Genomic DNA, 56,022 nt, shown 5'->3' with positions numbered 1-56,022 from the left:
CTTCACCGTCGGCGACCTGCTGTCGCTGCAGACGCTGGGCGACGCGGCGGTCGATCCGGCCGGCCGCTGGCTGGTGTTCGAGGTCCGCGACCCGTACCAGGCGGCGCCGGCGTTTGACTGCGAGCTGCAGATCGAGCTCTCGCTGAACCGGCTCTGGCGGGTGGACCTGGCCGCGCCCGGACCCGCCCGGCCGCTGCTCCCCGACCGCGGGGTCAGCCTGGGCCCGGCGTCGCCGGACGGCCGCCGGCTGGCGGTGTTCCGCCTGCAGGGCGGCCGCTGGGAGCTGGGCGTGGTCACCCTCGCCGACGGCGCGGTCCGCTGGCTGGGCGTCACGCCCGACCGCGCGTTCATCGGCCGCTCCATCCAGTGGCGCTCGTCCGACGAGCTGGTCGCTCTGATCCGCCCCGACGGCGACCTGCCGCGCCCCTTGCGGGCCGGCTGCGTCGCCCCGCGCCTCGCCCCGGCGCTCTGGCGCGCCCAGGCCGAGGGCCGTGCGTCCCGGGCGGTGGTGGGCTCCGGCGCGATGCTGGGCGCCGACGCCGGGCCGACGGACCTTCGGGTGCTCTGGCGCCTCAACCTGCGCACGGGGGCCGAACAGCGAACGCCCGTGGGCGAGGCCTACGACCTGGAGCTGTCGCCGGACGGCCGCTGGGCCGCGGTGCTGGCGGACGGCGCCCCCGTCGGCCTGACCGCCGAGCAGCCGTTGCACGGGGTCTGGGGCATCACCGCCCGCCAGCGCGTCCTGAAGCTCGTCGATCTCCGCTCCGGCGCCGTGCAGGCGCCGGCCGAAGGCTGGGACCTGCTGGAGACCCTGCTCACCTGGTCGCCGTCCGGGCGTCAGCTGCTGCTCTACGGGCGACGGCCCGGGACGCCGTGGACGGCGGGCGCCTTCCTCCAGGTCCGGCCAGGCGGCGGCCTGGCCCGGGTTCTCCCGACGGCCGGAGCCCCGGCGCGGTTAAACCTCCGCCCCGAAGCGGTCTCCGCCGGCTGGCTGGGCGAGACCCCGGTCGCCCGCCTGCAGCCGTCCGGCGACGCCGCAGCGCCCTGGATGCGGCTCCAGCCGACGGGTCCGCGTCCGCTGCTCCCGGACCTTGACGAGATCCCCGAGCGGCTGCTCGTCACCCCGGACGGCCGCCTCACCCTGGCGGTCGGCCCCAACGGGACCTGGCGGCGCGACCGCACCGGCCGGTGGCGGCCCGCGATCGGCGAGCGGCCCGACCCGATCGCCCGCCGCTTCGACGCCGACCGCCTCAGCTTCGCGACGGTGACCCGTGCGCCCGACGCCGCCGCCCAACTGGCGTCGACCCTCGAGGCGCCGAGGGACGCCGTCGTGCTGGCGCGGACCAGCGCCGGGGCGGACAGCCGGATCGTCTACGCAGTCCGCGACGCGCACGGCGTGCTGCGCCTGCAGCAGGCCGGCCCCCAAGGCGCGCCGGCGACCCTGCTGACCCTCAACGCCGCCCTCGCCGACGTCGAGCCGGCCGCCGCGACGCGCATCGAGCACCGCGGAGCCGACGGGCGCCCGTTCGTCAGCTGGCTGTACCAGCCGCCCAGGTCCGCCCGTCGACCAGGACCGCCGCCGCCGCTGGTGGTGCTGCCCTACCCTCGCGTGAACCCGATCAGCGCCCCGACGCCGGACGGGCTTCCAGGCCTCCTTTACCTGCCGCCCAACGGCCAGCTGCTGGCGGCGCAGGGCCTGGCGGTGCTGGTCCCCGCCCTCTCCTACAAACCCGGCGAGCCGGCCGCCGGTCTGGCGGACGGCATCCTGGCCGCGGTCGACGCCGCCGCCGCTCGCCCAGAACTGGCGGGCGCTTTCGACCCCGATCGGCTGGTCCTCTGGGGCCACAGCTTCGGCGGCTCGGCCTCGCTGATCGCCGCCAGCCAGTCGCCGCGGTTCCGGGCGGTCGTCGCCAGCGCTCCCATCACCGACCTGATCAGCTTCTATGGGACCTTCCAGCCCTCCTGGCGGCACACGCCGGAGCTCGAGGTGGCGGTCACGCGCCCTGCGGGCTGGGTCGAGGCCGCGCAGCCGGCGCTCCGTGCGCCGCCCTGGGCCGCCCTCGACCTCTATCGCCGCAGCAGCCCGGTGCTGCTGGCCGACCGGATCCACACCCCGGTGCTGTTGCTGCACGGCGATCAGGACGCCATCAGCCTGTCCCAGAGCGAGGAGATGTTCTCCGCGCTGTTCCGGCAGGGACGGACGGCCCGGCTGGTCACCTACTGGGGCGAAGCCCACGTGATCCGCAGCCCAGGCAATGTCGAGGACGTCTACGCCCAGGTGCTGGACTGGATCCGTCGATGGACCGCATGGCCGCCGGCCAGCGAAGCCCTCAGCCGCGATGCAGGGCCCTCACCCGCGCCGACCGCACCGCCCAGTGCGCCGCCCAGCTCTCCAGCGCTGCAGCGGTGATCAGCGGGCTGCCTTCGCCGGTGACCAGCAGCCGCTCGGCGTCGAGCTCCCGCTCCAGCGCGCTGCGGTCGTAGACGCCCTCCGCGCAGAACCGCCCCTCCAGCAGCAGGTCCCGGAGCTGCGGGAGGCTGACGGCTGCGGTGCGGGCGTAAAGCGAGCTCAGGTCGCCCTTGCTCTGGCGATCCAGCAGCAGGTCCGGCAGGCGTCCTCGGTAGGCCTGCCGGGCCAGCCAGCGGTCCCGCAGCCCGCCAGTCAGGGCAACCGTCGACAGTCGGAGGGCGTGCTCCAACACTGGGCGAGCCAGCAGCGGCAGCAGCACGTCGGCCTGCCGGGCGCGCCGGCTGTCCCCGAGCGAAGACAAGCCGTGGGCGATGGCGCCCACCTGCAGCCGTTTGGCCGGCGGCAAGTCCCCCGTGTCGTCGAGCCAGGGGTGCCGGGGCCGCAGACGGGCAGCCGCTCGGGTGAGGAACCGCGGCGGCCATGGCTCGGCCATGCGGCCGCCGAGGGCGCCGCGCAGGGCGGCCAGGATCACCGCCCAGGCGGAGGACCCGATCCAGAGCGACAGGGCGGACAGCCGCTGCGGATCGAGCGCCCTCAAGCCCTCCGACCGCAACCGGTCGGACAGCACGAGAGGCGTCCGCATCTGAAAGAACACGGCGTCGCCGCCCAGCCCTGACACCTGCGCCTCCGCACCGACGGACGCCAGCCGACTGGCCGTATCCCGGTCACGCACCCAGTCCGTCGCGGCCATTGGCGGGCGGCCCTCATCGCAGATCTCCGCCACCGCCTCGGGATCCAGGGTCTGCGGCGCCTTGCCGACCTCGGTCAGCGGCAGCGCCAGCTGCGTCGCCACCGCCCGCGCCCAGGGACGCTCGTCCCCCTCCGGCCGATCTGCGACATAGTTCAGCCATAGGGCGACATCGTTCCGCCGACCGGCCTTGACGAGCGCGGCTGCCACCATCGCCGAGTCCAACCCGCCGGACACTTCGGCCGCCAGGATGCGGTAACTGCCCGCCAGTGCGGCGGTGCAGAGGTCCACGCGACGCGCCAGGGCTGCGGGCCGCGGGTCCGGCGCGGGCCCCTCCATCGCCGCCCGGGCCGGCGTCCAGATCTTTTGCACGGCTGACGTCGCGGGCGGCGGTCCGGCCGCCAGCTGCTCTCCGGGCAGGAGCGCGCGTATCCCGTGTAAAGGCAGGTCCGTGCTGACCAGCCCCGGCGAAGCGGCCACGCAGGCGAGCACCGACCAGTCGAGGGCGAGCGTTTCCGGCAGCAGCACATCCGGCACGGCGCGCAGGCCGGTGGCCGCCAGTCGCACCAGTCCACGCGTCCAGGTGAAGGCCTCATACGCGCCGCTCGGATCGCGGAAGAGATCGAAGCCGCCGTCCGGCCGCAGCGGACCAAAAAGCAGGTAGCGACCCCAGGCGCCCGCCTTGAACGCCTCGCGCGCCGCCGCGACGGTCGCTGGCCCCAGGTCGGCGGGCGGCGCTTCCTGGGCGCCAGGGTCCGTCTCCGGGATCGGGCCGTAGAGCCGTCCGACCAGCACACCGTCCGACAGCGGGCGAACCGGCGGCGGGACGCCGCAGCTCCACAGTTCGAAGGCCGGCCAGGCAAGCGCCCGGCCCCACCCTTCGGTCAGCTCCAGTTGCCGAACCAGATGCCGAACCAACCCGACGGCCTGCGGCGCGCCGGGATTCCAGGCCAGGGCGACGAGGTCCCCGCGCATCAGGCGACCAGGATCGGGGTGAAGGCGCGCAGGCGGTCCGGGTGGTCGTCGAGAACCACCTCGCCCGCCTGGAGCCAGCAGTGGGCGGCGAAGGGCCAGGTCCGCACCCCGAATACCCAGTGGGCGTTCACCCCGCGCTCGCGCAGCTCGAGCAGCAGCAGGAAGGACCGAAGCAGGCACTTGCCGGTCCCCGGGGTGAAAACGAGCGCGCGACGCGCCGCAGCGATCTCGGCGCAAGCCTCAGGATCGGGCGTGGGCAGGAGCCCCGTCGGGCGCGGCCCGGCCGCCTCGATCAGCGCGCGCACCGACCGGCCTGCGTAGAAGCGTCCCATGCGGCCCAGGTGGCGAAACGCCGCGATCGCATCGGCGCCGCGCAGCGGCCGATCCGGCCGGCTCGCCGCTCGTGATCCCGGCTGGAGCATCAGCGGCGGCGGCGGCGGCGCCCCCGGCCGGACGAACGGCGCCAGGACTGGCGGCGGCTCGTTGAGGACCCGCCGAACCGGAGCGTCGACCAGAAACGCAGCGCCGGGCAGGCATTGATAAGCGCCGGATCCCAGGTCGAGCAGCACCAGATCGTCAGCGATCTTGGCCGCGTGGACCTGCGGCGCGAGACTCCACTCCATCAGCGGACCCTTAGCGAAGCGACTGGCGCCCCGAAGGGCGCCAGTCCTGAGCGAGCTGCGGCGGCAGATCAGTCGTCGTAGCGGAGCACCTGGTCGATCTCGGGCTTGGCGCCGAACGGTCCCCCGTTGGTTTGGCGCTTGACGTCGCCGAGCCGGACCAGACGCAGGGGAAGAATCTTCTTGAGCTTACGCATGACATCATTCCTCTTCTGGATGTCCCGCCGGAACTGGCGGAACGACGAGGATTGCGCGCCCCGGCGCCTCGATATTCTATCTATATCTCGTCTATATCTTCGCCCTGCAGCTGACGGGCGAACACCACCGCGAGCCGCCGACGACGCGCATGGAAGCGGCGCAGCTCGGCCGCCAGCCGCCGCGGGGCGCCGCCTTCATAAGCCGCGGCGAGCAGCCGGGCCTCGGCGGCCAGATTCTCCAGCACCTGGGGCTCGATCCGGCGCACCGGTCGAAGCCGGGCGTCGACCTGCGCCTGGACGCCCACCAGCACCCGACCCGCGCGCTCGCGCAGCACCTGGGCGAACAGCCGGCGACTCCAGTTGACGGGCGCAAGCGCATCGCCTCCGTCGCCAAGCGCTGCGTCCAGGGACGCCGACGCCGAGGCCGCAGGCGGCGGACCCGGGCGCGACAGGGCGGCGAGCAGGACAGCAAGGTGCAGATCGAGGAGCTCCGCCACATCCGGCGGCGACAATCGCCAGGTGAAGTAGCCCTCCCCGCGGCGGTCCTCCACCAGACCCTCACCCGCCAAGCGGCTCAGCGCCTCCCGAACCGGGGTCGGGCTTAAACGCAACCCAGAGGCGATACCCTGCACCTTCAGGCGCGCACCTGGCGGATAGATGCGCTCCGCAACGGCCTCCCGCAACGCGGTAAGGGCGGTTGCAAACGGCTCCGCACGGTCCATGTCAGGCGCTCTCCTCGCCCCGCCAGCTTGCGGGCAAGCGCAATCGACGTCGACTCCCGCAGCGCGACCAGGAACAAGAAAAACGAAATTATTCAGTCGGTTTGCGGCGCACCCGCAAGTTCTTTGCGGAAACGCCGCGTCTGTCTGCGCATGTTTTGAGCGGCGGCTGGCGCGCACCCTCCGAACACGGACAAAACGCGGTTCGACATTGATCTCCGCGCCGGCCTGTGGAAGCTGGGCAGTCTATTTCTGGTTGCCTGGTTTGCGTATGCCGCTCTCGACAGCGCCTTCCCAAGAACCGGACGGCGTCGCCGTGGCCGCCACGCTGCGCGCGGTTCGCCGCCATCGGCGGCTGCGGACCGCCGAGGTGGCGGCGGCCATGGGGCTCCCCCAACGCTCGTACGAACATTTCGAGGCGGGAGCCGGCCGCCTTCACCTCGACAAGCTCGAACTCTTCGCCCGCGCCACCGACAGCGACCCGTTCGCCCTGCTGGCCGCCATCCTGCTGCGATGCCCCGAACTGGCCGTGCTGACCTCGGACAATAAGTTCCTGACAATTGTGAACCTGGCCCTCCTGGACCTCGTCGAGAGGGCTCCGGAGGTGATCCCCCGCCTCGAGGCCGCCAGCCTGATCGCTGGCTTCAGCGAAATACTCGAGAAATTGTGCGACGATGTCCGAACCCGCGAACGCCTGGCGCAGGCCTGGCTAACGCAGCGGGGCGGTCCGCCCGACCCTGAAGACGAGCCTTAAGGTCGAGACGCATGGCGGCCGCATTCGGATGCGGTGATCTCGACAGACCGTGTCTCCGCCGTTTAGCTCGCCGCCATGTGCAACGAATACCGGTTCAGCCAGGCGCGCGACGCCATCTCCGCGCAATGGGCGCAGCTGCAGATCCCGGTCGTGTGGCTGGACGCGGCCGCTAACCGCCCGCCCGGAGAACCCATCAAGCCAACCGACCGCGCCACCATTCTGCGGCCGGCGGACCCGGCCAGCCCGCGGGCCGGGCTTGCGGGCCTGGATCTGCGCTGGTGGATGGTGCCGTACTTCCACAAGGGGTCCGTCAAGGACTGGCGCTCCATGTGCACCAACGCACGTTTCGAGACGGTGGACACCGCCCCCACCTTTCGCGGCCCGTACAAGGCGCGCCGCTGCATCGTGCCGCTGACCAGTTTCATCGAGTACTCCAAGCCGCCGGGCTGGAAGAAGGGTCAGCCGAAGACGCGACACGAGATCAGCTGGGCCGGCGGCGACATCCGCTACTTCGCCGGCCTTTGGGACCGCGCGACGCCGGCCGACATGCCCGAAGGCCTTGAAAGCTTCACATCGTCACCGGCCCCTGCTGCCCCGATGTCGAGCCCATCCACGACCGCACGCCGGCCGTGCTGACAGCCGAGCAGGCGCTGGCCTGGCTGAACCTCGAAGGACCGGGCAAGGCCGGGTTCGCAGAACCGGCTCCGGCCGGGACCTACACCCTGGCCCATGCCCCCCGCGAACAGATCATCGGGCGCGAGTTGCGGCGGATGCTCTAAGCACGACCCTCAATTGTAAATTCCCGGACGCCGGAACCACAGCCTGGGCAGGCTGTTGACGGCGGGCGGACAGGACGACAACTCCGGTTCACGAGCCCCCCGAGGAACCCCGCAAGCCCCCGGCGCCCCGTCAGGCCCGGGGGCTATTTCGTTGATCCGCACGACCCTTCGGCCGGGGTCTCGCCCTCGGCGATGTCCCGCCAGCACTCGGCGACACGGTGCTCCCGGTCCCACGCCCGGGCCAGCCACACGCACATGCCGGCGAGCAGCACCGCGATGACCGCCAGCACCCGCGCCTGCAGCCGCAGGCGTCGCTGAGCTGCGTGATCTCGAAGCCCCCCGATCATCGGCGCAAGTTAGACGGGGGAGCCGGAGGCGGTCCAGCCGCCCGCGACGGTCGCCGAAAGGCCGGCGCAACCCTAGCCGCGACGCACCAGGACCACGCCGAGGATCACGAGCACGGCCCCGCCCACACGCGCCGGACTGACGGCGTGCCGCGCCAGGCCCAGCGCGCCGACGTGATCCAGCCACATCGCCATGACGATCTGACCGGCGATGCCGATGGTGATCAGCGACGCCAGTCCGATGCGCGGCGCCGCGTAGGCCGCGATGGCGACATAGATGGCGCCATAGACGCCGCCCATCCAGGCGTACCAGGGCAAGCCGACGAACGGCGCGGCCGCAGGCCGACTTCCGCTCGCCAGCGCGACCGCAAGCAGCGTCGCCGTGCCGACGGCGAACGAGATCAGCGCCGCCAGGATCGGCGAGCCACCGGCCCGTGCCAGCATGACGTTGGTGGGCGCCTGCAACGCGATCAGTCCGCCGGCGGAAAGCACCAGCAGCATCGGCAGCACGGCGGAGAGGTTCACGGACCTCTCCCGACGCGCTGCTGCTCCGCCGCCACCTGGCCGAGGAGCCTCACCAACGAGGTGCGAGCCGCCTCGGACAGCTTCTCGTATGCGCCCAGGAGCTCGATGGCCCCGGGGGTCCGCAGGCGCGACAGCATGTCGAGGTCCGGGCTGTGCGGCGCTCCGTCCCCCGCGTCGAGCACCACCAGAAGGTCGGCCACGCGGCACTCCAGAGCCCGGGCGATCTGCACCAGGCGGGAGAAGGGAATCCGGTTGGCGCCGTTCTCGTACTTCTGGATCTGCTGGAAGCTGACCCCACACTGCCGGGCCAGGCTGTCCTGCGACAGGCCCAGCGACCGGCGCCGCAGCCGGATGGCGCCGCCCAAGGCGACATCCATCGACTCCGTCGCCTTCTTCGGTGAAATCTGCACCTCGGCTCTCTTCGACATCCCAAAGGCCTTCCGCGCGTCACCGCGCCGAGCAGCGCATTGCAGCCTATCGGAAGGTCCCGGCCTGCCGTCAATGCGCCGTGACCAGGTTCGGCCGGCACATGCCTGTTTGGCGGCGATCGGAGCTGCTCTGCGAGCGGGTGGAGCCTATGCGAAGACAGCCCGGCAGCGCTGCAGGCTGTCCGCCACGCAGGCTTCGGAGCCGGCCTCGTGGCCTGCGACATCGCGCTCGCGGACCCTGAACGTCCGCCATGGGTGGGAAGCGGTTATTGGTTCGCGCGCGGGAGCGAGCGCCTGCCCACCCCACGCATGCGCTGCAAGAGCGAAACCATCAGCTTCAACCCGCGCTGAGCCGCCCGATCAGAAAGCGGTTCCCGCGACGCTGCACCTCTGCTATTGCGAATTATTCGCAATCGGGGTTCCAATGCGTCTGTTCTCGTCGTCTAGCGTCGCCGCCCTGGTCCTGATCGCCGCCCCCCCTGTTCTAGCCCAGACCGATGCGCCTGAAGTCGAGGCTGTGGTGGTCACCGGCGGCTCGCAGGTCGAGCTGCCGGGCGCCTACGCCGGGGGGCAGGTCGCTCGTGGCGGACGGGTTGGCCTGTTTGGGGCGCTGGAGGTGATGGACACGCCCTACGCGGTCACCAGCTACACCCAGCAGCTGATGCTCGATCAGCAGGCCCGCAGCGTCGCCGACGTCCTGCAGAATGATCCTGTGGTCCGCGTCGCCAAGGGCTTCGGCAACTTCCAGGAGCTCTACGTCGTCCGCGGCTTCCCGGTTTACTCCGACGACATGGCCTACAACGGGGTCTACGGCATCCTGCCCCGCCAGTTCGTGGCCGCCGAGTTCCTCGAGCGTGTGGAGGTCTTCCACGGGGCCAACACCTTCCTCAACGGCGCGGCCCCCGGCGGCAGCGGCGTGGGCGGCGCCTTTAACCTGGTGCCCAAGCGGGCGCCCGACGCGCCTCTCACCCGCCTCACCGCCGGCTGGGAGACGGGCGGCCAGCTCTATGGCGCGGCCGACGTCGCCCGCCGCTTCGGCGACTTCGGCGCTCGCCTCAACCTCGCGCGCCGGGACGGCGAGCAGGCCATCCAGGGCCAGCAGCGCGAGCTGGGCGTCGCGGCCCTCGGCCTCGACTATCGCGGCGAGCGGTTCCGTTTCGCCGCCGACGTGGGACTACAGGACCACCACATCGACGCGCCGCGCCCCAGCGTCACGCCGGCCGGCGCTATTCCGGAGCCGCCTTCGGCGGACAGCAACTTCGCCCAGCCCTGGACCTACACCGACGAGCGGCAGCTGTTCGGCGTTGTGCGCGGCGAGGTCGATCTGACCGACACCTTCTCGGCGTGGGCCGCGGTCGGCGGCCGCGACGGTGAAGAGCAGAACGTGCTGGCCAACCCGACGGCGCAGGCCAGCGGCGTCACCAGCGCCTACCGCTTCGACAACCGCCGCGAGGACGCCGTGGTCTCGGCCGACATCGGCCTGCGGGCTCAGCTGCAGACGGGCCCTGTTGGCCACCGCCTGGTGGTCTCGGCCTCCTCGGTCAGCCTCAAGTCCCGCAACGCCTACGCCTTCTCCAATTTCGCGGGTTTTCCAGGCAGCCTCTATGCGCCGACGGCCGTAGCCCCGCCGGTCCCGAACTTCTTCGTCGGCGGCAGTTTCGACGCCCCGCATGTCACGGAGCGGACCGAGAACGGCAGCTTGGCCATCGCCGACATGCTGTCGTTCCTTGACGGCGCCGTGCTCGCAACCGTCGGCCTTCGCCGTCAGGAGATCGAGACGGCGTCCTTCGACTACAATTCCGGTGCGGAGCTTTCCCGCTACAAATCTGACGCCGTCACCCCCGCCTTCGCCCTCGTTTATAAGCCGAGCCAGCAGCTTTCGCTCTACGCCAACTACTCCGAGGCCCTGGTCCCCGGGCAGATCGCGCCGGCGACCAGCGGCGGCGTTCCGATCGTCAACGCGGGCGAAGTGCTGGAGCCGTTCCGCGCCGAGCAGGTCGAGGCGGGCGCCAAGTACGACGCTGGGCGCTTCGGCGGGACGCTCAGCGTCTTCAACACCACCATGCCTAGCGCGGTCGTCGAGAACGCCCGCTTCACCGCGGGCGGCGAGCAGCAGAACCGCGGGGTGGAGCTGAGCGTCTACGGCGAGCCGGTCGAGGGACTGCGCGTGATCGGCGGGGCAACTTGGCTCGACACCGAGATCGCCCGCAGCGCCACCGCCGCCTTCCAGGGCAGGTCCGCCATCGGCGTCCCGGACTTCCAAGCGAGCTTGAACGCGGAGTGGGACGTGCCCGCCGCCGAGGGGCTTATCCTCGAAGGCCGCATCACCCACACCGGATCGCAATGGGCCAACGGGCTGAACACGGTGGCACTCGACGCCTGGACGCGTCTCGACCTCGGCGCACGCTATGCCCTTCAGGTCGCCGGCCAACCCATCACGGTGCGCGCCCGGCTGGAAAACGTCACCGGAGAGGACTACTGGGCCTCGGCTGGCGGCTACCCGGGCGCCAACTACCTGGTGCTGGGCGCGCCGCGTACGCTGCTCGTCTCCGCCTCCGTGGACTTCTAGCTATCATGACGCCGAAGACCGTCCGCGCCTGGTCCTTCGTCCACAAGTGGACGAGCCTGATCTGCACGGTCTTCCTGCTCATGCTCTGCGTGACCGGCCTGCCGCTGATCTTCCACCACGAGATCGACGACGCCCTGGGCCATGACCGCTGGAAGCCGGCCAATCCGAGCGGCCCTCTTCTCGGCTACGACCAGATCTTGCAGATCGCGCTCGACAAGCGGCCTGGCGAGGTCCCGCTCTTCATGAGCTTCGACACCGAGCGTCCGGTGGTGAACGTCACCACCGGCCCACGCGCGGACGCCCCAGGCTCGGAGATGCACTTCGCCTCCTTCGACCGAACCAGCGGCGAGCTCGTGCCGCCGGTCGCGGGTGGCGGCGCCATGGACTTCATCCTTGAGCTGCACACGGACATGTTCCTGGGCCTGCCGGGGATGCTGTTCCTGGGCGCGATGGGCGTTCTTTTCGCCGTGGCCGTGGTCTCTGGCGTGGTCCTCTACGCGCCGTTCATGCGCAAGCTCGAGTTAGGCGCGCTACGAATCAGCCGGTCCCGTCGCGTGAAGTGGCTCGACTATCACAACCTCTTGGGGGTCGTGACGGTGGCCTGGGTCATGGTCGTCGGCCTCACGGGCGTGATCAACACCCTCGCCACGCCGATCATGGACCTCTGGAAGACTCACGAGCTCGCGGCGCTGACCGCCGGCCACCACGGCGCTCCCGCCCAGCGACCGAGTTCGATTGACGCCGCCGTCCAGCGCGCCGTCTCCGCCCTCCCCGGGATGGAGCTGCAGTTCGTCGCCTTCCCCGGCGGATCCTACTCGACCGAGCGGCACTACGCCGTCTTCTTTCACGGCTCGAGTCCGCTGACCGAGCACCTGATCACGCCCGCCCTGATCGACGCCGAAACGGGCGCCTTCACGGCGGTCGGTCACATGCCCTGGTACAACAAGGCCCTGTCGCTCTCGCAGCCGCTGCACTTCGGAGACTACGGCGGCCTACCGCTGAAGATCCTCTGGGCCCTGCTCGACCTCGCCACCATCGTGGTGCTCGCCAGCGGCCTCTACCTATGGCTCTCCCGCAGACGCGCCCCCGCCGCCGCCCGCGCCGAAGACGCCGAAGCCCTCGCCCTGGCGGCGGAGTGAGCATGGCTGCGCCGAAATCGTCAAAGCTAACGCGAACCTTCGCCCTACCGCTGGCTATCGCGGTGGCCAGTTTGGTCGGCCTTGTCTCCGCCCTGGTGGGTGATGGGGCATGGAATGCTGTCTCGTGGTTAGCACTCGCCGCCCCCGTGGCCGCCGTTGCCTGGGCTTGGCGACGGCGAGCCTAAGGGAACTTAGGCCTCCACCGGCGCGGCATGTCCCGGATGCCGGAATCCAGCTCCTGCTTACCCATCCATCTGGGGCGGCCGAGATCGGGATCTTTCTTCAGGGCCGCATCGATCGTCGTTAGCACACGCGCATGCGCCCCGGCCGTCCCTCCTCCAAACCATCCGGCCCGCGCTGACGTACAGTGGATACTCGGGGGTGGTCAGCTCAACCTAAACCCTGACGCGAACAGGCAGCACCTCGAACGCCAAGCCATGCTCGTCTCGGGACTCTGGGCTACAGACCTGGAACGCCGCGACGGTTGCGGCTCCGACAAGTGCAGCACCGCTAGCCGCAGCCCCAGCTGTTCGCTCTCGCCAAACGAGACGCCGCAGAGAGCAAGGAGGGCAGCAATGAGGACGTAGTGGGTCACCATCCATCTCGGAAGCACCCAAGACCAGCGCAATTGCGGCACAGGAAGTTGAGAGTCCGCAACGGGTCGGGAGCGGACGTTGGCTCCCGGCGGCAAAGCGGACTTCCTTCAGCCTTACCCGAGAGCGCGTGCAAAGGCCTCTGCGGGTCAGAAGCTGACCGTAGCTCTGGGCTTTCGCGCCACCTCAGGCGCTTCGGGCCTTGAGCGCGTCCAGAGCCAGCCCCGCCAGTTCCTCAGCCCAAGCGGGTGTGCTGACGTCGGTTGGCGTCGCGGCCAAAGAGACTTGGAGAAGAAGGCCGGCGATCATCAGAGCAAGCCGCTCTGCCGGCAGATCTGACCTGAAGACTTCCTGACGCTGGCCTAGGCGCACCAAGTCCTCCAGCGCGCGCAGGGTGGACCAAGGGTCATCTGGTGAAGGTCGGCGCCCTGCGCCGGAACTTAGCGCAGCAAGGGTGGCGATCCGGCTTACTTCGCTCATGGCCGTGTTCGCTTGCCCCGCCCTCCAGAAGACCGCTTGGAGCACATCTTCCGCGGGAGGTTCGGCGTCGATCAGCTGGCGGAGCCCCTCCAAAGCGCGGCGCCTTTCGCGTTCGCTAACGGCCACCGCTATCTCCTGCTTGGAGCTGAAGTTGTAGTACAGCGTCGCCCTCGCCACCCCTGCCCGGGCGGCGATCTCCTCCATCGCTATGAGCTCATAGGGTCGCTCCTCGAATAGCGCCTTCGCTGCATCGAGAACCGCCTCGATGGTGCGGATCCGGCCCCTGTGGATTCCTGACATTCTGGACTCCCGTCTAAATTTAGACGATTGTCTTATCAGAGATGGTGAGGTGGCGCTTGAAGAGCATGCTTGCCGATGAGCTTTTCTGTCCCTCAGCTCCCGGACCGAGACGTCTTACGCCGTGGCGACGCCTTCAGCTCGCCGTCACACGTTCGATCGAAAGCTGGCCGCCGGCCGTGTTCGAGGAGCCATTCTATCGACCTCCGCTGCCCGGCGCTCCGCTCTTCGTCATGGATCCCGTCGCCATCCATGAGGTCTTAGTCCACCAAGCCGAGACCTTTGTGCATGGCGCGCTGTGGCGTCGGATCACCCGGCCGATTTGGGGCCGTGGGCTCGCGGTTTCTGAAGGGGCTGAATGGGCGCGGCAACGACGATTAGCTGCGCCGGCTTTTCGGCCCGCCGAGATGAAACAATTCGGCCCTGTGGCGAGCCGAGCCGCGGAACGCCTGCTGAAGCGATGGCGACTGCAGGGACCGGAAGTGGTGCAGGACGTCTACGAAGGCGCCCTGCTTTGGGCCTTTGACGCCTTCGTCGACAGCTTCTTCTCCCCAGGGAAGGCGGAAGGGCTCGAGCGTAACGAGCTTCTGGCCCACCTTCGAGGGCTGCTGAAGCAGGCAGGCACGATGCGGCTGAGCTATTTCCTCGCGCCGGACGCTCACCACGATGGTCGCCCGAGCCCGGCCGCAGCAAACCTGACTGCGTTCCGACAAGGCGTACGGCGGCTGATTTGCGCTTCGCTAGAGAATGGCGGCAGCAACTTAACGCGCAGCCTGACGACCGACCCCGACCTCCTCGAAGACAACGTGTCCGGCTATCTTGCAGCCGGACACGACACCTCGGCCGTGAGCTTGGCCTGGGCGGTGTTCCTCGCGTCCTCGGACCTGAGCATCGCCGCAGCGCTCAGAGCCGAGGCGAAAAGCGTGATCGGCGAAGGGCCGCTCCAGCCTGAGCATGTGGAACAGCTTGTCTCCACGCGGCAGGTGATTTGCGAAGCCCTTCGTCTCTACCCCCCTGCGTACATGATGACCCGTGTCTGCACGGGGGACGCGCGCTTGGGGCCGCATGTCCTCAAGAGCGGCGATCGGGTGGTGATCCCCACCTACGCGCTCCATCGTCATCGCCGCTGGTGGACCGAGCCGGACGCTTTCAAGCCATCCAGGTTTGCTCCAAGCGCATCGCCGCCTGACCGTCACCTCTACATGCCTTTCGGAGCAGGGCCTCGCATCTGCATCGGTGCTGCGTTCGCGATCACAGAGCTTACAGCGGCTCTAGCTACGCTCTTTAGATCCGCACGGTTTGAGCTGGCTGGCGAGCCGCCGTGGCCGATCACCGACCTTTCGCTGCGCCCCTTAGGTGGACTGCCGATGAAGATCACCATCGATGGTGAAGTGCCCTGACCGACTGAACCCGCAATCAGATCTACGGGCGTAACCGTGCAGCGGTCCAAGCGTGAAGCAGACCTCGCGAGCGTCGGTTTACGACCCATAGCGGACACTCTCGCGCCGGGTCGCCGCCTCCTGCTTCCACCAACGTCAGCGATCTATCGACATAACGGGCGCGAAGGGCGCATGCGGATCGCCTGTCCAGCGCATGAGCGTCAGGTCGGCGGTCTGCAGATCGCCGCGCCGGCCGTTCGCCGCCAGGTACCAGAGGCCGTCGCCGAGGGGCTGCATCCCGACGTCCGCCTTCTGGTTCCAGCCGCGAACGCCCGTCGCCGGATCCCGCAAGCCGTCTGCCGCCAGCGGCAGCAGGGCGCCGCGGGCCCACCCCTCGCCCGCGGCAGACGTTACACCCACGAGATCCCCCTCCACCGGCCGCGCGCGGGCTTCCACCGCGAACAGGCCGTAGTTCGGAAAGCCGGGCTTCCGCCCGCGGTAGACCCCCATGAACCAGCGCTGCTGGGCGCTGTCGTAGGCCAGGTTCTGCACGCCGTAGGTGGTGTTGCCGGTGCGCACGAACACCTTCGCCCGGGGCTCCGCCGGACCGCTGCGGTGAGGCGCGGCCTCGGTAAGCGGCCGGGCGAGGCGCCCCCAGCCGGCCACGTCGTACTGCAGCAGGATCTGGTGGTCGTTGTCGGCGCGGTCGACCGAACCATAGATGCCGTAGGCCACCGTCAGAAAGCGCTTGCCGTCCGTGCGGCCGAACGCCGGGCCGAACGCCACCCCGTCGATGCCCGAGCACCCGAAGCGGTGATCGGGCGACGCGGCGGCGTCCTTGCGGAACCTGCCGTCGTCGCCGTCGAAGCGGCCGTCGCCATTCACGTCCGCGGCGTAGTCCTCCGCCACCTCCGAGAGGTAGACGGTCCGGAAGAGGTCCGAAGCGCTCGCCTGCACGCCCACCCGGTCCAGGCGGGCGGCATCGATCACCGCGATGTAGAAGGCCTTGTCCGCCTTGTACTCCAGCGAGCCGTAGACCTTCCCGTCCGCCGGATTGAAGTCGAGGTCGCCGAGGTGGCCGGTCCAGCCGACCAGGGTGCCGACCAGCCGGCCCTGGAAGTCGTATTTCGCCAGCAGGTTGGTGAAGGAGTAATAGATGTAGCCGCCCTTCAGGTCGACGGCGACACCCTGCACGTGGCCGGACGGCCAGGCCCCGCCGTTCTGGTTCAGGGGCGGTGTCGGCGAGACCCTCGGGCCTTCGGCCTGGGCCGGCGCCGCGACGGCCGCCAGCAGCAGCAGGGGCAGCAGGCGCTTCATACCTGAGCGCCTTCCGCGGCGAAGGCGTTGCGGCCGCGCTCCACCTGCATCCGATGCGTTCCCGCAAGGGTGAGATCGCGGGACCTGATGGTGCGCAGGAACCGCCATTCCCCGACGACCCGCTGGGGCGTCACCTCCAGCATCATGTAGCCGCGCCGGCTGGTGTCGGCCCAGCCCAGCTCGGGATTGGCGGCGACAAAGCCGCGGGCGACCACAGCAGGGTTTGCGCCGAAGTCGCCCTCGGCGCCGTTCGAGGTCACGCTCTGGCCGGCGAACTCGACTCCGGCGGGGCGGCCGCCCTCCACCAGCGAATAGGCCCAGGCGTTGTGGCTGTCGCCGGCGATCATCACGAGATTGGCGTCCGCCGCCTGGGCCGACTGCAGCAGGCGGGCGCGGGCGGCCGGATAGCCGTCCCAACGGTCCATCCACATCGGCATGCCGAGCTTCGCCGCCCGAATGTAATTGTCGTACTTGGCGACCGTCCGGGCGCCGGCGTCCGGGCGCAACCACGTCAGGCCCTCGGCGGGCATCACCGTCCGGCCAAGGATGGTCCCCATGCCGACCAGCTGCCATGCCGAGGTGCGGGCGTTGGCCTTCAGCTCGCGCCGCAGCCAGCTCTCCTGGTCTGAGCCGAGCATGGTGGCGGACGGGTCGCGCCATGCGCCGTCCCGGAACTGCTCGAGCGCCCGATCCGGATCCGCCGCCCGGAAGGCGGCGCCGATGTCGGCCGGCTGCGTGCGGGCCAGCAGCCGCGACTCCGTCCGGTAGAGGGTCGCGAGGCTGCCGATCCGGTAGGACGCCCAGGGCGCCTCGGAGACCGGCATCCACTCACGGTAGACCTGCATGGCGGCGGCTTTGCGCGCGGTCCAGTCCCCCTCCTTGGCCGGCTGGTGGTTCTGCGCTCCGCCTTCCCAACTGTCGTTGGTGGACTCGTGGTCGTCCCACAGGGCCACCATGGGCGCCATCTGGTGCAGACGCTGCAGGTCCGGATCGGCGCGGTAGCAGGCGAAGCGCAGCCGGTAGTCCGCCGCGGCAAGGATTTCGTGCTCCGGCTGCAGGCTGCGCCCGGGCGTCCACGCCGCCTCGCGGATCGAGGCCGGACCGTATTCGTAGATGTAGTCGCCGGTGTGCAGCCACAGGTCCAGGTCGCCCTGCTCGGCCGCATGGCCGTAGGCGTTGAACCAGCCGTACGGCAGGTTCGAACAGGAGAAGACCGCCAGCCGGAAGCGACGCGCCTCGCCGGCCGGCAGGGTCTTGGTCCGTCCCACCGGCGAGGTCGCCCCGTCCGGGGCGATGAAGCGGTACCAGTGCACCGTCCCGGGCCGCAGCCCGTCCACCGTGATCTTGGCCGTCCAGTCCCGGAAGGCGCCGGTGCGCACCGCGCCGCCCCCCACCACACGGCGGAAATCCGCATCGAGCGCGACCTCCACCTGCAGGGTCGCCGTGGCCGCGCCGTCGCGGGGCACATAGCGCGTCCACAGCAGCATGCTGTCGGCGCCCGGCTCGCCGCTCGCCACGCTGTGGGTGAAGCCGGAGGCGGCGAGCACCTCCGCCGCCAGGCTGCGGCCTGCGGTCAGCGCCAGGGCGCCCAGCCCCATCGCGCCGCCCAGAACCAGGCGGCGACGATCCATCGTCAGAACCATGAGGTCTCCCCTCGCCGGCCGCGCGGCCGGACAACGCTTGGGTTTGCGAAAGACGGCCTAGAAGACGCCCTTGACCCCGACGTTCCACATGGAGCCGTAGATGCTGTACTGCTGCAGGCGCGTGGACACGTTCGAGTAGATCACGTCCGGCGCATTGAAGATGTTGCGGCCCGCCAGCATCACGTCGAAGCGATCATTCAGCCGGTAGCTGGCGCTGATGTTCCACATCTCCCGGGGCGCGTGGTACAGGATGCCGTTGTTGGCCGTGGTCGGCGTGTTGTTCAGACCGCTGGTCCGGTACTTGGACTGCCGGTTGCCGGTCAGCTGGATGTCGAACGGCCCGTAGCTGTAGCGGACACCCCAGTTGGCGGCGGTCTTCGGCAGGTTCACCCGCTCGCCATCGGGATCGACCCGGGTGATCGAGCCGCGCAGGCCCAGCCCCCGCAGCGCGCCCGGCAGGAAGGTCAGCTGCTGGTCGTACTCGAAGGTCAGGCCCTTGTTGGTGCTGACCCCCGGGGCGTTCTGGGCGCTGCGGAAGGTGTAGCCGGCGTAGTCCTCGGCGCTGTAGCCGACCTCCGCCGGATCCACCGTCAGGCCGGTAACCTGCATGTCCTTCATGTCGAGCACGTAGTAGGACAGCGCCACGATGCCGGACGGCTCCAGATAGTACTGCAGGCTGGCGTAATACTTGGTCGAGTGCTCCGGCTTCAGCTCCGGGTTGGGCACGCTGACGATCAGGTTGTTGTCGTCCACCGACACCACGCCGCCAAGGTTGCCGTAGTCCGGCCGCAGGATGGACTGGCTGAACGCCAGCTGGCCCACCAGCCGCCGCGAGAAGTCGTACTTCACCCCGCCGCTCAGGAACCAGTCAGCGTACTCGCCCTTGCGCGCCGAATAGGTCCCGTTGCGGTACTGGTAGAGCAGGCCCTGCACCGTGCTGGTGGACAGGCCGGCCGCGGTGACCTCCCGCGCCGGGCGGATGTCGGCCACCCGCGCCTCGGTGCGGGTCCGCTCATAGCGCAGCCCCAGGTCGAAGGCGGCGCGGCCCAGGCGTGTCTGGCCTTCCAGATAGGCCGCCTCGACCCGCTCCTCGATGCGCTTGTTGTTGTCCAGCAGCCGCTTCAGGTTGCCCACCGTGTCGGGCACGAAGTACTCGGGGTGCGCCTGGTAGATGTCGTAGACGGCGTAGTTGCTGTCGGCCCGCCAGTTCTGGGCGTTCATGTTTCCGGCGTCGAAGCCGTGGATGCTGAAATCGTAGTTCCGCGTCCAGGGGATCACCGCCTCCGGCGCCCGCTGGGTCAGGTCGCCCGTCGGCCCGACATACTGGAACTGGCGGTAGGAGCCCTCATTGGTCTTCCAGGCGTTGCGCCGGGCCCCGACGCCGGCCAGCAGCGTCACGGGGACCTCGCCGATGTTCAGCCGTTTCTTCAGGTCCAGATTGCCGGTCAGCATGCTGTTCTGGGCGTCGGACTCCGAGGTGCGGATGTTGTTGCCGATATCGTCGTCCCGGTTGAAGCTTGTGGGGTCTCCCCAGGGGCGGCCCGCCGTCTGCTGCAGCACCCAGGCCCGGGAGTCCTCGGAGGCGCGGTCCAGCGTGAAGCCGATGCGCGTCAGATAGCTGTCCGTCCGCTGGAAGAAGCCCTTGCTGTTGTCGCGGAAATTGAACTCCGAGCTCGAGTAGCTGGTCCGCAGCGCCGCCTCGAAGGTCTCGCCCTTGTACTCCAGCCGGGGCGCGATGAGGTAGGAGGGGGTGCCGGCGTAACGATGCGAATACTGGGTGTGCAGCCGGGTGTTCGTACCGTTCGGGTTCACCACGATGTGGGTGGGCGTGGAGTCCGCCGTCGCCTGGGTGGCCGTGGCGCTGCCGAAAATCAGGTAAGTGTACTGGTTGAAGTACTCGACGTCGTAGAACGAGTAGGTGCTGCGCAGCGAGAGGGTCAGCTCGTCGGTGATCCGGTAGTCGGCGCTCAGGTTGGCCGCCTCCCGGTGGGTGAACTTCGGCCCCGGCCGCCACATGACCTGGTAGGGCAGCACCCGGCCGCCCGGCAGGTAGGACCAGTCGACCTGCACCCGGTCCTGCTGGACGTAGTTGGCGTTGTAGCTGGCGTTGAACGCCACCCCGAGCCGCCCTCCGAGGAACACGTCGGCGTAGCCGATCTGGCCAGACGGGAAGATCCGCGAATGCTTGCGGTCGTCGGGGAAATAGGCCCGCGACAGGCCGCTGTCCGAGGTGCCCACCGCGCCCGCTTGGAAGCGCACCTCCCGGCCGGAACGCTGGAAGGCGTACTTGCTGCGCAGGTTGATCGAGCCGCCGGGCGCGTCGGCGTCCATGCTGGCGGTCAGGGTGTTGTTCAGCTCGATGGACTCGATGCCGGTGATCGACATCTGTTCGAAGGAGTTCTGCCGCCCGGCATTGTTGTTCGAGGTGGCGGTGGCGAGCCGCGCCCCGTCCACCGTGAAGGTCGAGTACTTCGGGTCGAGGCCGCCGATCCGCACCGCCGTGGCGTCCACCTCGGTGTAGTCCAGGGAGATGCCGGGCATCTGCTTCATGAACTCGCCCACGTCGCCCATGGTCAGGGCGCCGTAGTTGTCGGCCGCCACCACGTTCTTGGCGTTCAGCGAGGCCCGCCGCTCCATGATCGCCGCCGCCTGCCCCTGCCGGCGGGCCACGATGGTCAGCGCCTCGACCTCGCCGGCCCCGTCGGCCGCATAGGCCAGCGGCCGCAGCTGGACGTCGAGATGCGCCACCCCGCCCGGCTCGACCTGCGCGGTCGCCACCGCGTCCTGCATGCCGGTGTACTTCACCGTCACGGTGACCGCACCGGCCGGCACGCCGCTCAGGCGGAAGGCGCCGCCCTCGTCGGTGAGCACCGCCGCCGCCCCGTCCACGCGGACCTCGGCGTTGCGGACGTAGTCGCCCGTGACGGGGTTGAGCACCCTGCCGGTGACGGCCCCGCGGCCGTTGGCCGGGGTCTCCGCGCCCGCCGGACGCCGGGAGCGCAGGGTGACTACCTGGCCGTCGTCGCTGACGATCTCCAGCGGCGTGCCGGCGATCAGCCGGCGCAGCGCCTCGCGGGTCTCCATAGTCCCGGACAGTGCGGGCGTGCGGACCTCCGCCAGGTCGCGGGCCGAGGCGATGATCTGAATCTGCGCCTGGCGGGCCAGCTCCGGGATGGCCTTCACCGCCGGCTGCGCCGGGATGTCGAAGGTGCGCACCTGGGCGTGGGCCGGCGCGGCCGCGGCCAGCGCCAGCACGACGGCGGTGGTGGACAGGATGGAATGACGGAAGAACACGCTCTCAGGCCCCCTCTGCACGCGGCCCGCGCCGCGCCCTTGGAACCTGAGAGGGCTTCAGCTTCGCGCTTCCGCCTCCTGTCGGGAAAATTTCACAAAGGAGAAGCCGGCCGGTGGAGCACGAGGGCGCCCCGCACTTCGGTCACCTGGGCGCCGAACACCCCGGCCACGGCCCGGGCGAAGCCCGCCGGGTCGCTGGCCGCGAACAGGCCGGTGACCGGTTCGCGGGCGAGCTCGGGGTCGAGGATCTCGATGCGCGTGCGGCTGTAGCGGGCGAACTCGGCGGCGGCTTGATCGAGCCGCTCGCCTTCGAAGGCGATCTTGCCGTCGCGCCAGGCGAGCTGCCGCACGACCACGTCGGGCGCCACGGTCTGCGGCCGCCCGCCGGCCGCCGCGCCGGCTGGCGCCGTCAGCCGCATGTTGGCCTTCAGCAGCACCGGCTCGCGCCCCTCCACGAGCAATCCGCCCTGGTCCACGAGGATGTCCACCGGCGCGCCACGCAGCCGCCGGACCCGGAAGGCGGCCTGCCGCGCGCGCAGGGCCTCCCCCTGGACGTCCAGCACGAAGGGACGCGCCGGGTCGGGCACGACGGTGACATAGACCTCGCCGTAGTCCAGCGCCACGCGCCGCACCCGTCCGTTGTAGCGCACGCGAAGGCGGGTGTCGGTGTTCAGCAGGACGGTGGATCCGTCGTCCAGCGTCACCCGCCGCCCCTCGCCGACCTCGGTGGTGATGGCGCCGGCCGCCGGAACGCCGACCGCCAGAGCCGCCACCGCCGCTGCGGCGGCCGTCCCGGCTCCGCCCCAGGCAAGCATGCGCCGGCGCGAGGGGCCGGGCGGCGCCGGGACGGCGGGCGCGACAAAGGCGTCAGGATCGAAGCCGGACCCGAGCGCCTGCCCCTTCTCGCTCAACAGCGAAAGGGCCTGCGCGCGCAGCAGCGCGCCGCGCCGGCGGGGATCGCCGGTCAGCCAGGCCTCCAGCGCCTCCGCCTCCTCGTCCGACAGCGGCCCACGATCCAGCCGGGCGGTCCAGACGGCGGCCGCCGCGTCAATGGATCGACTGGACTCTGGGTGGGCCATCTGACGGCGCGATCTCCGGTTGTCTTTGCTTAGAGGCCTCGAGCCCGGTGTTTCCGCCATCGGCGAACCACTCGATCAGGAATCGAAGGCCCCGGGCGATGTGCTTCTCCACCGTGTTCTCAGAGATGGCCATGCGTCTTGCGATCTCGCGCTGCGACAGGCCTTCCACCCGCCGCAGGACGAAGGCTTCGCGGGTCTTGGCCGGCATGGCGGCGATCGCCTGCGCCAGCCAGCGCAGCTGGTCGCGATCGATCGCCACCCGCTCCGGCGACGGCTCCTCGTCCGCCTGCTCAAGCTGGGTCAGGTCGTCCAGCAGGTGGATGGACACCACACGCGCGCGGCGCGCATGCCGGGTGATCACCGAGCGCGCCACCTGGAAGAGGTAGGCGCGCGGGAACTGGATGTCGGCCACGCTCGGCAGGTCGGCCAGCACCGCATAGGCCTCTTGGATCACGTCCTCGAGGTCCAGGCCGGGCGGCCGATGGCGCGCGAGCCAACGCCGCAGTCCCGGCTCATGCGGCAGGACGTGGCGGAGGAACCACTGGGTTCGCTCCGGATCGATCGCCCGCATCGCCCCTCCCCGCGCCGCTTCGGCAGAGGCCGGTCCCTGCACGCGGGGCCCCCGTTAGCGGGCGTATGTGACAACTCTTGCACCCCGGAGGCGGCCTGCTGGCGGCGGGCGGTCAGTCGTGCGTGCGGACATAGGCGACCGACACCGCCCCGCCCTGCAGGGTGATGAGGAAGTTGTCGCAGCCTCCGGCCTTGCCGTCCGCATCGCGCCCCACCTTCGCCCGGCTGCGAGCGCAGGCGGCGGCCCACCCCCATCCCAGCGGCCTCAACGCCGAGGGCTGCCACAACAACTGCCGCACCGGCGACTATCACTGTCACGGCGTGGGCTGCGAATAGCCGCGCTGGAGGAAGAACCAGCCACCTCGGTGATCCGGCCGGCTGCCGCCTTGTCCGATGACATACGGCCGACAACAAGCATGAACGGCGCAAGGACCGGACGAGAACGCGGCGGGAACCGCCTCAACCCGGCCGGAAAGGCGGCGCCGCCCACGATTGCAACCCTCATGGAGTCGCGGGCGCTTGATGTTCCCGCTATGTTCTGCACGCCCAACCCGAGCTCGTCATGGTGCAGCGCAATTACCTTGGCCTTGGCCAGCCTGGAGACGCCCTCAGGCACTTCGAGGCGCTGATCCCTCATGCGGAGCAGCTGATGCGTCTGCGCGCCGAGTGCCCGCGCCTGGGGCCCGACCATATGGCGTTGGGCATCGCGCTGGACGGGCTGGACACCGCCGCCTTCCACTTCACGCGGCGGCGACGCTTCTTCGAGGTGGACGTCCGGATGGAGACGCAACCCTCCGCGACCAGCAACCACCGGCTGGGCGACCGGACGGAGGCGATCGCAGCGTTCGAAGGGTTGCGTCCCTACTGGGCGGCCCTCCGGGCGCTGAAGGACCGGTGCCGGCCGTTCGGGCGCGACTATCTGGCCCTGCAGATCGCCACCCAGACGCTGGAGACGGCGGCCTACCACTTCACACGCATCGAGCGGTTCTACGCGCTTGGCGATCGCGGCGATCGTCTTCCGGGGAGCGGGCCTCCATCGCAGGGAGGCTGAGGTGGCGTCCCGGGAACCCGCCCCCATGCCTCATTAACGTCGGCGCCGCGTCCTGCCTTGCGAGAGGCGCAGCGTTGGCATCAGGAGCTGGCGCCTTCAGCCAAGCCGCTCGCTGAAGCTGGCGCGCGACCGCGCGGGCTCAGACCCAAGCAACGCCCGAGCACGCCGCATCCGTTCTCCCGAGGTCGGCCGCGCCGAGGGAGCAGGCGTCCCGATCGCGCGCCCCGCCGAGCTCGGGCGACGATCCGCATCGCGGCTGACGCTATTCGGCGACAACCCGCAGCGCGTGCCCAGGACCTGCGCCTCTTGAACCTCGCCGCCGCCCGCCAGCACTGGACCCCGTCACCGGCCAGGATTATCTAACGGTCGGTATGGAAGCCCTGGCCAAATCCTCTGCGCGCGGACGACCGCGAGAGTTCTGCGTGGACGCGGCGCTGGCCGCCGCGCTGCGCGTGTTCTGGAGCAAGGGCTACGAGGGCGCGTCCATGACCGACCTCACCGACGCCATGGGCGTCACCCGGCCCAGCCTTTATGCGGCGTTCGGCAACAAGGAAGAGCTCTTCAAGAAGACCCTCGACCTCTACGAGCGGGACAAGCTGGCCTTCATGCGCGCGGCGCTCGAGGCGCCGACCGCCAAAGGGGTGGCCGAACGGCTGCTGAACGGCGTGCTCGACATGCAGGTCGGCCCGGACCCGAAGGGCTGTCTCGGCGTGATCAGCTCCACCAACTGCGGCACGGAGGCCGAGTCGATCCGCGCCGAGGTGGTCAAGCGGCGCGCCTCATCCGACGCGGCCCTGCTCAGGCGCTTCGAGCAGGCCAAGGCCGACGGCGACTTCCCCGATCACGTCGAGCCCGCGGCGATGGTCAGCTATCTGAGCGCCGTCACGGGCGGGCTCTGCCTGCAGGCCGGCGCCGGCGCGCCCGTGGAGGCGCTGCGCAAGCTCGTCGACACCACGCTCGCCCTCTGGCCGAGCCGTTAGGTTCTCTGCGCCCGAGGTCCAAGAAAACTTATATACCGAACGGTCTAGAATCGATTGACGCGGCGCAGCATCAGCCCCTATTCCATACCGCACGGTAGATAATAGGGGCTCGCGCGGCGGGCTCCCGCTCGGAGCCTCCGCCATGTCCGACGTTTTCCCTTCCCGGGCGCTCGCGCTCGTCGCGGCCCTGTTCCTGGCCAGCTGCGGCGTCGATGCGCAGACCGCAGCCCCCGCCCCGCCGCCGCCGGTTGTCGAGGTGGCGCCCGTCGCCTTCGAGTCCCTGCCGCAGTGGAGCGACTTCACCGGCCGCCTGGAGGCGCTGGACGCGGTGTCGTTGCATCCAAGGGTGTCCGGCGAGATCGTCTCGGCCGCGTTCCAGGAGGGGGCGCGGGTCCGCAAGGGACAGCTGCTGTTCCAGATCGATCCCCGCCCCTTCCAGGCCGAGGTCGACCGCCAGCGGGCGGCCGTCGAACGCGCCGCGGCTACGGCGCAACTCGCCCGGGCCGACCAGGTCCGCGCCGAGCGCCTGATGGCCCAGGACGCCATCGCCCGCGACCAGGCCGAGCGGCTGACGGCGCAGGCCCGCGCAGCCCAGGCCGATCTGCAGGCCGCCCGCGCGGCCCTGCGCGCCGCCGAACTGAACCTCGCCTTCACGCGGGTGGTCTCGCCGATCGACGGCCGGGTCTCGCGGGCGCTGATCACCCGGGGCAATCTGGTGACGCCCTCGGATCTGCTGACCACCATCGTCTCGGACGGGCCGATCTACGCCGCGTTCAACACCGACGAGCAGACCTATCTGAAGTACGCCGCCGCGCAGCGCGGCGACGCAAGCCCCGTGCTCATGGGCCTGATGACCGAAGAGGGTTTCCCGCACCGCGGCCGCCTGCAGTTCATCGACAACGCCGTGGACGCCCGCAGCGGGACGATCGTCGCCCGCGCGGTGTTCGACAACCGCGACGCCGCCTTCACGCCGGGCCTGTTCGCCCGCGTGCGGCTGGTCAGCGGCGCGCCGCAGCCGGTCGCCCTGGTGCCCGAGCTGGCGCTCGGCACCGACCTCGGCAAGCGCTTCGTCCTGGTGGTCGGGCCGGGCGACAAAGTCCAGTACCGCGCGGTGACCCTCGGGCCGGCGGTGGGCGACTGGCGCGTCATCACCGCCGGCCTGAAACCCGGCGACCGGGTGGTCACGGCCGGCCTGCAGAAGGTCAAGCCCGGCGACGCCGTTCGTCCCAAGGCCGCCAGCCTGGCGCCCCGCACCGCCGCCGTGGACAGCCTGCGCGCCGCCGCCGGCTGAGCCCCACCGGCTGAGCCCTCACCCGGCGGACCAAGCTCCAACGCACGACCTGTCGACCGGCCGCGCCGCGCGCGGACCGCGCGACCCCGCTCACCCCCACGCGAGCCTCGCCATGACCTTCTCGGATTTCTTCGTCAGCCGGCCGCGGTTCGCCGTCGTGCTGTCCATCGTCATCTTCGTCGCCGGGCTGATCGCCCTGCCAATCCTGCCGATCGCCGAGTACCCGGAGGTGGTTCCGCCGACCGTGGTGGTGCGCACCGCCTACGCCGGCGCCGATCCCGCCGTGATCGCCGAAACCGTGGCCGCGCCTCTCGAGCAGTCGATCAACGGCGTCGAGGGCATGCTCTATCAGTCCTCGCAGGCGACCGCCGACGGCGCCATGGCGCTCACCGTGACCTTCGCCCTGGGGGTGGATCCGGACAAGGCGCAGGTCCTGGTGCAGAACCGGGTGGCGCAGGTGCTCTCCAAGCTGCCGCCCGAGGTGCAGCGCGTCGGCGTCACCACCACCAAAGCCTCCCCCACCCTGATCGAGGTCGTCCACCTGACCTCGTCGAACCCGCGCTACGACCAGCTCTACCTGGCGAGCTACGCCCAGCTGCACATCAAGGACGCCCTGGCCCGCAGCTATGGCGTGGGCGACGTGCAGATGTTCGGCCAGGGCCCCTACTCCATGCGGGTCTGGCTCGACCCGGAGAAGCTCGCCGCCCGCTCGATGACGCCGGGCGACGTGATCGCCGCCCTGCGCGAGCAGAACGTACAGGTGGCCGCCGGCCAGGTCGGCGCGCCGCCGGCGCCGGGCCAGGCCGACTTCCAGATCTCCGTCAACACCCAGGGCCGCCTGGCCAGCGAGGAGGAGTTCGGCGACATCATCCTGCGGGCCGGCCCTTCGGGGCAGATCAGCCATCTGCGCGACGTCGCCCGCATCGAGCTCGGCTCTGACAGCTACGCCCTGCGAGCCCTGCTGGACAACAAGCCGGCGGTCGCCCTGCCGGTGTTCCAGCGCCCCGGCACGAACGCGCTGGAGATGGCCGACGGGGTCAAGGCCACCATGGAGGAGCTGAAGAAGGACTTCCCGGAAGGGGTCGAGTACCACATCGTCTACAACACCACCGGCTTTGTGCACGAAAGCATCGACGCCGTCGTCCACACCCTCTTCGAGGCGCTGGTCCTCGTGGTGCTGGTGGTGGTGCTGTTCCTTCAGAACTGGCGCGCGTCGATCATCCCGCTGGCCGCCGTTCCGGTCAGCCTGGTCGGCACCTTCGCGGTGATGATGGCCCTGGGCTTCGGCCTCAACGCGCTGACGCTGTTCGGCCTGGTGCTGGCCATCGGCATCGTCGTCGACGACGCCATCGTGGTGGTGGAGAACGTCGAGCGGAACATCGCCCTGGGCCTCTCCCCCATGGAGGCCACCCGCAAGGCCATGCGCGAGGTCACCGGCCCGATCGTCTCGACGGCCCTGGTGCTGTGCGCGGTCTTCGTGCCGACCGCTTTCATCACCGGGCTCACCGGGCAGTTCTACCGGCAGTTCGCCCTGACCATCGCTATCTCGACGGTGATCTCGGCCTTCAACTCGCTCACCCTGTCGCCGGCCCTGGCCGCGGTGCTGCTGCGCGCCCACGACGCCCCCAAGGACCGTTTCGAGCGGCTCATCGAGGGCTCGCTGGGCTGGCTGTTCCGGCCCTTCAACCGGGCCTTCACCCGGCTCTCCCACTCCTATGTGGGCGGCGTCTCGCGGATGCTCGGCCGCAGCTCCATCGCCCTGGTGATCTACGGGGTGCTGATCCTGCTGACGGTGGGCGCCTTCCTGCGCACCCCCACCGGCTTCGTGCCGCAGCAGGACAAGCTCTATCTCGTGGCGGTGGCCCAGCTGCCGGACGCGGCCAGCATCGACCGCACCGAGGCGGTGATCCGGCAGATGAGCGACCTTGCGCTGAAGACCAAGGGCGTCGAGCACGCCGTGGCCTTCCCGGGCCTTTCGGTGAACGGCCTGGTGAACAGCCCCAACGCCGGCGCCCTGTTCCTGGTGCTCGACGGGTTCGAGGCGCGGAAGGACAAGGCGCAATCGGCGACGGCGCTGGCCGCCGAGCTGAACCAGAAGTTCGCCGAGATCCCGCAGGCGCAGATCGCCGTCTTCCCGCCGCCGCCCGTCCAGGGCCTCGGCACCATCGGCGGCTTCCGCATGCAGATCGAGGATCGCGCGGGGCTCGGCCCCGAGGCGCTCAATGAGGCCACCCAGCGGATCGTGGCGGCCGCAGCCAAGGAGCCGGCGCTGGCCGGGGTCTTCTCCTCCTACCAGATCGGCGTCCCCAAGATCCGCGCCGAGGTGGACCGCGAAAAGGCGCGCGCCCAGGGCGTGGCGCTCGGGGACCTCTACGAGACCATGCAGGTCTATTTGGGATCGCTCTACGTCAACGACTTCAACCGCTTCGGACGCACCTACCCGGTCACCGTCCAGGCCGACCAGCGCTTCCGCCTGCAGCCGGAGGACATCCTGCGCCTGCAGACCCGCAACGCGGCGGGCCAGATGATCCCGCTGGGGGCTTTCGTCACCACCCACGAGACCACCGGCCCCGAGCGCACCAGCCACTACAACGGCCTGCTGACCGCCGAGATCAACGGCGGACCGGCCCCGGGCTACAGCACCGGCCAGGCCCAGAAGGCGCTGGAGGCCATCGTCCAGCGGGAGCTGCCGAACGGCATGGGCTTCGAATGGACGGAGCTCACCTACCAGCAGATCCTGGCGGGCAACACGGCGATCCTGGTGTTCCCGATCTGCGTGCTGCTGGCCTTCCTGGTGCTGGTCGCCCAGTACGAGAGCTGGAGCCTGCCGCTGGTGGTCATCCTGATCGTGCCGATGTGCCTGCTGTCCGCCCTGGCGGGGGTGCGCCTGGCCGGGGGCGACAACAACGTCTTCACCCAGATCGGCCTGATCGTGCTGGTCGGATTGGCCTGCAAGAACGCCATCCTGATCGTCGAGTTCGCCCGCGAGCGCGAGCTGGAAGGCGACAGCGTGCTGGAGGCGGTGCTCGCCGCCTGCCGGCTGCGCCTGAGGCCGATCCTGATGACCTCCCTGGCCTTCATCATGGGCGTCGCCCCGCTGGTGATCTCCACCGGGGCCGGCGCCGAGATGCGCCGGGCCATGGGCGTGGCGGTGTTCGCCGGCATGCTGGGCGTCACCCTGTTCGGCCTGGTGTTCACCCCGATCTTCTACTGGACCATCCGCCGCCTGACCGGCCGCAAGGCGCGCCCCACGCGGGGCGACGCCGCGGCCCTGCCCCTGGCCGCCGAATAGACGGACCTTCCCAGATGATGCTGATCCGCACCCTTCTGATCGGAGCTTCGGCGGCCGCCCTCTCGGCCTGCGCCGTCGGCCCCACCTACGAGGCCCGCACCGAGCCCCCCGTCGCCCTGGTGTCGCCGCCCGAGCACACGACCGCCGCGCCGGCTCCGGCCGACTGGTGGAGCGCCTTCGGCGACCCCGAGCTGTCCCGGCTGATCACCCGGGCGCAGGCCTCCAACACCGACCTGCGCATCGCCCTGGCCCGCGTGCGGGAGGCGCGCGCCCTGTTCGCCGACACGCGGCTCGACCCGCTGCCGCGCGTGTCGGTGGGCGGCGCCTACAACCGCAGCCGCGGCCAGCAGCCGGGCTTCACGGCCGGGCGGGTGGACCTGGAGTCGGCGGAGCTCGGCTTCGACGCGGCCTGGGAGATCGACCTGTTCGGCCGGGTCCGGCGGCAGGTGGAGGCCGCCCGGGCCGAGGTCGGGGCCGCCGAGGCGGACCTGCAGGACGCCCGGGTGACCCTCGCCGCCGAGGTGGCGCGCAGCTACCTGCAGCTGCGGGGCGCGCAGGCGCGCCGCGCGGTGGCCGAGGAGAACGCCCGCACCCAGCGCGAGACCCTGCGCCTGACCCAGGTCCGCTACGAGGTGGGCGCCGCCGACCCGGTGGACGTGGAAAGCGCCCGCGCCCGCCTCAGCGCCACCGAGGCCGCCCTCCCCGCCTTCCGGACGCAGGAAGCCCAGGCCAGCCACCGGTTGGCGGTGCTGGTGGGGCTGCGCCCCGGCGACCCGGACCCGGACCTCGCCGCGCTCTCGGCGCCCAAGGCCCACACCCCGCCGCCCCAGGCTGTCGCCCTCGGCGACGCTTCCAGCTTCCTGCGGCGACGCCCCGACGTGCGCGCCGCCGAGCGCCGCCTCGCGGCGGCCACCGCCCGCACCGGCGTCGCCACAGCCGAGCTATTCCCCGCGGTGCGCGTCAGCGGTTTCGTGGGCGTCCTGTCCGGCGACCTCGGCAGCCTGTTCAGGAGCGGCGCCCAGGCCTGGTCGGTCTCACCGGCCGTCTCCTGGCCCGGGCTCGACCTCGGCGGCGCCCGCGCCCGGCTGCGCGCCGCGCAGGCGCGCAACGACGCCAGCCTGGCGCAATACGACCAGACGGTGCTGCGCGCGGTCGAGGACCTGCAGAACGCGCTGGTCGCCTACCGGGAGCGGCAGCTCCAGGTCGTCAGCCTCTCGCAGCAGGTGGCGGCCTCCCGCCGGGCCGCCGAGCTGGCGGGCCTCCGCTACCGGGAAGGCAGCCTGGACTTCCTTCGGCTGCTCGACGCCGAGCGGACGCGGCTCGAGGCGGAGGACGCCCTGGCGGCCGCACAGACCGCCGCCAACATCGAGGTGGTGGCGATCTACAAGGCCCTCGGGGGTGCGCCGGTCTGAGGCGCGGCCGCGCGTCCACCACTTCCACGCTGAGCAGCGCGGCTTGGATCGTCAGCTTCAGGCCGGGGCCGCCCCGCGAGGACGGTGGGCGCAAACGGCGGTCACGCGCGGCGCCGTTGGAGTCAGCACGACGGGTCGGCTAGGGTGTCCGCCATCTGCTCGAACACAGTGCGCCAATCGCCTGGCGTCGCTTGGCGAAAGAGCGCCATGGTCGGATACCAGGGCGTATCAGATCGCCCTTCCAGCCAACGCCAGTCGCCAAGCCAGGGAAGCGCCACAAGCGTCCGAACGCCAAGTGCGCCGGCAAGGTGGGCGACGCTGGTGTCAGCGGACACAACGACGTCACAGGACATCGCTGCTGCGGCCGTGTCGACGAAGAGATCCGGACCGGAGTCAAAGTCGTCCCCGAGGGTCTCCACTTGCGGAAGATCCGGGAGTTGGTCCAACCCCCCGCCCTTCTGCAGGCTGATCAGGCGAGCACCCGGCACACGCGTGAGAGGCTCCATCGCGGACAGGGGCACAGAGCGGTCTGCAGCAAGCGCAGACCCCTGCCAGACGATCCCAATCTTCAGACCGCCCGAACCTATGTGAGCGCGCCAGCGCTCGATCCTCTGCTGGTCCGCGTGGAGGTAGACGCCACGTGGAACGGTGTCCAAGCGTGTTCCAAACCCGGCGGGCAGGCTCATCAAGGCCGATGCGAAGTCATAGCGCTCAGGCACGGCCTCCGCATCGATCAGCTCGATGTCGGCGCTCATCGTGCGCAGGATCGCATGCATCGGCGGAGGTGCAGCCAGAATCACCCGCGCCCCGGCCATCTGCGCCAGGAGCGCGAACCGGCCGAATTGCATCAGGTCACCCTGGAACCACTCCGGGTAGACGAACAGGCGCTTGTCGGCGATCGGCTCACCGGCCCACTGCCTGGGCAGGCCATAGCGAACATCGTCGAAGCCGGGGCAGTCCTTCCGCGCCTCTAGCTCCCGGAAGCCGTTGAACAGGTCGCCGGTCTGCAGAAGGCATGTCGCGCGCATGAACCGCGCCATGTGCAGATTGGGCGTGAGAGCCAGCGCTTCGGAGTACGACCTTTGCGCATCCGTGAAGCGCTTCAATCGGCGCTGGATGTTCCCCGCGTTGTACTTGAGGACGCCGCTTAGAGGGTCAGCCTCCGAGGCCGCCACATAGGCTTGTAGCGCCGCTTCGAGGTCGCCCGCTCGCTCCCACTCAGTGGCTTGGTCGTGGAGCTGTGCGGCGGTCGCCATGCCCGCTGCTTAGAACATGGTGCGCTCGGCAACAACACAGGCGTAGAGCCGCGGGCGCGGTCGCCGATAGCGGCCACGCAGGTCCCGGCGCAGCCCCTCGCCGAGCGCTTCGCCGAGCACTTCGCCTGCCGCCGGGCGACCGTCGGCAGATGCATGGATGCGCCGCCGTCATGCTATGGCTCGCGCATGCGTCCGGCAGCCACGTCCGTTCCGTCACCCTTCTCCCAAGCGCTGCGCCTGCTCGCCGAGCGGCGCTACAGCGCGGCTTGGCCGCTGTGGGAGGCGCGGCGCGAGTTCATGCGGCCCCGGATCACCTGCCCCGTCGTCGAGTATCCGGAATGGAGCGGTGGCGACCCGAGCGGAATGCGGATCATGGTCGTTGTCGAGCAGGGGTTTGGCGATCAGATGATGTTCGCCCGCTACGTGCCCCGGCTCCGGGAGCTGGGGGCGCACGTCACCGTCGCTTGCCATCCGGTGCTCAGTCGGCTTTTCCGGGTGATTGCAGACGACTGGACGCCCTTCTACGTCAATCAACCGCTGCCGCCAGCCGACGCCTGGACCTTCATCGGATCCTTGCCGCTGCGCCTCGGGATCGCCGCCCCTCTGCCAGCGCAGTACATTGGCCTCTCAGCGCCCAAGATCGGCGGAGTCGGCGTGGCGACCCGAGGAAGCCTGACCCACCCGAATGATGCGAACCGGTCGCTGCCGCCCGAGTCGGCCGCTGATCTCCTACAGATGGGAGGTAGCATCCTGCCGGAGGACACCGGCGCCCAGGACTTCATCGAGACGGCCGTCCTGATCGCGAAGCTCGACCTGGTGGTGACGGTCGACACCTCCGTCGCGCACCTCGCCGGGGCCATGGGAGTGCCTGTCTGGGTGCTCCTGCCGGATGCGGGCTTGGACTGGCGTTGGAATGACGGGATCCGAAGCGACTGGTATCCTGACGCCCGATTATTCCGACAACACCCCACCGAGGGCTGGCGGCGAACCATCGGGGACGTTCGGGCGGCCTTGTCGGCGCAATGACAGTCCGCATCCAGCCGGACTGAGGAAGGCAGGGTTCCGGGGTCCATGTTGCCGCGGAATCGCTCGCAAGCAGGATCCGACGCCCCTTCGGCGCACGGCGCGTCGCGGGGGCCGGTCATTGCGTTCATCATTTCACCCGCTCGAAGGGCGTTCCGCTGTGGCGACGCGCGGGCAACCGTCCGCTGTCCGACCGGAAGTCAATGTCCGCTACCGACCCATAGCGGACTTCGCCGAGATGCCCGACAACGTTGTGCATTCGCGCCGCTTACAGCTCTCCCCGGGGAGCTACAGGCGGGCTTCGTGGACGCTTCTTGGCTAAAGCTCGCCAGGGTCGCCCTCTTCGGCGGAGTGCTGGTGTTTCGATTACGGCCGCTCGCTCGACAAGAGCCGGGTGGCGGAAGACGGCGCGGGACGCCCGCGCCTCGTGCTGCGCACCACCAAGCTGAGCGAGCGGCGGCTCGCCGACGTCGACGCCGCATCCGCCGCCGACGAAGGCGAGGCAGACCAGAGCCTATCCGGCTGGCGCGAGACCCATCGGGACAATCTCACCCGGAACGGCGACTTCGCCCCGGACATGCGGCTGTGGTGCGAACGCTTCGAGATCGTCCGCGTGCTGGACCATCATCCTCGGGCCGGGACGACCGGCGCCTGAAGCCGCCACGGCCGGCCAATCAGTCCTCGCCCCACATCCGGAGCAGGTTGCCGAGGGTCTTGTCGAGGAGGAGCGCGGCCTCGCCGGCCCCCGTCCGCGCCCGGACCTGCTCAAGGTCGTAGAGAATCTCGCGCTGGTCGGCGCGGCGCACCCGGCTCTGCATCCAGCCCACGCAGGCCAGACGAACGCCGCGGGTCACCGGGGCCACGCGATGCAGGCAGCCGGTCGGGTAGAGGATCGCCGATCCGGCCTCCAGTCGGAACGCCCGATCCGCCGCCCTGTCGCGCACCTCCAGCGCGCCGCCGTCATAGCTGTCCGGATCCGACAGGAAGAGCGTGAAGCTGAGGTCGCTCCGCAGCGATTGGCCATCTCCGCCGTACATGGTCGCGTTGTCGGTGTGCAGGCCGTACTGCTGCCCGGATCCGTAGCGCGAGAACATCAGCCCGGACCAGCGGACCGGCCGTGCAAAGGTGCGCACCCCGGCATGGGCCTCGAGCGCGAGCCGCACGCGCCGGGCCAGGGCGATCACCCCCGGATCGCCGGGCTGGGCCTGTTCATTGTGCTTGACCGGCCCGGCGGCGGCGCCGGCCGTGGCTGTCCCTTCGCGGAACGGCGCAGCGGCGAGCCCCGCGCGGACGGCGAGCACCTCCTCGCGGTTCAGGACATCGGCCAGAACGATCAAGCGGCGTCTCCTCTGCGCTCCGGCGGCGGACCGGCGGCGGACCGGCGGCGGACCGGCGCAGCCAGTCTCGATCCCGGGGTGCCCTTCCACAAGCCCCGCGCAACGGGCGACTTGCCGCCGCCCCCTGCAGCTTCCATCTTTGGGCGGCGGGCCGGGCCCCTCTGGCTGAGATCGACGCCGATCGCAGCGATGTCGGACGCATCACGTTCCCACGTGAGGCTCGAGCCGCCGCGGCGTCCGGCCTCCCCAGACCAGGAAGCCTCGATGCCCCTCCTCCTATGCCCCAACGACAACAGCTCGATGCAGACGGTGGACCGCGCCGGGGTGCAGTTCGACATGTGCCCCACCTGCCGGGGCGTCTGGCTGGATCGCGGCGAACTCGAGAAGCTCATGGCGTCGGCCGCCCAGGACGCCCCGCCGCCGCCCGCCCCGGGCGGCCAGGTCCGGCCGCCCCCGCCGCAGCCGTGGAGCGCAGGGTACGGAGAGCGCGGCGAATACGGCGAACGGGGCGAACGCGGCGAGTACGGCGAACGCGGCGAGTACGGCGAACGCGGCGAGTACGGCTATGGCGGGCGCCGGAAACGCGGCTCGATCTTCGACATCTTCGACTAGACATCGCCGCACGCTCAGCGTCAGCCGACGCGGCGCTGGGGCGCTTGTCCGGGCAGCGCGCTTTCTTTGTCAGACAGCGAGGGCTGCTGGACGCGCTTTGCAGCAGAGCCGGAGCGCATCTTTGACGCGGCGCATCGCGACCAGCTTGAAGCTCTCAATGTCACGCCCAACACCGCGAACGCACGTTGCGCGTGATCGACACGGGCGTAAGAAACGGCATGGTCAGCCAGAAGCAGTTCGCCTACCGGCGCGACGAACTGGAGGCAGATCTCGACGTTCTGCGTGGTCTCGACCTCATCAACTTGGGATCTGAGGTCGCGTGTGACGTCGTGGTGCGGCTAAGGCGGAACCTGAACACCGCCCGCCGACGCCTGAGGGTCGTAGAAGAGCGGGTCGCTCATCAAAAGCCGCCAGGCCCGAGCGAGTTCGGAAGCCTTGTTGAGCAAGTGAAGGAGACCCGGCAGCGGGTCGATACGACGCGTTGAGCCCCCGTCTTCACCCAGCATGCGTCGGACCCGGAGCTGAGGTTGGTTTGACGCGATGTGTGCGACTTCGAACGGACAGAAGGGTCGGCTCCGCCGCCAGGCTCAGCCGCGGCGCACCAGCACGACACCGAGGATCACGAGCACGGCGCCGCCCACCCGGAAGGGACTGATGGCGTGCCGCGCAAGGCCGAGGGCGCCCATGTGGTCCAACCACATGGCCATGATGATCTGACCGGCGACGCCGAGTGTAATCAGCGACGCCAAGCCGATCCGAGGTGCGGCGTAGGCGGCGATGGCGACATAGACCGCACCGTAGACGCCGCCCATCCAGGCGTACCAGGGCAAGGCTCCGAGAGACGCGGCTCCGGACCGATGGCCGCTTACCAGCCAGACGGCCAGCAGGGTCGCCGTCCCGACGGCGAAGGAGATCAACGCGGCCAAAACGGCGGACTCCCCGGCGCGCGCGAGCATGACGTTGGTGGGCGCCTGAAGGGCGATCAGCCCACCGGCGAAGAGGACCAGCAGCACGGGCAGCAACACGACGGCGTTCATGGGTCTTCCCTTCCCTCAACTGTCCCGCATGTCGCAACGCGGACGTTAGCTCACGCCGCCCTGTCGAGACCCTGCGGCGGGCCGTCAGCCCCGGATGAACGGGGTCCAGGTCGCCACCGGCCTGATGCAACGCCGTCCCGCCCATCTGGCGCCGAACACAAGCAGATCCTCCTGCCGTCGTCGAACTGGCTCATCGTCGGCTCCCGCACTCCAACCTCGGCTCGGAGTCTCCTGGACCAGCGTGCCTCACATCCTGGGGCGCCGCTTGAACGTAGCGGCGCGATTTGGACCGTATCCACGCCCGCCGAAGCTCAGCCGGCCGGCCAGTAGTGGGCGTGCGGCAGGGCGCGTGCACCGAAGATCGCCTGCCCGACCCGCACCACCGTGGCGCCTTCCTCGATGGCGAGTTCGAAGTCGCCGGACATGCCCATCGACAGCTCGTCCCAGCGACCGGCGTCCGGCGCCGCCTCCCGCAGCCGCGCCTGGCAGTCCCGCAGGCGGCGGAAGCAGGCGCGGACCTGCGCCTCATCGTCGGACCAGATCGCCAACGTCATCAGGCCCACCGGTTCGAGCGCGTCGAAGCCTCGCAGACTGCGGGCGAGATCCGCGGCTTCACCGGGAGCCACGCCGGACTTGCTTGGTTCCGCCGAGGTGTTGACCTGAAGGTACACGCGCAGGCGCCGCCCGAGGCGTTCCAGCCGCCGCTGCAGCGCTTCAGCCGCTCGCAGAGAGTCCAGGGCCTGGAACTCGTGGGCGTGCGCGGCCACGAGACCGGCCTTGTTGGTCTGCAGACGTCCGACTGCAACCCATCGCAGGCCCAGCTCGGACAGCTGTTCGGCCTTGGCCGCCAACTCCTGCGGCTTGTTTTCACCGAACTCGTCGAGATCGGCGGCGACAGCCTCCCGCAGCCGTTGCAGGTCTTGGGTCTTGCTGATCGGCAGCAGCCGCACCTCGGCCGGGTCACGGCCCACTCGCGCGCAGGCCAACGCCATCCGCGCCCGCACGCGAGCAAGCGCGTCGGCGAGAGAGGACGGCTCCATCAGAGAACCGCCTCGTCCAGCCAGCGGCCCAGGACCGCTTCGGCGAGGCGGCCCCGGCCATCTGCCGCATGACGCGCGGCCTGCGCCTCCAGCGTGGCCGGGGTGACGCCCGCGCGGCGCATCTCCGCCGCGCCATGAGCGATCCAGCTGGCGATCTCGCCGCCGTCCACCTCGATGTGGAACTGCAGGCCGAGGGCCGCGCGTCCGATCGAGAAGGCCTGCTCCGGATAGGCGGCGGTGGAGGCCAGCCGCTCGGCGCCGCGCGGCAGATCGTAGGTGTCGCCATGCCAGTGCAGGACGGCCGCGCCCTCCAGTTCGGCGAGCGCAGACGCCCGCCCCGCCTCGGTCAGCTGGACGGGCGCGAAGCCGAGCTCGAAACCGGGGCCCGGGAACACGCGCGCTCCGGCGGCCGCGGCGATCAACTGGGCGCCCAGGCAAAGGCCGAGCACCGGACGGCCGGCGGTCAGCTGCCGCTCGATGAGACGAAGCTCCTCCGCAAGGTAAGGATGGGCCCGGGTCTCGTATACGGCCATCGGGCCTCCGAGCACCACGAGCAGCTCCGGCAAGACCGCAGGCGCGGCCAGGTCCCGACCCGAACGGACCTCGACCGACAAACCCCGGCGGGCCAGCACCGGTCCAAACGCGCCAAGATGCTCGTGGGGGACGTGCTGCAGGACCAGCGCCTTCCCGCCTCTCAGCTCAAGCCCCGGGGATGGCACAGCGCCCCTCCTCGCAGCCTTGCAGCGTCGTATCTGCCGTCGCCGTCGCCGGCACGGCCGCACCCGCGGGATCCCCGCGCACCAGCCCGGCCACAGCGGTGCCGAGGGCCAGGTCCGGGAGGTGGCCGAACACCTGGCGCCGGCGGTCGCCACGCCGGTCGATCAGCACCAGCGTGGGCGTGCCCCGCATCCCGTACGCCGCCATGGTTCTGGGGATCGGACCGCTCGCCGCCGCCGCGTCCAGTCCCACCGGCAAGCCGATGCGATACTCGTGCAGGAACGCCGCCAGGGCCCCAGGGCTGTTGGCCGCGTGATGCTCGAACACGGTGTGCAGGCCGAGAACCGCGAGATCGTCCGACCCGAACGCCTCGCGCAGCCGCATCGCCTGCGGCAGCGCGTGAGCGACGCAGCCGGGGCAGAGCATCTGGAAGGCGTAGAGCGCGACCACCCGGCCCCGGAGACGCTCAAGGTCGATCGTCTCGGGCGTATTGAACCAGCGGGTTGTGACAAGCGGCGGTGCGGGATCGGTCATGTGGGAACCTCGGTGCGGTCGCGCCGGGCGCCCGACGCGACCTCTTCGTTCAGCGGACCACGCCGGGCAGGCTGAGATCGCCGGACGCCACGTCGAAGACGTCGCTGATGCACAGCAGAGGGGCGTGCAGATTGGCGTTCACCTTGAGCGCCGATGTGACGCCGTCGAACTTCACGCCCTGCACCGCGCCGATGGTCTCCGCCGGCACGCGCACCGTCACGGTGTCGGTCCGCAAGGCGGTGGGATAGGTCGGGCTGTCGATCAGCAGCGGGACCCCTGGCCAGGTCGGCGGCACCTTCGGCTTGGCGCCCGGCGGGATGTCCCGGACCTTGAGCGCCTTGGGACCGCAGGCCTCGTCCGGCGTCAGCACCACCCAGTGCGGGTGCCACACGTGCCGGTTCACGCCGCCGCCGGCGGCGTCGTCGAAGTCCGGGTGGAAGGTCACCGCCAGGGCGAGGATCCCCTGCCCGGCCTCGAAGCCGACCGCCGCGCTGTCCAGGGACGTCGGCCAGACGTAGCTGTAGACAGCGCTGCCGGCGAACTGCCCCGTCGCCTTCGGGCGGATCTCCCCCGCCTTGCCCCGAACCTGCACCTCGAACACCACGTCCGCGCCGTCGCTGCGGACCTGGGTGCGCACGATGTCGAAGGCGGCCTGGATGGTTTCGGCCTTCGGCGAGGCGATCGGTTGGGACAGCGCCGGAGCGGCGGAAAGAGCCAGGGCGGCGGCGAGAAGCGCAGAGCGCATGGAAACCTCCTTTTCGTTGACGTGCGACGACGTCCGATGAGGTGGCCATTGAAAGCTGCAGCGTGAGTGCCCAGTCTTGGCTGGTCGTTATTCAGATTTGTATGGACGCGCCGTGGACTGGGACGCCCTGAGGGTCTTCCTCGCTGTCGCCAAATCCGGAAGCCTGACCCGCGCGGCGCAGACGCTGGGGCTCAGCCAACCCACTGTCGGACGCCGCCTGGCGAGCCTGGAGGCCGACACGGGCGCACGGCTGCTGGAGCGGACGCCCAGAGGCTATGTCGCGACGGAGGCGGGCGCCGCCATCCTCGCCAACATCGAACGGATGGAGGGCGAGGCGCTGGCCGTCGAGCGAGCCATCACCGGACGGGACGCGGGGCTGTCCGGGGCCATCCGCGTCACCGCCATCGAATGGTTCGCGGCGCGTGTCCTGGCTCCGATCGTCGCGGAGTTCAGCCTCGAACACCCGGCCGTGACCGTCGAACTGCTCACCGACGTGCGGCTGTTCAGCCTGACCCGGCGGGAGGCGGACATCGCCGTCAGCTTCGCGCCCTTCGATCAGCGGGAGATCTTCCAGCGCAAGGCGGCCGACGTCCCGCATGGGCTGTTCGCCTCGCCGGTGTATCTGGACCGCCGCGGCGCGCCCGACTGCCGCACCGGCATGGCCGGTCACGCCCTGATCCAGATGGACGACGCCCATTGGGGCCAGGCCGACGCGGCCTGGCTGGCGCGGCTCGCGCCGGACGCCCGGATCGCGCTGCGCAGCAACAGCCGCGAAGCCCAGGCGCAGGCCTGCCTTGCCGGCGCAGGCATCGCGATCCTGCCCCAATGCCTCGGGCGGAAGACGCCCGGGCTGGTGGAGATCCCGACCGTTGAGCCGGCGCCGATGCGGACCGCCTGGATCGGGGTTCACCGGGACGTCCGCCGCATCCCGCGCATCCGCCTTGATCGAGTTCACCGTCCAGCGCCTGCGCGCGTCGGGGTACCTCAACGAATCCCTCGCCGAGGGCGCCGCGGCGCGTTCAGGCGAGCTTGAGCAGCTCGGCGCAGCGGACCAGATCGGCTAGGCTGCGCACGCCCATCTTGCGCATCAAGGAGCCGCGGTGGAGCTTCACCGTCACCTCGCTCAGTTGCAGATCGCCCGCCACCTGCTTGTTCAGGCGCCCGGCCACGACCTCGCGCATCACCTGCTGTTCCCGCGGCGTCAGCGTCTCGTAGCGGCTGCGGATCTCCGCCAGGTTTCCCTCTGCGGCCCGTCTTTCCGCGTCGCGGGCCAGGGCCATGGCGATGGAGTCCAGCAGATCCTGGTCCCGGAACGGCTTGGTCAGGAAGTCGACGGCGCCGGCCTTCATGGCGCGCACCGACATCGGCACGTCCGCGAAACCGGTGATGACGATCACCGGAAGGCGGATGTCGAACCGCTGGAGGTTCGACTGGAAGTCCAGGCCGCTCATGCCCGGCAGCCGCACGTCAAGCACGATGCAGCCGGCGACCTCCTCCCGCTCGGCTTCGACGAACGCCGCCACCGAGGCGAAGCAGCGGGTCCGCAGGCCCACCGACCGGATCAGCGCGTCGAGCCCCTCGCACAGAGCCACGTCATCGTCGACGATGTAGACGACCCCGCCGGTCATTCGGCCGCGTCTCCCAGCGGCAAGGCCGCCCGGGCCGTCGGGACAGTGAAGGAGAAGGTGCTGCCCTCCCCGGGCGTGCTGGCGACCCAGAGCCGCCCGCCCTGGGCGCCGACGCAGGTCTTGCAGATCGCAAGCCCCATGCCCATGCCGCCGGGCTTGGTCGAATAGAACGGATCGAAGATCGTGCCCAGCTGCCCCGGCGGGATCCCCGGCCCGTTGTCGCGCACGTCCACCCGCAGCATCTCGCCTTCCGCGCGGATCGTCACCACCAGGTCCTTGGGCCCCGGCTGGGCGGCCATCGCCTGAGCGGCGTTCAGCATCAGGTTCACGAACACCTGCTGCACATGCACTGGGTCGGCCAGTCCGGCCGGCAGGCCGTCCTCCGCGTCGATGTGCACGGAGGCGCCCAGGTTGCGCAGCTCGCGCTCGATCAGCAGCACCGCCTCCCGGGCCGTGGCGGTCAGGTCCTGGGGTTCGGCGTGGGGCGGGCTGTTGCTCAGGAAGGCGCGTGTGCGCTCCACCACCGCCTGGGCCCGCGCCGCGCTCGCCAGCACCGCCTTGATCGCCGCCTGGGCTTCGGCGACGTCCGGCTCTCCGCGCTCCAGCCAACGCAGGCTGGCTTCCGCCTGGGACATGATCGCCGCCAGCGGCGAGTTCACCTCGTGCGCGATGGAGGCGGACAGGGCGCCCATGGTGGTCACGCGGGAGGCCCGGGCGATCTCCAGTTCCGCCGCGGCCACCCTCGCCTGCGCGGCCTTGAACTCGGTGATGTCGAGGTCCACCACCAGGATGTCCTCGAACCCACGCATGTCGCTCGGCAGGGCCGCCGTGAACAGGGTGTCAACCGCGCGCCCGTCCGCCTCCACCAGGTGGGTCTCGGACCGGTAGTAGGCCTCGCCGCGTTCGAAGGCGACGAGCCACTGGACGAAGGTGTGGTCGGTGTCCGGAAGGATCCTGTCGAGGGGCCCCAGCACCGCCGCCTTGTCCGCCGCGCCGATCCGTTGCACCCCGTAGGCGTTGACGTCCTTGATGATCACCTGCTTGCGCAGCGCCCGGGCTTCATCGGGATGGGCCGCGAAATAGGTCTCCATGTCCCGGACCCCGGAGGCCATCAGCCGCAGCACCGCGTCCCGAACGGCGGACCAGTCCTCCCGCCACAGGGCGACCCCGCTGCGCTCGAACAGGGTCTGGTTCCAGCGTTCGCTCTCCCGCAGCCGCTGCTGCAGCTCTCGCACGCGGCCGAGGAGCAGGTGGGCGCCCAGAACGGCCGCGGCGGCGGCCAGGCCCGCGAGCACCAGGTTCACCCCCAGGCTGGGCTGGCTCCAGACCCCGAGGCTGACCAGCCCGGCGGCGGCGGCGGCGGATCCGACGATCACCAGCAGGCGCTGGACTCGCGAATAGCCCTGGTGCGGATCCTCGCCGTCCCGTGTCGCCCAAAGCGGATATCGGCCGTCGCGGCCGTCTTCCGGCGGCGTTACGGACCCGCCCTCCGGCCAGCGACTGAAGACCTCCCGCACCCATCGCTCCTCGTGCAAAGCGACGCCGCTGGCCGCGCGCAGCGCCCGCGCGGGCCGTGTCAGCGGATCACAGCCACAGGATAGCAGCGCAATCGCGCGGCTCCCGCCACTATACCATGGTATGGAGTGTCGGCGGGCTGCGCCGTGACTAAAAGGGCGGCGCGCCTCGACTTTGGGTGCGTCACCCTGGGTTTCCCCCGGAGGGAACATCGTTGAGCGCTCTGGATCCCCAGGTTTCGGGATCGGCCCCTGCGCCCATGCCGTCGCCCGCCGGCGCCGCCCGCAGTCCGGATCTCCCGCGCTGGGCGCGCTCCGCGCCGTCTCCGTCGCAGAAGACGCCGGGCCCTTCGCCATGGCTGCTGGCGACCGGCCTCGCCATCGCCGCAGCGCTCGTGACCTGGCCGGCCATGGCGGCGCACGGCGTCCTGGCGGCGTCCCACCTCGTGGCCCTCGCCGCGCTCGCCATCTGCGCGCTTCTGCTGGTGCATGCGCGGCTGACCGGCGAGCGGGCGCTGCGCGCCTCGGAGGCCGCCAACCAGCGGTTCAGCGAGATCTATGACCGGGCCGGCATCTCCATCTGGCGGGAGGACTGGACCCCGGTGGGGCGCCGGATGCTCGAGCTGCGGCAGTCGGGCGTCACGGACATCCCGGGCTACTTCGACGCCCGGCCCGACGAGAAGAAGGCGCTCCACGCCGCGGTGCGCATCACCGACGTGAACCGCTTCACGGTGCAGCTGATGGCGGCGGCCGACAAGGCCGAACTGCTGGGCAGCCTCGCCGACGTGCTGCCGCACAGCTATCTCACCTTCAGCCGATGGCTGGGGGCGCTCGCCCGGGGCGACGACGTCTACATCGCCGAGAGCAAGGTTCGCCGGGCGGACGGCTCGCTGGTGGACTGCCTGGTCACCGCCGCCCTGCCCCAGTCCCTCGAGAGCTTCGCCGACATCATGGTGAGCATCGTCGAGATTTCCGAATACAAGCGCGATCAGGCGCGGCTGGCGGAAGCGGAGTCGGAGGTCGCCCGCGCGCAGCGGATCGCCACCATGGGGGCGCTGACCGCCTCCATCGCTCACGAGGTCAACTCGCCCCTGGCCGCGATCTCCTCCAACGCCGCCGCCTGCATCCGCTGGCTGGTCCGGCCCGAACCCGATCTCGCGGAGGCCCAGTCGGCGGCCCGCGCCGTGCTGCAGAACGTCGAGCGCGCGCAAGGGGTGATCGAGCGCACCCGGGCGTTCATCAGCCGCTCGGAGCCGCGCCGCGCCGACATCGACCTGCCCGCCCTAATCCGGTCCAGCCTCCAGATCCTGGACCGGGAAGCCCGCAGCCACGGCTGCGAGCTGCGTCTCGAGACCCCCGGCGAGATCGCGCCCCTGCGCGGCGATCCGATCCAGCTGCAACAGGTGCTCGTCAACCTGATCCTCAACGGGCTCCAGGCCTGCGCGAGCCGCCCGGAAAAGCTGGTGCGAGTCCGAACCTGGGCCGAGGGCGACCAGGTGGTGACCGCCGTCTCCGACACCGGTCCCGGCATACCCGCCGAGCACCTCGGCCAGCTGTTCCAGCCGTTCTTCTCGACCAAGCCGACCGGCATGGGCATGGGTCTGGCCATCTGCCGCAGCGTGATCGAAGCGCACGGCGGCGAGATCTCGGTCTCCAGCGCGCCCGAAGAGGGCGCAACGGTGGTGTTCCGCTTGCCCCTGTCCCAGAGTAGCGTCCTGTGAAGTCACCGCTGATTGCCATCATCGACGACGACGCCGCGATCCGCGCCGGCCTGTCGAGCCTGCTGCGGTCCGCCGGCTGCCGGGTCCGGCTGTTTCCGACGGCGGAAGCCTTTCTCGCCGAGGAAGGCGCGGTCCGATACGACTGCATCATCACCGATGTCCAGATGCCCGGGATCAGCGGCCTGGACCTGCAGGACCAGCTCAAGCGCAGCTTGCCGGCGCTTCCCGTGATCGTGCTGACCGCCTTTCCCACCCCCGCGATCCGGCAGCGCGCGCTGGCCGCCGGCGCCGCCTCGTTCCTGAGCAAGCCCTTTGAGGCCCGCACCCTCCTTCAGGCGGTGGACGCGGCGATCGGCGACGGCCACCTCGCGTGAGGGGTGCGCCCGACCCTACCTGAGGGCATGCCGCCCTAGACGAAGGTCTAGGCCCCTTATGCCAAGGCGAAGATGCCCTCCGCCGCCGGTTCCGCAATCATCCTGACAACGCTGTCGCCGCCATGGCTCAAGCGGACGCAGGAGGAAGCGAACCATGCCTGCCACGTCGCGGACCGCCGACGCCCGGAGCGCGGGCGACGGGGCGCCGGAAGGGCTCGCCACCCTGCTCGAGCAGGCCCGGGCCGCCTTCCGCAGCGACCAGGCGCGGGTGGTCGAGGTCTGCCTGGAGCAGGCCCTGCGGCTGCTGCGGGCGGGGGAGCCCGTCGAGGCGCCGCCGGCCGGCGGGCTCGCGCGCTGGCAGATCGATCGCGTCACCGCCCATGTCCGGGATCATGTGCAGGAGCCGATCCCCGTCTCGGCGCTCGCCGCCGCCGCGCGGCTCAGCCCCCGCCATTTCACCCGGCGCTTCCGCGCCTCGTTTGGCGAAACGCCGCTCGCCTATGTGACCCGGCGTCGGATCGAACACGCCCAGACGTTGCTGCTGGCGCGCGCCACGCCGCTTGCCGTCGTCGCGCTGAAGGCCGGGTTCAGCGACCAAGCGCACTTCACCCGAGTGTTCAAGCGCGCCACCGGCGCCTCGCCGGCCGCCTGGCTGCGCCGCCAGGGCGCCCCCGTTCTGCAGCGGGCCTGCGCCTGAGCCGGCGCCGCGGCAGGGGAACCACGCAAGCCGGCGCGGGATCGCGCAATCGCGGCGCCGTCGCAGGGCGCAGGCTCTGAAGGCTCCGGGCGCCGCGCCCCCCACAGCCGGCGCCCGAGGGTCGCTCCTCCCCCGCCTCCCCCGACCCGGGGGAGGAGCGACTTCCCAAGCGCATCCGCCTGCGAGGCCGCCATGCTGAAGATCGCCATCCCCCTCGCCTGCCTGGCCGCGGCGGTCGCCGTCCATCTGGCGGCCGGCGCAGCCCCGCTGTTCTGACCGCCATCGCCACAAGAACGCGCGGAACGCTTCAATCCCCCACCCGGCGCAAACCCCAGGATGACGCACGTCAGCCGCCAAGGACCTGAACATGACCAAGATCCTGATCCTCTACTATTCGGCCTACGGCCACGTTGAACGGATGGCCGAGGCCGTCGCCGAAGGCGCGCGGGAAACCGGCGCCGAGGTCGACATCAAGCGCGTGCCGGAGCTCGTGCCGCCGGAGGTCGCGTCCGCCGCTCACTACAAGCTCGATCAGAGCGCCCCGGTGGCGCAGGTCGCCGACCTCGAGCACTACGACGCCATCGTCGTGGGGTGTGGAACGCGCTTCGGCCGCATGGCCTCGCAGATGGCCAACTTCCTGGACCAGGCCGGCGGCCTCTGGGCCCGCGGGGCGCTCCACGGAAAGGTCGGCGGCGCCTTCACGTCCACCGCCACCCAGCATGGCGGCCAGGAAACGACCCTGTTCTCGATCATCACCAACCTCCTGCATTTCGGCATGGTGATCGTCGGTCTCGACTACGGCCATGCGGGGCAGATGACCCTCGATGAGGTCACGGGGGGCAGCCCCTACGGCGCGAGCACGATCGCCGGGGGCGACGGATCCCGCCAGCCCACCGCCAACGAGCTCACCGGCGCCCGCTATCAGGGCCGCAAGATCGCCGAAACCGCGGCGAAGCTCGCCCGCTAGATGCCGCGCCCCCGCCGCCGACAGGTCGCGCTCGCCGCCCTGGCGGCGGCGAGCTGCGCCTGGCCCGCGGGTCTCGTGCAGAGCGCGAACAAGAGCCCCGCCGCTGCAGTCGATCGGTTCGAACCCGGCCCGCCCTCCCCGATCTGCCGCGCGCCGCCTGTCGTCCAGCCCTGACGGGGCGATGACCAGCCCGGCTCTCGGGTGAGCCGGCCCGGGCCGCGCCGGTCGCGAGATTCCGTGACGTCCGTTTCGGTCAACCGCGTCCGGATCGGCAAATACAGGGCGCGGCCCCTCCAAGCATGTTGGCGGCAGGTGCCCAACATGCCCAGCCGATCAGCAACCCCGAACCGCCAGCCCCCGGAGGCGTCCGTTCTTCGTCCGAGCGGTCGCGCGGAGCCGGCTTCGGGCAAGCGCGTGGGCGTCCCGCCAGGAGCGGCGCCATGGCGGAACTGAGCGGCTACCGCTTCGGCCCGTTCGAGCTGCGGCAAGGCCGCCTTCTCGCCGACGGCGAGGCCGTTCCGCTCGGCAGCCGGGCGCTCGCCGTCCTGGAAGTCCTGGTCGAGCACGCGGGCGAGATCGTCTCGCACCGCGAGCTGATGGCGCGGGTGTGGCCGAACACGACCGTGGAGGAGGCCAACCTCCGCGTCCACATGACCGCCGTGCGACGCGCACTCAGCCAGGATCCCAAGGGCGAGGCCTTTGTCGAGAACATCCCCGGACGCGGCTACCGCTTCTCCTCGGTGGAAGGCGGCCGGGGCGAGCCTCCGACCCCGCGCGCCGCCACGCCGGAGGTCCTCCGCCTGCCAGCCGCGCTCACCCCGATGATCGGACGCGAGGCGAACGTGGCGGACGTCGCCGAGCAGCTCCAGCACCGACGGCTGCTGGTGATCGTCGGGGCCGGCGGCATGGGCAAGACCACCCTCGCCCTCGGCGCGGCGCGTCTCGCGGCCGCCGGGTTCCGGCACGGGGCCTGTCTGGTCGAGCTCGCCGCCGCGACCGACGCGGGGTCGGTCGCCACCGCCGTGGCCGCCGGCCTGGGCCTGGGCATCACCTCCGACGACATGCTGCCGGGAGTGCTCGCCGGGCTGGAGAGCAAGCACCTGCTGCTGGTGCTCGACAACTGCGAACGGGTGGTCGACGCCGCGGCGGTGTTCGTCGAGACCGTGCTGCGGACAGCTCCCGGGGTGACCATCCTGGCCACCAGCCGGGAAGCCCTGCGGGCCGAGGGCGAATGGACCTACCGGCTGCCGCCCCTGGCCTTCCCCGAGCAGGCCGAGGGCGAGCCGGGGGACCGGCTGCGTTCCTATCCGGCCGTGCAGCTTTTCCTTGAGCGGGCCTCGGCCCAGGCGGCGGCGGACGTCCAGGACCCCGACCTGCCGGTCATCGGCAGCCTCTGCCGCCGGCTCGACGGGATCCCGCTGGCCATCGAGTTCGCCGCCGCGACCTGCGGCGTGGTGGAACTCGAGGTGCTGGAGCGGGAGATCGGCCAACGCCTCGACCTGCTGGCCCAGGGACGTCGCACCGCCCTGCCCCGCCACCAGACCCTGCGGGCGACGCTCGACTGGAGCTACGAGACGCTGGCCGAGGATGAGCGGGAGGTCCTCCAGACGCTGGGGGTCTTCTGCACGCGGTTCACCCTGGAGGAGGCGGAAGCCCTGGTGGCGGCCACGGGCTCCCCGAGCCGGCCGACGCGGGACACCCTCAGACGGCTGATCGACACGTCGCTGCTGGCCACGGATACGGCCGAACCCGCGGATGGCCAGCCGCGCCGCTTCCATCGCCTGCTCGACACGACGCGCACCTACGCGCTGGACAAGCTGCGCGCCTCGGGGCGCTCCGACGGCGTGCTCGCCGAACGCGGCCGCCTGCTCTGCCTGCGCCTCCGCGAGGTGGCCGCCGCGGGCGACCACGCCGCCATGATGGCCTGCAGCCGGCTCATGGACGACGTGCGGTTCGTGCTCGACTGGGCGTTCGCCGATCCGCAGCGCGCGGTGTTCGCCGTCGAGCTCACCGCAGCCGCCATCCCGTTCTGGCTCCGCCTGTCGCTGCTGACGGACAATCAGAGGTTTCTCGATCTGGCGCTGGCGAGCGTCGACTTTCCGTCCTGCGAGCCGCGCCAGCGCTGCGCCGTCCACATGGTCTCGGGCATGGCCGACTACGTCAGCAACGGGCTGACCCGCGCCGCTGTCGGTCACTTCGTCCAGGCCCGGGAGCTCGCCTGCGGGATGGGCGACAAGGCCACCGAACTGCTGCTGACGTGGGTCCTGCAGGGACTGTCCGGCAACGCCGGCGACTACACGGCGGCCATGCAGTACGCCCGGGAGTACGGCGAGCGGCTGCCGCCCCGTCCCGAGCCGCTCTATGTGGCCCGGCGCCACCGGCTGCTCGGCCGCGCCCTGCACGACCTGGGACGGCACGGCGAGGCCCAGGCGCACCTGCTGGAGGCGCTCAGCCGTCCGCGCGAGGCGTTCCCGAAGATCATCATCACGGGCTATGACGTGGACCAGTGGTGCGCCGCCCGCGCCACCTACGCCCGCGTCCTGTGGGTGACCGGCCGTCCCGACGAAGCGATCGACACGGCCGAGAGCTGCCTCGACGAGCTGCTCTGGCTGAACCATCCCTACACGAGCAGCTGGACCCTGGCGATCAACCTGTGCCCGGTGATGATCTGGTCCGGCCAGCTGGACGCAGCGCGGCGCTACGTCGAGATCCTGACCGCCAGCTCGAAGCAGACCTTCGCGCTCTGGCACCACTGGGGCCTGCGCTACCGGGCGGTGCTGGACCGGCTCGAGGGAAACCCGGCCGCACCGGCGGAGCTGCGACCCGCGCCCCGCAGCGTCCGCATGCCGGCGCTGGACGAGCTGTTCGCCACCCTGCTCCCGCCGGAGGATCCCTCCGCCGCCTTCCAACGCTTCTCCGACAACGACGAGGTCTGGTTCGCCCCCGAGATGCACCGCTCTCGGGGCGCGGCGAGACTGCGCGGCGGCGGCCCAGGCGCCGTCGCCGAGGCCGAACAGGCGTTCCGCCACGCGCTTGCGCTTTCGGAGCGGCAGGGCGCCCTGGGCTGGGGGCTGCGCGCCGCCGCCAGCCTGGCCGAGCTGCTCGCAGCAAGCGACCGTCGGACCGAGGCCCACGCCAGCCTCCACCGCCTTCTGGAGCGCGTGGACGCCACCTCCCTCACAAACGATGTCGTCCACGCCCGAGCGCTGCTCGAACAGCTTCGCGCCAGCGGAACGGACGGTTCGCGCCTACGGAGCGACGCATGCGACCACGGCTGACCGGCTCGAGCCTCGCCGCACTCCTGGCGGCGACCGCGGCGCAGGCCGAGGCGCCGGAGAAAGATCACGCCGCCTCCGGTCTTGCGGAGCTGATCGTCACCGCCCAACGACGACCGGAAGCCCTCCAGGAGGTCCCTCTCTCCGTCAGCGTCATCAGCGGCGACCGCACACGGGCGGAGGGCCTGCGCACCCTCGAGGACCTGTCGGCCTGGGCGCCGGGCCTGGTCGCCACCGGCGATGTCGGCTACGGCGCCGCGCCGCTCGCCATCCGGGGGGTCGGTGGGGCCAACGGCGGGGCCAACTTCTTCGCCGACGAGCCGGTCGCCGTCTATGTGGACGGGGCCTACATCGGGCGGCTGTCCGTCTCCACCGCCGATCTCGTCGACGTGGACGCCCTCCAGGTGATCCGCGGACCGCAGGGCACGCTCTTCGGGCGCAACGCCACCGCCGGCGCGGTGCTGGTCACGTCCCGGCGCCCGACGCCGCGTCCGGACGGCGTTCTGAACGCCCGGTGGGACTCGCTGGGCGCCTTCAAGGCGGAAGCGGCGTTCGGCGGCCCGCTCGCCGGCGACGGGCTGCAGGCGCGGCTGGCGCTCGGCCACGCCCACCGGGACGGGTTCGGGCGCAACGTGATCACCGGCCGCAAGGTCGGCGGCGGCGACGACACCACCGCACGCCTGACGCTGCGCCTGACGCCCGGCGAGCGGAGCCGGTTCGACCTGATCGGCGAATACCGCCGGCAGGACGCCGAGGTCGCCCTGATCCGGATCGCCGCGCTCACGGGCGGTCCGGCCGATTCCCCCTTCGTCCCGCGTCCGGATCTCGGCCGCGTGCTGGACCGCGGCCAGTACGCCTTCGATACGCCTGGCGACCTGCGGAGCGAAACCAAGGCGGCGACCCTGCTCGGCGAGCACCGCCTCGGCCGGATGACGCTCTCCACCGTGAGCAACTACCGGCGCTTCAGCCTGGGCGGATCGGGCGACGCCGACAACACCGCGCCCGCGGATCGCACCGGCGGGCCGGTGGAGGCCTACAACACCGTGCGCCTGACCCATGAGCAATGGCTGCAGGAGGTCCGCCTGGCCAGCCCCCCAGACGCCCGCATCGCCTGGGTGGCCGGCGCCTTCCACATGCGCGAGCGCAACAAGGTGCACCCCTCGATCATCCAGAACGCGGGGGCCTTTTTCCGGCTCGGCACGCGCGCGACCTTCGACGCAGGCCAGACGGTGCGGGCGGGGGCCGTGTTCGCCGACGCCAGCGTCCGCGCGACCGACCGCCTGACGCTGCGGGGCGGCGCCCGCCTGAGCCGGGAGGAGAAGGTCTTTTCGCTGACCCAGACGGTGCTGACCCTGGCCGGCGGCTTCGCGCCGCCCGCCGGGAAGGTGGTGCCCGCCGGGTTCGCAGTGGCCGCCCCGCCGACCTTCCAGGCCACGCGGCAGTTCGACGACGTGTCGCTCCGGGCGGTGCTCGACTACCGGTTTGCGCCGGGCGCGCTCGCCTACCTGAACTTCAGCCAGGGATTCAAGTCGGGCGGCTTCAACGTCTACGGCCTGAACCGCGGCTTCGATCCCGAGGAGATCGACGCGCTGGAGGGCGGCCTCAAGGTCGAGCTCCTGGACCGTCGTCTCCGGATCAACGCCGCCGCCTTCCGCTACCACTACGAAAACCTCCAGGTGCGCCTGCCGGTCACCTCCGGCGGCATCGACATCCGCAACGTGGCCAGCGCCCGCACCCACGGCGCCGAGGCGGAGATCGCCGTCTTCGGGGACGGTTTCCAGCTGGACGCGAGCCTCGCCTGGCTCGACGCGAGGTTCACGGACGGCGTTCTGCCGGCCGTGCCGGGCTCCGCCCGCTTCGCCTACGGGGCGTCCATCCCCCTCATCCAGGAGGCCATCGACGGGGCCCGTCTCAGCCGGGCCCCGCGCTGGCAGGGCGCCATCACCGCTGAAGCCTGGCGTCAGGCGGGCGCCGGCTGGCGTCTCGCGGCCGCGGCGAGCCTGCGCCTGCAGAGCAACGTCTTCTACCTGGAAACCAACCAGGACCAGCCGACCTACCAGTCGGGCGACTGGAGCGAGCTCAACGCCCGCCTGTCGCTGAGCCCGCCCGGGGGCCGCATCGTCCTGACCCTGTTCGGCGAGAACCTGCTGGACGATCGACACGTCACGGCGGCGACCGCCCTGGCCGGCTATCCGCAGGGCGCGATCAACGCGCCGCGCCGGATCGGCCTGCGCGCCACGTGGCGCCCCTGAGATCGGTCAGGGGAAACGACCGGCGATCGCCGCCACGCTCAGCGCCCAGCCGTCGCACTCCTCGGAGGCCCGACGGGCGATCTCGCGCACGCCCGGCGGGTAGGCCTCGCCGCCCTCGGCCAGATCCGTCGCCAGGCGCGCAAGCGCCCGCAGGGCCTCTTCAAACCGATGCACATGCTCGTGCGCCAGCCCGCGGACCTCGTCCTGCAGGCGGTGCACCCTCTCGACCAGGGCGGCGTCGGCGTCCGCCGCGGCGGGGCGGTCCGAGGTTGCGGCTTCAGGCGCGGGTGTCATGCGGCGATCTCCGAGATGATCTCGATCCGCAGGCTGTCTCAGACGGGGCTACAGGTTTCTTGCCGCAAGACGCCAGCCGTTGGACGAACCCGCTCTGCCGGGGCGACCACGTCGGCCGACGCCTTGAAGCCCGCGTCGTAAATCGCCGGTTTTCGACGTTTTACAGGGCTTAACTCGCGCCCTGTTCGCCCCCCGCAGAAGCTGCCCTGGTCACGGCGCCCCGAGCGCCGCACCGGAGGACCCCCAATGTTGCAGCTTCTGGAACCCACCCCAACCCCGCCGCCCGGCGCCCTGACGCTGGTCAACGCCCACGGCCTCGCAGCCCTGCTCGACGCGGCCCGGTCCGCCGTGGAGCAGGATCGGGACGCCGCAAGGGACTGCATCGACCGCGCCCTCACCCTTCTGCGGCACGATCGGCCGGCCGCGGCCGACCTCGGCGGCCTCGCCAAATGGCAGGTGGACAAGGTCAGCCGGTTCGTCGCGGCGAACCTCGGCGCGCCCATCCGCGTCACCGACCTGGCCGCCCTCGCGCGGCTGAGCGCCAACCATTTCAGTCGCCGGTTCCGGGTCTCGTTCCAGGAGGGCCCGCTGGCCTATGTCGCGCGCAAGCGCGTGGAATTCGCCCAGCGCCTGATGCTGAGCACGCCCATGCCGCTGGCCGCCCTCGCCCTGGAAGCCGGCTTCTGCGACCAGGCCCATTTCACACGCGTGTTCAAGCGCACCACCGGCGCCTGTCCGCGCGCCTGGCTGCGCGGCCAGTCCATCGCCGCACCCGTCGCGGCCTGACCCTCCCCGCCGCCGCCGCGCGGCCAAGCTGACGCAAGGACTCCGAGATGCCCGAGTTCATCACCATCGACGGGCCGGACGGCCCCTTCCGCGCCTTTGTCGCCCGCCCCGAGGCGACCACGCCGCGCCCCGTGGTCCTGGTCCTGCAGGAGATCCTCGGGGTGAACGCCAACATGCGCGAGGTGGCCGAGGCCTTCGCGACGCAGGGCTATATCGGCCTCGCCCCGGACCTGTTCTGGCGCTTCGAGCCCGGCTTCGAGAGCGAAGGCGACGATCCGGCCGAATGGGAGAAGGCCTTGGGCTTCTATGGAGCCTACGACATCGACCAGGGCGTCGCCGACGTTCAGGCCGCCGTCGCGACGGCGCGCACCCTCCCCGGGGCCGACGGCAAGGTGGCGGTGATGGGGTACTGCCTGGGCGGGCTGATGAGCTTCCTGACCGCCGCCCGGACCGAGGTCGACGCCGCCGTCGCCTACTACGGCGGCGGCACGGAGCGGTTCGTGGCCGAAGCCGCCAGCCTCCGCGCGCCCTTCCTCACCCATCTTGCCGAGGCGGACGAATACATCGACGCCGCAGCCCGCGCGAAGATCCAGGACGCCCTGAGCCGCCGCCCGAACGCCGAGGTGCACACCTATCCGGGCCGCAACCATGCCTTCGCCCGTCACCGCGGCGCTCACTTCCATGCCGCCGACGCCGCCCTGGCCGACAGCCGGACGGCCGAGTTCCTGGCCCGCCATCTGCGCTGACGCCCCATGGGTGCGCCGGCCGGCGCACTCGCAGGCCGCCGTCCTGAAGCTCGCCGCCGCCAAGCCGACAAGACCCGCCGGGCGCCTCCGCGCCCGGCGGGCCGCACGCGCTGGCCCAAGCCCTGCCGCCGGCGGGCGGATGCGCGGCGCCGTGAGGACCGGCGCCGCGCGGCGACCCCGGCTATTCGGCGGCCTGGGCGGCGGTCCCGCCGCCCAGCTCTAAGAGCGCCGCCGCCACTCCGGCGCCGTAGGCCGGGTCGGCCCGCAGGCAGTTGGCCACGTGCCGCTGCTGGACCTCCGGCGCGGCGCCCTGGAGCGCCCGGGCCGTGTTGGCGAACAGCACCGCCTGCTGGGCGGGCGACATCAGCCGGAAGAGCTCCCCGGGCTGCTCGAAGTGATCGTCCTCGGTCTGGTGGTCGTAATGGGCGGCGGCGCCGTCGAGCGGCAGGGGCGGCTCCGCCAGGTCCGGCCGGTCGCGCCAGACGCCCTGGCTGTTGGGCGCGTAGCTGATCGTCCCGCCGAGGTTGCCATCGGTCCGCATGGCGCCGTCCCGGTGATAGCTGTGGAACGGGCATTTCGGGGCGTTCACCGGGATCTGGCCGAAGTTGACGCCGAGGCGGTAGCGCTGCGCGTCGCCGTAGGAAAACAGCCGCGCCTGCAGCATCCGGTCCGGCGAGAAGCCGACGCCCGGCACCACGTTCGCCGGCGAGAAGGCCGCCTGCTCGACCTCGGCGAAGACGTTGTCCGGATTGCGGTTGAGCTCCAGCACGCCGACCTCGATCAGCGGGTAGTCGGCCTTCGGCCAGACCTTGGTGAGGTCGAAGGGGTTGTGCCGGTGACTCGCCGCCTGGCGCTCGCTCATCACCTGAACGCACAGGGTCCAGCGAGGGAAGGCGCCGCGTTCGATGCTGTCGAACAGGTCGCGATGATGGCTTTCCCGATCGCGACCGATCAGCTCGGCCGCGGCGGCGTCCGTCAGGGTCTCGACGCCCTGGTGGGTTCGCAGGTGGAATTTGACCCAGACCCGCTCGTTGTCCGCGTTGAGCAGGCTGAAGGTGTGGCTCCCGAAGCCGTGCATGTGCCGGTACGAGCGCGGCAGCCCCCGGTCGCTCATCACGATGGTCACCTGGTGCAGGGCTTCCGGCAGCAGGGTCCAGAAGTCCCAGTTGTTCTGCGCGCTGCGCAGCCCGCTGCGCGGATCCCGCTTGACCGCGTGGTTGAGGTCCGGGAACCGCAGCGGGTCGCGGAAGAAGAACACCGGCGTGTTGTTCCCCACCAGATCCCAGTTCCCCTCCTCGGTGTAGAACTTCACCGCGAAGCCCCGGATGTCGCGCTCGGCGTCGGCGGCGCCCCGCTCGCCGGCGACCGTCGAGAACCGCACGAACACCGGCGTCTGCTTGCCGATCTCGGAGAACAGGGCCGCCCGGGAGTAGCGGCGGATGTCCCCGGTGACCGTGAAGGTCCCGAATGCGCCGGCGCCCTTGGCGTGCATCCGGCGCTCGGGGATCACCTCGCGGTCGAAGTGGGCCAGCTTCTCGAGCAGCCAGACATCCTGCAGCAACGCCGGGCCGCGGCGGCCCGCCGTCTCGATGTTGAGGTTGTCGGCGACGGGGGCGCCTGACGCCCGGCGGAGGGTGCGGTCGACCATTTCGAGGCTCCTTCTTCGAAGCCCCTAGCCTGCCTGCAACCGCGCCGGCCGGATTGAACCGATCGGCGCTTGCTGGCGCGGCTCCGTCGTCAGACCCGCACGCGACGGTCGGCGGCAGGTCCGGGCCCCGGGCAGGCGTCGGAGGCCCGCAGGGGCCGGCCGGCGAAGGTCGGCAGCGCTTCGAGCCAGCCGATCACGTCGCGCGCCACCCGTTCGTAGCCTGGCTCGGCGATCAGCAGGTGCGAGAGCCCGTCATAGAAGCTGAAGTCGGTCAGGCCGGGCGCCCGTCGCTGGATCGCGTAGGCCGCGCGCGACAGATGCGGGGTGACCAGGCGGTCGGCCTCGCTGCCGGTGATCAGCAGCGGCTGGGTGCGACGCCGGGGGTCGATCCCGGTGCCCAGCCAGGTCGCGGCCTGGTGCAGGATGCGGCCTGGCGTCGGAATCACCGCCTCGTTGAAGAACCGCGACACCAGATCATGCGGCGCGGTGTTGGCGTACTGCCGCCCGAAGCTGCCCCGCGTGTGGGCATAGGGGCGGCTCCACCCGCGCCAGCGGGCGAGCGCAGGCAGCACCGCCGCCAGGGTCGTCGGTCCGGGGACGATCCCGGCGATCGGCGCCGGATTGATCGCAACCCCCGCCGCGCCGCAGCCGCGATCGAGCAGCTTCTGGACCAGCAGGCCGCCGAAGGAATGCCCGACGAGCAGCGGAGGCTGCGGCAGCGCCTGGATATAGGCCTCCAGGTGATCGACAATGCGCCCGAGGCTGAGGCTGCCGAAGCCGACCGGGAGGTGGCGACGGACCTGGGCGGCTGACAGCCCCTCCAGCCCCGGCCAGGTGGGGGTCAGCACCCGGTAGCCGGCCCGCTCGAAAGGCCGGCGGAAGGTGTCCCAGGACCGCGTGGTGACCCAGGCGCCATGCACCAGGACGACGGTCT

The 56,022-nt window shown here is 70.9% G+C and carries 51 protein-coding genes (2 of these 51 running past the window's edge); 25 read left to right on the top strand and 26 right to left on the bottom strand.

All coding sequences use genetic code 11. The features are described from left to right. On the top strand, positions 1 to 2,410 hold the 3' portion of the coding sequence (locus DJ018_RS19555) for a S9 family peptidase (protein ID WP_111515044.1). It extends 149 nt beyond the left edge of the window; 2,410 of the gene's 2,559 nt are visible here — the last part of the coding sequence; the start codon falls outside the window, past its left edge; its stop codon occupies positions 2,408 to 2,410. Here DJ018_RS19555 and DJ018_RS11255 read toward each other — a convergent pair. The 4 genes from DJ018_RS11255 to DJ018_RS11245 form a co-directional block, all read right to left on the bottom strand. Beyond that, on the bottom strand, positions 2,331 to 4,133 hold the full coding sequence (locus tag DJ018_RS11255; RefSeq protein WP_111515043.1) for an asparagine synthase-related protein: 1,803 nt from the start codon (positions 4,131 to 4,133) through the stop codon (positions 2,331 to 2,333). The genes DJ018_RS19555 and DJ018_RS11255 overlap by 80 nt on opposite strands. Beyond that, positions 4,133 to 4,756 carry a lasso peptide biosynthesis B2 protein gene (locus DJ018_RS11250; protein ID WP_111515042.1) on the bottom strand — a complete coding sequence of 208 codons (624 nt, stop codon included), beginning with the start codon at positions 4,754 to 4,756 and terminating at the stop codon, positions 4,133 to 4,135. The genes DJ018_RS11255 and DJ018_RS11250 overlap by 1 nt, the downstream gene beginning before the upstream one ends. A 68-nt stretch (positions 4,757 to 4,824) precedes the next feature. Beyond that, entirely contained in the window at positions 4,825 to 4,950 is a 126-nt protein-coding gene (locus DJ018_RS19550; protein WP_276309827.1) for a hypothetical protein, read from the bottom strand. 80 nt (positions 4,951 to 5,030) lie between these two features. Then, on the bottom strand, positions 5,031 to 5,672 hold the full coding sequence (locus DJ018_RS11245; protein ID WP_111515041.1) for a GntR family transcriptional regulator: 642 nt from the start codon (positions 5,670 to 5,672) through the stop codon (positions 5,031 to 5,033). 313 nt (positions 5,673 to 5,985) lie between these two features. Between DJ018_RS11245 and DJ018_RS11240 the strand changes: the two genes are divergently transcribed. The 3 genes from DJ018_RS11240 (at position 5,986) to DJ018_RS19195 (ending at position 7,202) form a co-directional block, all read left to right on the top strand. Next, positions 5,986 to 6,423, top strand: coding sequence for a helix-turn-helix domain-containing protein (locus DJ018_RS11240; protein ID WP_133254275.1), 438 nt, complete (start codon positions 5,986 to 5,988; stop codon positions 6,421 to 6,423). Positions 6,424 to 6,498: 75 nt separating this feature from the next. Next, on the top strand, positions 6,499 to 7,059 hold the full coding sequence (locus DJ018_RS11235) for an SOS response-associated peptidase family protein (RefSeq protein WP_111515039.1): 561 nt from the start codon (positions 6,499 to 6,501) through the stop codon (positions 7,057 to 7,059). Further along, entirely contained in the window at positions 7,053 to 7,202 is a 150-nt protein-coding gene (locus DJ018_RS19195; RefSeq protein ID WP_165842892.1) for a hypothetical protein, read from the top strand. The genes DJ018_RS11235 and DJ018_RS19195 overlap by 7 nt, the downstream gene beginning before the upstream one ends. Before the next feature lie 143 nt (positions 7,203 to 7,345). Here DJ018_RS19195 and DJ018_RS11230 read toward each other — a convergent pair whose 3' ends face one another. The 3 genes from DJ018_RS11230 to DJ018_RS11220 form a co-directional block, all read right to left on the bottom strand. Further along, positions 7,346 to 7,549: a hypothetical protein gene (locus DJ018_RS11230; RefSeq protein ID WP_111515038.1), complete on the bottom strand. Its 204-nt coding sequence runs from the start codon at positions 7,547 to 7,549 to the stop codon at positions 7,346 to 7,348. 72 nt (positions 7,550 to 7,621) lie between these two features. Beyond that, positions 7,622 to 8,071, bottom strand: coding sequence for a DMT family transporter (locus DJ018_RS11225; protein WP_111515037.1), 450 nt, complete (start codon positions 8,069 to 8,071; stop codon positions 7,622 to 7,624). After that, positions 8,068 to 8,499, bottom strand: a complete 432-nt coding sequence (locus DJ018_RS11220) for a helix-turn-helix domain-containing protein (protein ID WP_111515036.1) — start codon at positions 8,497 to 8,499, stop codon at positions 8,068 to 8,070. Before DJ018_RS11220 ends, DJ018_RS11225 begins: the two co-directional genes overlap by 4 nt. A gap of 424 nt (positions 8,500 to 8,923) precedes the next feature. On the opposite strand from DJ018_RS11220, the gene DJ018_RS11215 reads away from it, so the two are divergent. Next, positions 8,924 to 11,068: a TonB-dependent receptor gene (locus DJ018_RS11215; protein WP_111515035.1), complete on the top strand. Its 2,145-nt coding sequence runs from the start codon at positions 8,924 to 8,926 to the stop codon at positions 11,066 to 11,068. A gap of 5 nt (positions 11,069 to 11,073) precedes the next feature. After that, on the top strand, positions 11,074 to 12,207 hold the full coding sequence (locus DJ018_RS11210) for a PepSY-associated TM helix domain-containing protein (RefSeq protein ID WP_111515034.1): 1,134 nt from the start codon (positions 11,074 to 11,076) through the stop codon (positions 12,205 to 12,207). A 779-nt stretch (positions 12,208 to 12,986) separates the two neighbouring features. Here DJ018_RS11210 and DJ018_RS11195 read toward each other — a convergent pair. Next, positions 12,987 to 13,580 (bottom strand): TetR/AcrR family transcriptional regulator, encoded by a 594-nt coding sequence (locus DJ018_RS11195; protein ID WP_111515031.1) that lies wholly within the window; start codon positions 13,578 to 13,580, stop codon positions 12,987 to 12,989. A 65-nt stretch (positions 13,581 to 13,645) separates the two neighbouring features. Here DJ018_RS11195 and DJ018_RS11190 point away from each other — a divergent pair, with 65 nt between their 5' ends. Next, entirely contained in the window at positions 13,646 to 14,977 is a 1,332-nt protein-coding gene (locus DJ018_RS11190; protein ID WP_240609538.1) for a cytochrome P450, read from the top strand. A gap of 135 nt (positions 14,978 to 15,112) precedes the next feature. Here DJ018_RS11190 and DJ018_RS11185 read toward each other — a convergent pair whose 3' ends face one another. The 6 genes from DJ018_RS11185 to DJ018_RS19190 all read right to left on the bottom strand — a co-directional run bounded on the left by DJ018_RS11185 (position 15,113) and on the right by DJ018_RS19190 (position 23,158). Continuing rightward, positions 15,113 to 16,273: a hypothetical protein gene (locus tag DJ018_RS11185; RefSeq protein ID WP_111515029.1), complete on the bottom strand. Its 1,161-nt coding sequence runs from the start codon at positions 16,271 to 16,273 to the stop codon at positions 15,113 to 15,115. After that, positions 16,270 to 17,916, bottom strand: a complete 1,647-nt coding sequence (locus tag DJ018_RS11180) for an alkaline phosphatase D family protein (protein WP_111515028.1) — start codon at positions 17,914 to 17,916, stop codon at positions 16,270 to 16,272. Before DJ018_RS11180 ends, DJ018_RS11185 begins: the two co-directional genes overlap by 4 nt. A 57-nt stretch (positions 17,917 to 17,973) precedes the next feature. Continuing rightward, positions 17,974 to 21,210, bottom strand: a complete 3,237-nt coding sequence (locus DJ018_RS11175) for a carboxypeptidase regulatory-like domain-containing protein (RefSeq protein ID WP_111515027.1) — start codon at positions 21,208 to 21,210, stop codon at positions 17,974 to 17,976. A gap of 92 nt (positions 21,211 to 21,302) precedes the next feature. Further along, complete coding sequence (locus tag DJ018_RS11170; RefSeq protein ID WP_111515026.1) at positions 21,303 to 22,289, bottom strand: FecR family protein; 987 nt, start codon at positions 22,287 to 22,289, stop codon at positions 21,303 to 21,305. Beyond that, positions 22,258 to 22,860 (bottom strand): RNA polymerase sigma factor, encoded by a 603-nt coding sequence (locus DJ018_RS11165; protein WP_111515025.1) that lies wholly within the window; start codon positions 22,858 to 22,860, stop codon positions 22,258 to 22,260. Before DJ018_RS11165 ends, DJ018_RS11170 begins: the two co-directional genes overlap by 32 nt. 112 nt (positions 22,861 to 22,972) lie before the next feature. Further along, complete coding sequence (locus DJ018_RS19190) at positions 22,973 to 23,158, bottom strand: hypothetical protein (protein WP_165842890.1); 186 nt, start codon at positions 23,156 to 23,158, stop codon at positions 22,973 to 22,975. Positions 23,159 to 23,421: 263 nt separating this feature from the next. Between DJ018_RS19190 and DJ018_RS11155 the strand changes: the two genes are divergently transcribed. The 5 genes from DJ018_RS11155 to DJ018_RS11135 all read left to right on the top strand — a co-directional run bounded on the left by DJ018_RS11155 (position 23,422) and on the right by DJ018_RS11135 (position 30,885). Then, positions 23,422 to 23,910: a hypothetical protein gene (locus DJ018_RS11155; RefSeq protein ID WP_111515024.1), complete on the top strand. Its 489-nt coding sequence runs from the start codon at positions 23,422 to 23,424 to the stop codon at positions 23,908 to 23,910. Positions 23,911 to 24,332: 422 nt separating this feature from the next. After that, complete coding sequence (locus DJ018_RS11150) at positions 24,333 to 24,890, top strand: TetR/AcrR family transcriptional regulator (RefSeq protein ID WP_205853751.1); 558 nt, start codon at positions 24,333 to 24,335, stop codon at positions 24,888 to 24,890. A 142-nt stretch (positions 24,891 to 25,032) separates the two neighbouring features. Continuing rightward, positions 25,033 to 26,181: an efflux RND transporter periplasmic adaptor subunit gene (locus DJ018_RS11145; RefSeq protein ID WP_111515022.1), complete on the top strand. Its 1,149-nt coding sequence runs from the start codon at positions 25,033 to 25,035 to the stop codon at positions 26,179 to 26,181. A 112-nt stretch (positions 26,182 to 26,293) separates the two neighbouring features. Next, positions 26,294 to 29,473 carry an efflux RND transporter permease subunit gene (locus DJ018_RS11140; protein WP_111515021.1) on the top strand — a complete coding sequence of 1,060 codons (3,180 nt, stop codon included), beginning with the start codon at positions 26,294 to 26,296 and terminating at the stop codon, positions 29,471 to 29,473. A 14-nt stretch (positions 29,474 to 29,487) separates the two neighbouring features. Further along, on the top strand, positions 29,488 to 30,885 hold the full coding sequence (locus DJ018_RS11135; RefSeq protein ID WP_111515020.1) for an efflux transporter outer membrane subunit: 1,398 nt from the start codon (positions 29,488 to 29,490) through the stop codon (positions 30,883 to 30,885). Between the two features lie 122 nt (positions 30,886 to 31,007). Here the strand turns inward: DJ018_RS11135 and DJ018_RS11130 are convergent, their stop codons facing one another. Continuing rightward, entirely contained in the window at positions 31,008 to 32,141 is a 1,134-nt protein-coding gene (locus DJ018_RS11130) for a tetratricopeptide repeat-containing glycosyltransferase family protein (protein WP_111515019.1), read from the bottom strand. A 186-nt stretch (positions 32,142 to 32,327) separates the two neighbouring features. Between DJ018_RS11130 and DJ018_RS11125 the strand changes: the two genes are divergently transcribed. Both DJ018_RS11125 and DJ018_RS11120 read left to right on the top strand, forming a co-directional pair. Beyond that, complete coding sequence (locus tag DJ018_RS11125) at positions 32,328 to 33,167, top strand: glycosyltransferase family 9 protein (RefSeq protein ID WP_165842889.1); 840 nt, start codon at positions 32,328 to 32,330, stop codon at positions 33,165 to 33,167. Positions 33,168 to 33,558: 391 nt separating this feature from the next. Beyond that, positions 33,559 to 33,819 (top strand): ASCH domain-containing protein, encoded by a 261-nt coding sequence (locus tag DJ018_RS11120; protein ID WP_111515017.1) that lies wholly within the window; start codon positions 33,559 to 33,561, stop codon positions 33,817 to 33,819. Between the two features lie 19 nt (positions 33,820 to 33,838). Here the strand turns inward: DJ018_RS11120 and DJ018_RS11115 are convergent, their stop codons facing one another. Continuing rightward, complete coding sequence (locus tag DJ018_RS11115) at positions 33,839 to 34,501, bottom strand: Fe2+-dependent dioxygenase (protein WP_111515016.1); 663 nt, start codon at positions 34,499 to 34,501, stop codon at positions 33,839 to 33,841. Between the two features lie 264 nt (positions 34,502 to 34,765). Here DJ018_RS11115 and DJ018_RS11110 point away from each other — a divergent pair, with 264 nt between their 5' ends. After that, entirely contained in the window at positions 34,766 to 35,113 is a 348-nt protein-coding gene (locus DJ018_RS11110) for a TFIIB-type zinc ribbon-containing protein (RefSeq protein WP_111515015.1), read from the top strand. A 185-nt stretch (positions 35,114 to 35,298) separates the two neighbouring features. Further along, positions 35,299 to 35,598: a hypothetical protein gene (locus DJ018_RS11105; RefSeq protein ID WP_133254274.1), complete on the top strand. Its 300-nt coding sequence runs from the start codon at positions 35,299 to 35,301 to the stop codon at positions 35,596 to 35,598. A 102-nt stretch (positions 35,599 to 35,700) separates the two neighbouring features. Here the strand turns inward: DJ018_RS11105 and DJ018_RS11100 are convergent, their stop codons facing one another. From DJ018_RS11100 to DJ018_RS11080, 5 genes are all read right to left on the bottom strand, one after another. Then, on the bottom strand, positions 35,701 to 36,150 hold the full coding sequence (locus DJ018_RS11100) for a DMT family transporter (protein ID WP_111515013.1): 450 nt from the start codon (positions 36,148 to 36,150) through the stop codon (positions 35,701 to 35,703). Between the two features lie 311 nt (positions 36,151 to 36,461). Continuing rightward, positions 36,462 to 37,190 carry a YggS family pyridoxal phosphate-dependent enzyme gene (locus DJ018_RS11095; protein WP_111515012.1) on the bottom strand — a complete coding sequence of 243 codons (729 nt, stop codon included), beginning with the start codon at positions 37,188 to 37,190 and terminating at the stop codon, positions 36,462 to 36,464. Then, positions 37,190 to 37,909: a glutamine amidotransferase gene (locus DJ018_RS11090; RefSeq protein WP_165842888.1), complete on the bottom strand. Its 720-nt coding sequence runs from the start codon at positions 37,907 to 37,909 to the stop codon at positions 37,190 to 37,192. Before DJ018_RS11090 ends, DJ018_RS11095 begins: the two co-directional genes overlap by 1 nt. Continuing rightward, positions 37,890 to 38,441, bottom strand: coding sequence for a thioredoxin domain-containing protein (locus tag DJ018_RS11085; protein WP_111515010.1), 552 nt, complete (start codon positions 38,439 to 38,441; stop codon positions 37,890 to 37,892). The genes DJ018_RS11090 and DJ018_RS11085 overlap by 20 nt, the downstream gene beginning before the upstream one ends. 49 nt (positions 38,442 to 38,490) lie before the next feature. After that, complete coding sequence (locus DJ018_RS11080) at positions 38,491 to 39,186, bottom strand: hypothetical protein (protein ID WP_165842887.1); 696 nt, start codon at positions 39,184 to 39,186, stop codon at positions 38,491 to 38,493. Between the two features lie 112 nt (positions 39,187 to 39,298). On the opposite strand from DJ018_RS11080, the gene DJ018_RS11075 reads away from it, so the two are divergent. Next, on the top strand, positions 39,299 to 40,219 hold the full coding sequence (locus DJ018_RS11075; protein ID WP_111515298.1) for a LysR family transcriptional regulator: 921 nt from the start codon (positions 39,299 to 39,301) through the stop codon (positions 40,217 to 40,219). Here the strand turns inward: DJ018_RS11075 and DJ018_RS11070 are convergent. Continuing rightward, positions 40,206 to 40,814, bottom strand: coding sequence for a response regulator transcription factor (locus DJ018_RS11070; RefSeq protein ID WP_111515009.1), 609 nt, complete (start codon positions 40,812 to 40,814; stop codon positions 40,206 to 40,208). The two genes, DJ018_RS11075 and DJ018_RS11070, sit on opposite strands and share 14 nt — an antisense overlap. Further along, on the bottom strand, positions 40,811 to 42,331 hold the full coding sequence (locus DJ018_RS11060; protein ID WP_165842886.1) for a sensor histidine kinase: 1,521 nt from the start codon (positions 42,329 to 42,331) through the stop codon (positions 40,811 to 40,813). Before DJ018_RS11060 ends, DJ018_RS11070 begins: the two co-directional genes overlap by 4 nt. Positions 42,332 to 42,588: 257 nt before the next feature. Between DJ018_RS11060 and DJ018_RS11055 the strand changes: the two genes are divergently transcribed. From DJ018_RS11055 to DJ018_RS11030, 6 genes are all read left to right on the top strand, one after another. Continuing rightward, complete coding sequence (locus DJ018_RS11055; protein WP_133254272.1) at positions 42,589 to 44,049, top strand: sensor histidine kinase; 1,461 nt, start codon at positions 42,589 to 42,591, stop codon at positions 44,047 to 44,049. Then, a complete protein-coding gene (locus DJ018_RS11050) occupies positions 44,046 to 44,423 on the top strand; it encodes a response regulator transcription factor (protein WP_111515007.1) in 378 nt (125 codons plus the stop codon). Before DJ018_RS11055 ends, DJ018_RS11050 begins: the two co-directional genes overlap by 4 nt. A 154-nt stretch (positions 44,424 to 44,577) precedes the next feature. Further along, entirely contained in the window at positions 44,578 to 45,120 is a 543-nt protein-coding gene (locus tag DJ018_RS11045; RefSeq protein ID WP_111515006.1) for a helix-turn-helix domain-containing protein, read from the top strand. A gap of 367 nt (positions 45,121 to 45,487) precedes the next feature. Further along, positions 45,488 to 46,087 carry an NAD(P)H:quinone oxidoreductase gene (gene wrbA / locus DJ018_RS11040; protein ID WP_111515005.1) on the top strand — a complete coding sequence of 200 codons (600 nt, stop codon included), beginning with the start codon at positions 45,488 to 45,490 and terminating at the stop codon, positions 46,085 to 46,087. 440 nt (positions 46,088 to 46,527) lie between these two features. Further along, on the top strand, positions 46,528 to 49,365 hold the full coding sequence (locus DJ018_RS11035; protein WP_165842885.1) for an ATP-binding protein: 2,838 nt from the start codon (positions 46,528 to 46,530) through the stop codon (positions 49,363 to 49,365). After that, positions 49,350 to 51,614, top strand: a complete 2,265-nt coding sequence (locus tag DJ018_RS11030) for a TonB-dependent receptor (RefSeq protein WP_111515003.1) — start codon at positions 49,350 to 49,352, stop codon at positions 51,612 to 51,614. Before DJ018_RS11035 ends, DJ018_RS11030 begins: the two co-directional genes overlap by 16 nt. A 6-nt stretch (positions 51,615 to 51,620) precedes the next feature. On the opposite strand, the gene DJ018_RS11025 is transcribed toward DJ018_RS11030, so the two are convergent. After that, positions 51,621 to 51,908, bottom strand: a complete 288-nt coding sequence (locus DJ018_RS11025; RefSeq protein WP_111515002.1) for a hypothetical protein — start codon at positions 51,906 to 51,908, stop codon at positions 51,621 to 51,623. 246 nt (positions 51,909 to 52,154) lie between these two features. Between DJ018_RS11025 and DJ018_RS11020 the strand changes: the two genes are divergently transcribed. Together DJ018_RS11020 and DJ018_RS11015 are read left to right on the top strand one after the other, a co-directional pair. After that, positions 52,155 to 52,694 (top strand): helix-turn-helix transcriptional regulator, encoded by a 540-nt coding sequence (locus tag DJ018_RS11020; protein ID WP_111515001.1) that lies wholly within the window; start codon positions 52,155 to 52,157, stop codon positions 52,692 to 52,694. A gap of 47 nt (positions 52,695 to 52,741) precedes the next feature. Then, positions 52,742 to 53,440, top strand: coding sequence for a dienelactone hydrolase family protein (locus DJ018_RS11015; RefSeq protein ID WP_111515000.1), 699 nt, complete (start codon positions 52,742 to 52,744; stop codon positions 53,438 to 53,440). A 181-nt stretch (positions 53,441 to 53,621) separates the two neighbouring features. On the opposite strand, the gene DJ018_RS11010 is transcribed toward DJ018_RS11015, so the two are convergent. Together DJ018_RS11010 and DJ018_RS11005 are read right to left on the bottom strand one after the other, a co-directional pair. Further along, positions 53,622 to 55,088, bottom strand: coding sequence for a catalase (locus DJ018_RS11010; RefSeq protein WP_111514999.1), 1,467 nt, complete (start codon positions 55,086 to 55,088; stop codon positions 53,622 to 53,624). A gap of 89 nt (positions 55,089 to 55,177) precedes the next feature. Next, positions 55,178 to 56,022: the 3' portion of an alpha/beta hydrolase gene (locus DJ018_RS11005; RefSeq protein ID WP_111514998.1), read on the bottom strand. It continues 19 nt past the right edge of the window; 845 of the gene's 864 nt are visible here — the last part of the coding sequence; its start codon lies off the right edge, out of view — the gene reads right to left on this strand; it ends in the stop codon at positions 55,178 to 55,180.

It is taken from the genome of Phenylobacterium deserti, from assembly GCF_003254705.1.
GTDB classification, from domain to species: domain Bacteria; phylum Pseudomonadota; class Alphaproteobacteria; order Caulobacterales; family Caulobacteraceae; genus Phenylobacterium; species Phenylobacterium deserti.
This window is presented reverse-complemented; position numbering and strand designations above follow the sequence as displayed.

Coding starts and splice junctions, on each gene's coding strand:
- DJ018_RS11085 (WP_111515010.1), bottom strand. CDS start 38,441: ATGACCGATCCCGCACCGCCGCTTGTCACAACCCGCTGGTTCAATACG.
- DJ018_RS11255 (WP_111515043.1), bottom strand. CDS start 4,133: ATGCGCGGGGACCTCGTCGCCCTGGCCTGGAATCCCGGCGCGCCGCAG.
- DJ018_RS11110 (WP_111515015.1), top strand. CDS start 34,766: ATGCCCCTCCTCCTATGCCCCAACGACAACAGCTCGATGCAGACGGTG.
- DJ018_RS19550 (WP_276309827.1), bottom strand. CDS start 4,950: ATGCGTAAGCTCAAGAAGATTCTTCCCCTGCGTCTGGTCCGGCTCGGC.
- DJ018_RS11025 (WP_111515002.1), bottom strand. CDS start 51,908: ATGACACCCGCGCCTGAAGCCGCAACCTCGGACCGCCCCGCCGCGGCG.
- DJ018_RS11145 (WP_111515022.1), top strand. CDS start 25,033: ATGTCCGACGTTTTCCCTTCCCGGGCGCTCGCGCTCGTCGCGGCCCTG.
- DJ018_RS11015 (WP_111515000.1), top strand. CDS start 52,742: ATGCCCGAGTTCATCACCATCGACGGGCCGGACGGCCCCTTCCGCGCC.
- DJ018_RS11140 (WP_111515021.1), top strand. CDS start 26,294: ATGACCTTCTCGGATTTCTTCGTCAGCCGGCCGCGGTTCGCCGTCGTG.
- DJ018_RS11185 (WP_111515029.1), bottom strand. CDS start 16,273: ATGAAGCGCCTGCTGCCCCTGCTGCTGCTGGCGGCCGTCGCGGCGCCG.
- wrbA (WP_111515005.1), top strand. CDS start 45,488: ATGACCAAGATCCTGATCCTCTACTATTCGGCCTACGGCCACGTTGAA.
- DJ018_RS11195 (WP_111515031.1), bottom strand. CDS start 13,580: ATGTCAGGAATCCACAGGGGCCGGATCCGCACCATCGAGGCGGTTCTC.
- DJ018_RS11220 (WP_111515036.1), bottom strand. CDS start 8,499: ATGTCGAAGAGAGCCGAGGTGCAGATTTCACCGAAGAAGGCGACGGAG.
- DJ018_RS11170 (WP_111515026.1), bottom strand. CDS start 22,289: ATGGCCCACCCAGAGTCCAGTCGATCCATTGACGCGGCGGCCGCCGTC.
- DJ018_RS11190 (WP_240609538.1), top strand. CDS start 13,646: ATGCTTGCCGATGAGCTTTTCTGTCCCTCAGCTCCCGGACCGAGACGT.
- DJ018_RS11210 (WP_111515034.1), top strand. CDS start 11,074: ATGACGCCGAAGACCGTCCGCGCCTGGTCCTTCGTCCACAAGTGGACG.
- DJ018_RS11045 (WP_111515006.1), top strand. CDS start 44,578: ATGCCTGCCACGTCGCGGACCGCCGACGCCCGGAGCGCGGGCGACGGG.
- DJ018_RS11180 (WP_111515028.1), bottom strand. CDS start 17,916: ATGGTTCTGACGATGGATCGTCGCCGCCTGGTTCTGGGCGGCGCGATG.
- DJ018_RS11155 (WP_111515024.1), top strand. CDS start 23,422: ATGGTGCAGCGCAATTACCTTGGCCTTGGCCAGCCTGGAGACGCCCTC.
- DJ018_RS11095 (WP_111515012.1), bottom strand. CDS start 37,190: ATGGAGCCGTCCTCTCTCGCCGACGCGCTTGCTCGCGTGCGGGCGCGG.
- DJ018_RS11130 (WP_111515019.1), bottom strand. CDS start 32,141: ATGGCGACCGCCGCACAGCTCCACGACCAAGCCACTGAGTGGGAGCGA.
- DJ018_RS11135 (WP_111515020.1), top strand. CDS start 29,488: ATGATGCTGATCCGCACCCTTCTGATCGGAGCTTCGGCGGCCGCCCTC.
- DJ018_RS11080 (WP_165842887.1), bottom strand. CDS start 39,186: ATGCGCTCTGCGCTTCTCGCCGCCGCCCTGGCTCTTTCCGCCGCTCCG.
- DJ018_RS11215 (WP_111515035.1), top strand. CDS start 8,924: ATGCGTCTGTTCTCGTCGTCTAGCGTCGCCGCCCTGGTCCTGATCGCC.
- DJ018_RS11035 (WP_165842885.1), top strand. CDS start 46,528: ATGGCGGAACTGAGCGGCTACCGCTTCGGCCCGTTCGAGCTGCGGCAA.
- DJ018_RS11055 (WP_133254272.1), top strand. CDS start 42,589: ATGCCGTCGCCCGCCGGCGCCGCCCGCAGTCCGGATCTCCCGCGCTGG.
- DJ018_RS11230 (WP_111515038.1), bottom strand. CDS start 7,549: ATGATCGGGGGGCTTCGAGATCACGCAGCTCAGCGACGCCTGCGGCTG.
- DJ018_RS11235 (WP_111515039.1), top strand. CDS start 6,499: ATGTGCAACGAATACCGGTTCAGCCAGGCGCGCGACGCCATCTCCGCG.
- DJ018_RS11030 (WP_111515003.1), top strand. CDS start 49,350: ATGCGACCACGGCTGACCGGCTCGAGCCTCGCCGCACTCCTGGCGGCG.
- DJ018_RS11010 (WP_111514999.1), bottom strand. CDS start 55,088: ATGGTCGACCGCACCCTCCGCCGGGCGTCAGGCGCCCCCGTCGCCGAC.
- DJ018_RS11245 (WP_111515041.1), bottom strand. CDS start 5,672: ATGGACCGTGCGGAGCCGTTTGCAACCGCCCTTACCGCGTTGCGGGAG.
- DJ018_RS11250 (WP_111515042.1), bottom strand. CDS start 4,756: ATGGAGTGGAGTCTCGCGCCGCAGGTCCACGCGGCCAAGATCGCTGAC.
- DJ018_RS11070 (WP_111515009.1), bottom strand. CDS start 40,814: ATGACCGGCGGGGTCGTCTACATCGTCGACGATGACGTGGCTCTGTGC.
- DJ018_RS11020 (WP_111515001.1), top strand. CDS start 52,155: ATGTTGCAGCTTCTGGAACCCACCCCAACCCCGCCGCCCGGCGCCCTG.
- DJ018_RS11165 (WP_111515025.1), bottom strand. CDS start 22,860: ATGCGGGCGATCGATCCGGAGCGAACCCAGTGGTTCCTCCGCCACGTC.
- DJ018_RS11100 (WP_111515013.1), bottom strand. CDS start 36,150: ATGAACGCCGTCGTGTTGCTGCCCGTGCTGCTGGTCCTCTTCGCCGGT.
- DJ018_RS11125 (WP_165842889.1), top strand. CDS start 32,328: ATGCGTCCGGCAGCCACGTCCGTTCCGTCACCCTTCTCCCAAGCGCTG.